At 49.4% G+C, this 57,671-nt stretch carries 48 protein-coding genes and 1 pseudogene (2 of these 49 cut by a window edge); 28 read left to right on the forward strand and 21 right to left on the reverse strand.

What is annotated here, in order from left to right; genetic code table 11:
- The 7 genes from ACES2G_RS06875 to gspG form a co-directional block, all read right to left on the reverse strand.
- Positions 1-78: the start of a hypothetical protein gene (locus ACES2G_RS06875; protein ID WP_347359309.1), read on the reverse strand. Its footprint begins 600 nt before the window's first position; 78 of the gene's 678 nt are visible here — the first part of the coding sequence; its start codon is at positions 76-78; the stop codon falls past the left edge of the window.
- Positions 75-1,742: a pilus assembly protein PilM gene (gene pilM / locus ACES2G_RS06880; protein WP_374001645.1), complete on the reverse strand. Its 1,668-nt coding sequence runs from the start codon at positions 1,740-1,742 to the stop codon at positions 75-77. Before pilM ends, ACES2G_RS06875 begins: the two co-directional genes overlap by 4 nt.
- Positions 1,743-2,050: 308 nt before the next feature.
- Positions 2,051-3,316 (reverse strand): general secretion pathway protein GspK, encoded by a 1,266-nt coding sequence (locus ACES2G_RS06885; protein WP_374001646.1) that lies wholly within the window; start codon positions 3,314-3,316, stop codon positions 2,051-2,053.
- The gene (locus tag ACES2G_RS06890) at positions 3,264-4,148 is read right to left on the reverse strand and encodes a type II secretion system protein GspJ (RefSeq protein WP_374001647.1); all 885 of its coding nucleotides are present in this window, start codon (positions 4,146-4,148) and stop codon (positions 3,264-3,266) included. The genes ACES2G_RS06885 and ACES2G_RS06890 overlap by 53 nt, the downstream gene beginning before the upstream one ends.
- Entirely contained in the window at positions 4,148-4,648 is a 501-nt protein-coding gene (locus ACES2G_RS06895; protein WP_347358514.1) for a type II secretion system protein, read from the reverse strand. The genes ACES2G_RS06890 and ACES2G_RS06895 overlap by 1 nt, the downstream gene beginning before the upstream one ends.
- On the reverse strand, positions 4,645-5,226 hold the full coding sequence (locus ACES2G_RS06900) for a type II secretion system protein (protein WP_347358515.1): 582 nt from the start codon (positions 5,224-5,226) through the stop codon (positions 4,645-4,647). Before ACES2G_RS06900 ends, ACES2G_RS06895 begins: the two co-directional genes overlap by 4 nt.
- A 5-nt stretch (positions 5,227-5,231) precedes the next feature.
- Positions 5,232-5,642, reverse strand: a complete 411-nt coding sequence (gene gspG / locus ACES2G_RS06905; RefSeq protein ID WP_347358516.1) for a type II secretion system major pseudopilin GspG — start codon at positions 5,640-5,642, stop codon at positions 5,232-5,234.
- A 237-nt stretch (positions 5,643-5,879) separates the two neighbouring features.
- On the opposite strand from gspG, the gene ACES2G_RS06910 reads away from it, so the two are divergent.
- Together ACES2G_RS06910 and ACES2G_RS06915 are read left to right on the forward strand one after the other, a co-directional pair.
- On the forward strand, positions 5,880-6,944 hold the full coding sequence (locus ACES2G_RS06910) for a hypothetical protein (protein WP_347358517.1): 1,065 nt from the start codon (positions 5,880-5,882) through the stop codon (positions 6,942-6,944).
- A complete protein-coding gene (locus tag ACES2G_RS06915; protein WP_347358518.1) occupies positions 6,944-7,366 on the forward strand; it encodes a hypothetical protein in 423 nt (140 codons plus the stop codon). The genes ACES2G_RS06910 and ACES2G_RS06915 overlap by 1 nt, the downstream gene beginning before the upstream one ends.
- Positions 7,367-7,376: 10 nt before the next feature.
- Here ACES2G_RS06915 and gspF read toward each other — a convergent pair whose 3' ends face one another.
- The 4 genes from gspF to gspC all read right to left on the reverse strand — a co-directional run bounded on the left by gspF (position 7,377) and on the right by gspC (position 13,632).
- Complete coding sequence (gspF, locus tag ACES2G_RS06920) at positions 7,377-8,594, reverse strand: type II secretion system inner membrane protein GspF (RefSeq protein WP_347358519.1); 1,218 nt, start codon at positions 8,592-8,594, stop codon at positions 7,377-7,379.
- An 81-nt stretch (positions 8,595-8,675) separates the two neighbouring features.
- Positions 8,676-10,370, reverse strand: coding sequence for a type II secretion system ATPase GspE (gene gspE, locus ACES2G_RS06925; RefSeq protein WP_374001648.1), 1,695 nt, complete (start codon positions 10,368-10,370; stop codon positions 8,676-8,678).
- A gap of 4 nt (positions 10,371-10,374) precedes the next feature.
- Positions 10,375-12,672 carry a type II secretion system secretin GspD gene (gspD, locus tag ACES2G_RS06930; RefSeq protein WP_374001649.1) on the reverse strand — a complete coding sequence of 766 codons (2,298 nt, stop codon included), beginning with the start codon at positions 12,670-12,672 and terminating at the stop codon, positions 10,375-10,377.
- 45 nt (positions 12,673-12,717) lie between these two features.
- Positions 12,718-13,632 (reverse strand): type II secretion system protein GspC, encoded by a 915-nt coding sequence (gene gspC / locus ACES2G_RS06935; protein WP_347358522.1) that lies wholly within the window; start codon positions 13,630-13,632, stop codon positions 12,718-12,720.
- 175 nt (positions 13,633-13,807) lie between these two features.
- On the opposite strand from gspC, the gene ACES2G_RS06940 reads away from it, so the two are divergent.
- Positions 13,808-14,377: a hypothetical protein gene (locus ACES2G_RS06940; RefSeq protein WP_347358523.1), complete on the forward strand. Its 570-nt coding sequence runs from the start codon at positions 13,808-13,810 to the stop codon at positions 14,375-14,377.
- A 17-nt stretch (positions 14,378-14,394) separates the two neighbouring features.
- Here the strand turns inward: ACES2G_RS06940 and ACES2G_RS06945 are convergent, their stop codons facing one another.
- Positions 14,395-15,882: a hypothetical protein gene (locus tag ACES2G_RS06945; protein ID WP_347358524.1), complete on the reverse strand. Its 1,488-nt coding sequence runs from the start codon at positions 15,880-15,882 to the stop codon at positions 14,395-14,397.
- Positions 15,883-16,068: 186 nt separating this feature from the next.
- Here ACES2G_RS06945 and ACES2G_RS06950 point away from each other — a divergent pair, with 186 nt between their 5' ends.
- The 3 genes from ACES2G_RS06950 to ACES2G_RS06960 all read left to right on the forward strand — a co-directional run bounded on the left by ACES2G_RS06950 (position 16,069) and on the right by ACES2G_RS06960 (position 19,774).
- Positions 16,069-18,927, forward strand: coding sequence for a hypothetical protein (locus ACES2G_RS06950; protein WP_374001650.1), 2,859 nt, complete (start codon positions 16,069-16,071; stop codon positions 18,925-18,927).
- A 61-nt stretch (positions 18,928-18,988) separates the two neighbouring features.
- Positions 18,989-19,567, forward strand: a complete 579-nt coding sequence (locus tag ACES2G_RS06955; RefSeq protein WP_347358526.1) for a cytochrome c oxidase subunit 3 — start codon at positions 18,989-18,991, stop codon at positions 19,565-19,567.
- A complete protein-coding gene (locus ACES2G_RS06960; RefSeq protein WP_347358527.1) occupies positions 19,568-19,774 on the forward strand; it encodes a cytochrome C oxidase subunit IV family protein in 207 nt (68 codons plus the stop codon).
- Positions 19,775-19,791: 17 nt separating this feature from the next.
- Here the strand turns inward: ACES2G_RS06960 and ACES2G_RS06965 are convergent, their stop codons facing one another.
- The 3 genes from ACES2G_RS06965 to ACES2G_RS06975 all read right to left on the reverse strand — a co-directional run bounded on the left by ACES2G_RS06965 (position 19,792) and on the right by ACES2G_RS06975 (position 22,323).
- Positions 19,792-20,388, reverse strand: coding sequence for a hypothetical protein (locus tag ACES2G_RS06965; RefSeq protein WP_374001651.1), 597 nt, complete (start codon positions 20,386-20,388; stop codon positions 19,792-19,794).
- Between the two features lie 228 nt (positions 20,389-20,616).
- The gene (locus ACES2G_RS06970) at positions 20,617-21,747 is read right to left on the reverse strand and encodes a hypothetical protein (protein WP_347358529.1); all 1,131 of its coding nucleotides are present in this window, start codon (positions 21,745-21,747) and stop codon (positions 20,617-20,619) included.
- Positions 21,748-22,323: a cob(I)yrinic acid a,c-diamide adenosyltransferase gene (locus tag ACES2G_RS06975; RefSeq protein WP_347358530.1), complete on the reverse strand. Its 576-nt coding sequence runs from the start codon at positions 22,321-22,323 to the stop codon at positions 21,748-21,750. It lies immediately after the preceding gene.
- Positions 22,324-22,388: 65 nt separating this feature from the next.
- On the opposite strand from ACES2G_RS06975, the gene ACES2G_RS06980 reads away from it, so the two are divergent.
- From ACES2G_RS06980 to ACES2G_RS07025, 10 genes are all read left to right on the forward strand, one after another.
- Positions 22,389-23,198, forward strand: a complete 810-nt coding sequence (locus ACES2G_RS06980) for an N-formylglutamate amidohydrolase (protein WP_374001652.1) — start codon at positions 22,389-22,391, stop codon at positions 23,196-23,198.
- A 104-nt stretch (positions 23,199-23,302) separates the two neighbouring features.
- Positions 23,303-24,700 (forward strand): cytochrome c biogenesis protein ResB, encoded by a 1,398-nt coding sequence (locus ACES2G_RS06985; protein WP_347358532.1) that lies wholly within the window; start codon positions 23,303-23,305, stop codon positions 24,698-24,700.
- Positions 24,697-26,331, forward strand: a complete 1,635-nt coding sequence (locus ACES2G_RS06990; RefSeq protein WP_374001653.1) for a cytochrome c biogenesis protein — start codon at positions 24,697-24,699, stop codon at positions 26,329-26,331. Before ACES2G_RS06985 ends, ACES2G_RS06990 begins: the two co-directional genes overlap by 4 nt.
- Before the next feature lie 178 nt (positions 26,332-26,509).
- The gene (locus ACES2G_RS06995) at positions 26,510-27,049 is read left to right on the forward strand and encodes a cytochrome c3 family protein (RefSeq protein WP_347358534.1); all 540 of its coding nucleotides are present in this window, start codon (positions 26,510-26,512) and stop codon (positions 27,047-27,049) included.
- A 12-nt stretch (positions 27,050-27,061) separates the two neighbouring features.
- Positions 27,062-30,202, forward strand: a complete 3,141-nt coding sequence (locus tag ACES2G_RS07000; protein ID WP_374001654.1) for a TAT-variant-translocated molybdopterin oxidoreductase — start codon at positions 27,062-27,064, stop codon at positions 30,200-30,202.
- A complete protein-coding gene (nrfD, locus tag ACES2G_RS07005; protein WP_374001655.1) occupies positions 30,199-31,560 on the forward strand; it encodes an NrfD/PsrC family molybdoenzyme membrane anchor subunit in 1,362 nt (453 codons plus the stop codon). The genes ACES2G_RS07000 and nrfD overlap by 4 nt, the downstream gene beginning before the upstream one ends.
- Positions 31,560-32,081, forward strand: a complete 522-nt coding sequence (locus ACES2G_RS07010) for a DUF3341 domain-containing protein (protein ID WP_347358537.1) — start codon at positions 31,560-31,562, stop codon at positions 32,079-32,081. Before nrfD ends, ACES2G_RS07010 begins: the two co-directional genes overlap by 1 nt.
- A gap of 2 nt (positions 32,082-32,083) precedes the next feature.
- A complete protein-coding gene (locus ACES2G_RS07015) occupies positions 32,084-32,659 on the forward strand; it encodes a cytochrome c (RefSeq protein ID WP_374001656.1) in 576 nt (191 codons plus the stop codon).
- Between the two features lie 7 nt (positions 32,660-32,666).
- Complete coding sequence (locus ACES2G_RS07020; protein ID WP_347358539.1) at positions 32,667-33,866, forward strand: molybdopterin oxidoreductase; 1,200 nt, start codon at positions 32,667-32,669, stop codon at positions 33,864-33,866.
- Positions 33,867-34,128: 262 nt separating this feature from the next.
- Entirely contained in the window at positions 34,129-34,692 is a 564-nt protein-coding gene (locus ACES2G_RS07025; protein WP_347358540.1) for a hypothetical protein, read from the forward strand.
- Between the two features lie 41 nt (positions 34,693-34,733).
- Here the strand turns inward: ACES2G_RS07025 and ACES2G_RS07030 are convergent, their stop codons facing one another.
- On the reverse strand, positions 34,734-35,066 hold the full coding sequence (locus ACES2G_RS07030; RefSeq protein WP_347358541.1) for a hypothetical protein: 333 nt from the start codon (positions 35,064-35,066) through the stop codon (positions 34,734-34,736).
- A 192-nt stretch (positions 35,067-35,258) separates the two neighbouring features.
- Here ACES2G_RS07030 and ACES2G_RS07035 point away from each other — a divergent pair, with 192 nt between their 5' ends.
- From ACES2G_RS07035 to dtd, 4 genes and pseudogenes are all read left to right on the forward strand, one after another.
- On the forward strand, positions 35,259-35,936 hold the full coding sequence (locus ACES2G_RS07035) for a PilZ domain-containing protein (RefSeq protein ID WP_347358542.1): 678 nt from the start codon (positions 35,259-35,261) through the stop codon (positions 35,934-35,936).
- A gap of 156 nt (positions 35,937-36,092) precedes the next feature.
- Positions 36,093-38,056: pseudogene (gene thrS, locus ACES2G_RS07040) on the forward strand (threonine--tRNA ligase).
- A 122-nt stretch (positions 38,057-38,178) separates the two neighbouring features.
- Complete coding sequence (gene infC, locus ACES2G_RS07045; protein ID WP_374001657.1) at positions 38,179-38,775, forward strand: translation initiation factor IF-3; 597 nt, start codon at positions 38,179-38,181, stop codon at positions 38,773-38,775.
- A gap of 127 nt (positions 38,776-38,902) precedes the next feature.
- Positions 38,903-39,340, forward strand: coding sequence for a D-aminoacyl-tRNA deacylase (gene dtd / locus ACES2G_RS07050; RefSeq protein WP_374001658.1), 438 nt, complete (start codon positions 38,903-38,905; stop codon positions 39,338-39,340).
- Positions 39,341-39,346: 6 nt separating this feature from the next.
- Here dtd and ACES2G_RS07055 read toward each other — a convergent pair whose 3' ends face one another.
- Together ACES2G_RS07055 and ACES2G_RS07060 are read right to left on the reverse strand one after the other, a co-directional pair.
- On the reverse strand, positions 39,347-40,372 hold the full coding sequence (locus tag ACES2G_RS07055; RefSeq protein WP_374001659.1) for an alpha/beta hydrolase-fold protein: 1,026 nt from the start codon (positions 40,370-40,372) through the stop codon (positions 39,347-39,349).
- A 31-nt stretch (positions 40,373-40,403) separates the two neighbouring features.
- A complete protein-coding gene (locus ACES2G_RS07060) occupies positions 40,404-48,899 on the reverse strand; it encodes a CUB domain-containing protein (protein ID WP_374001660.1) in 8,496 nt (2,831 codons plus the stop codon).
- 327 nt (positions 48,900-49,226) lie between these two features.
- Here ACES2G_RS07060 and rpmI point away from each other — a divergent pair, with 327 nt between their 5' ends.
- The 8 genes from rpmI (at position 49,227) to ACES2G_RS07100 (ending at position 55,803) form a co-directional block, all read left to right on the forward strand.
- A complete protein-coding gene (gene rpmI, locus ACES2G_RS07065; RefSeq protein WP_374001661.1) occupies positions 49,227-49,418 on the forward strand; it encodes a 50S ribosomal protein L35 in 192 nt (63 codons plus the stop codon).
- A gap of 62 nt (positions 49,419-49,480) precedes the next feature.
- On the forward strand, positions 49,481-49,828 hold the full coding sequence (gene rplT, locus ACES2G_RS07070) for a 50S ribosomal protein L20 (protein WP_374001662.1): 348 nt from the start codon (positions 49,481-49,483) through the stop codon (positions 49,826-49,828).
- Between the two features lie 56 nt (positions 49,829-49,884).
- Entirely contained in the window at positions 49,885-50,928 is a 1,044-nt protein-coding gene (gene fni, locus ACES2G_RS07075) for a type 2 isopentenyl-diphosphate Delta-isomerase (protein WP_374001663.1), read from the forward strand.
- A complete protein-coding gene (locus ACES2G_RS07080; RefSeq protein ID WP_374001664.1) occupies positions 50,925-52,241 on the forward strand; it encodes a hydroxymethylglutaryl-CoA reductase, degradative in 1,317 nt (438 codons plus the stop codon). Before fni ends, ACES2G_RS07080 begins: the two co-directional genes overlap by 4 nt.
- Before the next feature lie 9 nt (positions 52,242-52,250).
- On the forward strand, positions 52,251-53,150 hold the full coding sequence (locus ACES2G_RS07085) for a hypothetical protein (RefSeq protein ID WP_374001665.1): 900 nt from the start codon (positions 52,251-52,253) through the stop codon (positions 53,148-53,150).
- Positions 53,147-54,127, forward strand: coding sequence for a diphosphomevalonate decarboxylase (mvaD, locus tag ACES2G_RS07090; protein ID WP_374001666.1), 981 nt, complete (start codon positions 53,147-53,149; stop codon positions 54,125-54,127). The genes ACES2G_RS07085 and mvaD overlap by 4 nt, the downstream gene beginning before the upstream one ends.
- A complete protein-coding gene (locus ACES2G_RS07095; RefSeq protein ID WP_374001667.1) occupies positions 54,117-54,998 on the forward strand; it encodes a mevalonate kinase in 882 nt (293 codons plus the stop codon). The genes mvaD and ACES2G_RS07095 overlap by 11 nt, the downstream gene beginning before the upstream one ends.
- A 79-nt stretch (positions 54,999-55,077) precedes the next feature.
- Complete coding sequence (locus ACES2G_RS07100; RefSeq protein WP_374001668.1) at positions 55,078-55,803, forward strand: DNA alkylation repair protein; 726 nt, start codon at positions 55,078-55,080, stop codon at positions 55,801-55,803.
- A 57-nt stretch (positions 55,804-55,860) separates the two neighbouring features.
- Here the strand turns inward: ACES2G_RS07100 and ACES2G_RS07105 are convergent, their stop codons facing one another.
- The 3 genes in view from ACES2G_RS07105 to ACES2G_RS07115 are tightly spaced (at most 11 nt apart) and all read right to left on the reverse strand, a layout consistent with a single transcriptional unit that may run on beyond the window.
- Positions 55,861-56,619: an RNA methyltransferase gene (locus ACES2G_RS07105; protein ID WP_347359474.1), complete on the reverse strand. Its 759-nt coding sequence runs from the start codon at positions 56,617-56,619 to the stop codon at positions 55,861-55,863.
- A gap of 11 nt (positions 56,620-56,630) precedes the next feature.
- On the reverse strand, positions 56,631-57,038 hold the full coding sequence (locus ACES2G_RS07110; RefSeq protein ID WP_347359475.1) for a hypothetical protein: 408 nt from the start codon (positions 57,036-57,038) through the stop codon (positions 56,631-56,633).
- Positions 57,035-57,671, reverse strand: the 3' portion of a protein-coding gene (locus tag ACES2G_RS07115) for a helix-turn-helix domain-containing protein (protein ID WP_374001669.1). 491 nt of this gene lie beyond the right edge of the window; only the last 637 of its 1,128 coding nucleotides appear in the window; the start codon falls outside the window, past its right edge; the stop codon is at positions 57,035-57,037. The genes ACES2G_RS07110 and ACES2G_RS07115 overlap by 4 nt, the downstream gene beginning before the upstream one ends.

Below are 57,671 nucleotides of genomic sequence, written 5' to 3' on the forward strand. Positions count from 1 at the left end.
GGTGCTTTCCTGAATACGTTCCCAAGTGGCGCGCGAGTCGGTGATAAATCTTTCTTTCAAATCATCAAAGCTGCTCATCGGGTCACCTTCTCAATATTGCGATCCACGTTGAAACTGAAAGAAAAAGCCGTGCGACCCGGCATCGGGCTCAAGCGGCTTTGACCTTGTTTCACCTGACCATCCGTGGAAACGTTGGTCAGGGCCTGTTGCAGAAGATTCATCTCTTTCGGAGAGTTCACATACCCCTGCAAAACCACTTGTTGATCCTGAACCGACAGCTGCTGGATATCCAAAGTGATCGTTGATTTTGGAGGAACGGCATCGTTGATCTTTTTGGCGATATCCATGGCTGAATTCATATTGGCAACACTGGCCAAAGTTTTTAGATCCGCCGCACGTTTTTTATTATCGCGAATATATTTGCGGATGCCGTTTTCAGAGGCAGCACGACCTTTCAGGCCCGCCACTGTTTTGGCTTGAGTTTTTAAGACTTCCTGAGTGCGGTCTGCAAGACTTAAAGAAAAGCTTTCGCGCAAAGAGGTGTAAACAAACAGCACTACCAAAGCGGCAGTTGCCACCTTGATTGTTGCGCCCCACTTTTCCCAGAACATTTTGAACTGGTGATTTTCTTTGGCGAACTCTCCACGCAGAAAGTTCACTGGCGGATTGCGGGGCTTTTTAAAGCCTTCCAGAGCCAGGCCCAAAGCCACACCCATTTTCGCACCGTTGGCCACAGAGCGCTCAAAGCTGATGTTCGGAATTTGATCCAGAGCGGAAATGCGGTTGACGGGAACTTCCAAAACTTGCGTCAGGAACGGCCCCAGATTCTGGATTTGAGAAACGCCTCCAGTTATATTAATGCTCGTAATCAGGGCGTTGAATTCGCTCTTCATTTCAAGAATGGCCAACTGCAGATCACGAGCCATTTCACGAACACATTTTGCAATCGTGTCGGAGAAGGTCACCTGATCGAATGTAGCCCCTTGTTTGTTGGTCAGGATAAACGCTTTGGTTTGAAGCTCTTTGATCGCTTCGATGTACGGAATTTCGTACTTCTGCGCGATGGCTTCTGCGATGTTTTTGCCGCCCCAAAGAATAGAACCGATCTGGATCAGGGAACTGCCGTCAAAAGCGCAAACCAAAGTGCGACTGTGACCAATGTGTAAAGTCAAGGTTACTTGGCGCACCGGTTTGATCTCTTCATCAAGGCCCAATGCAGGCGCGGCCACGACTGGCGGAGCCTCATTCCATTTCTCAAAGACATTGGCGTAAGCCAGGCCTTCGGCAGAAATCAGGAATGGGTCCATGTTGGAATCTTGCGCGCGTTGGATCAGATTCTGAACGTGAATTTTTGGCGCCGCACAAGCCAGAGTTTCTGCGCCAGCACCGACAGTGCGAATGATCTTTGCATCAAAGATCGCATTGTCGGAAGAAAAAGGCAGATCTTCCTCAAGCTCAAAAGCCAAGCTTTTGGCAATTTTTAAACGATCACTGAAGGGAAAGAATTTATTGCGGACAGCCACGCGGCTTTGTGGCAAAGCAAAAACAAAGCGAGTTTGTGCGGGATCGTAAAGACTGGCAAAGTCGCGCAGATATTCCAGAATCTCAAGTTCCTGATCATGCCCCGGAGCAATTCCCAGTGGATGCTCCATGCATTGAGTGACTTGAAATCCTTTGGAAGTGGATTGCACCTCCACAATTTTAATACTGCTGGAACCGATGTCTATGCCGAGAGATTTCAAAGCAATTCCTCCATGAACTGGCTTTGGTCTAAGTCTATGCGAGGATCGCCTTGGTGTATAGCCCTAAGTTGTCGGCACGCCATCCATGGCTCGTCGGTGCCACAGCTTCGCTGTGGTTCGCGCGTCACGCGCCACCGAAGGCCGACAACTTAGGGCTATACACCAAGGCTATTCGATAGAAGACCTTGCTGCGGGCTGCGAAGAGGTTGTGGGCTTCTTCCTTTGGAAGTCGCTGGGGGGAGGTGGGGGAGTTGGGAGAGAGTTTTTTGGGGAAATAAAAAAGGCTGGATTTTAGTCCAGCCTTTTTCTTATCTTTCGTTCCAGTAAACTATTCTTGGGGGGCCTTTGGGGATTTGTGGGGTTTGTTGCTGGTTTTGTTGTTGCTGTTGTTGACCGCTTTGTTGTTGTTGCTGCTGCTGCTGTTGGCCCTGGGATTGGTCTTTTTTGACGTAGGTTTTTACCTTGTCTGCGGTTTTTTGTAGGTTCATTACGATGGCCGTGATTTCGCGAGTGGCCTTTGCAAACTCTCCGGTGCTGCGGATTTTGAAATTGATCACGCTGTCACAGATCAATGGAATCTCTTCAACTTTGCCCTCGGGGCGGACGCCCTTGCTTTCAACGAAGTTCCAGAAGTCATCGCTGCCGCCGGTTTGGTTGCATTTAAACGGACCGCCTTCGTCGGCATTGTCGCGGCGTTTGATGATTTCTTTAACCACTTCTGCGGTCATTGCCGGGTCTAGGGATTTTAACACTTCGGCGCTGGCCAGATTTGGGTTGATGCCCTTCATGCCATAGATGGTGACTCTAGGGGCTAGCAAGTCATAGAACGTGTCGTTCATTCCCGGGACCATGTGTAATTCTGCAGTGGTGCGGAAGCCGCGATTGGGTGGGTAGTAGTCGCCTTGAGACTCCTGGTTCAGTTCGGCATAGTTGGCTCTTTTGTCGCCGCCGTTCAGGGAAGCGGACTTCGGGCTCATCCAGTCGGCGATGTTGTTGATCAGCTCGTCGAAACGCACGTTGGAATATTCGCGCTCAAAAGCTTCGTCTTCTTTCTTCTTTTGTTCGAAGATATTCAGAAGCTGCTTCTTTGTGATCTCTTGCAGGGATTTGGACGGAGAGGCCAAATCGTTTAAGTCGATCTTGGAACCTTCGTCTTCAATTGTGACAAAATAGTTGGCATCCATCGAAGAATCTTTGACGGCTTTTTTGAAATTGTCTTTGTCGACGGCGCTGAGTTCATCCGGGATTGGCAACGGCCAGGCAAAAGGGAATTGCCAGATTTGATCCAGCATCTTGGTATCGCCTAGTTTATCACCCAGTTTGCTTTGGGCCTGTTGATAGATCTTGATGCGCAGAAGACTCAGTTGCATGCCGGATTTGGCGGCATAGTACGCCTTGATGCGATTCATCCCCTGGGAGTTGACGACGTATTCCACGTTGGAGTCATAAGACACTTCCATGGCGATCCACATAATCAGCATGATACAGGCAATAGCAATCATCAGGGCGATGCCGCGACGATTATTGAGTGGGCGGTTGAGTTCTTGGCCAAGAGCTTTGATTGCCTTGCGCATTTGCACCCTCCTCTGGATTATTAGGGAAATGGATCGGAACGATCAGTTGCATGGAATATTTTTTACTTTTCCCTGAGATTTTTTTGTCCACAGTGACGGAAATTTCAACGGCTTGGGGGAACTTTCCTTTGGTGGAGGCGTCGCCCTGGGCGTCGGTTCTCCACGCGTTGGCCCAATCCTGTTTTCCTTTACCCATGTAGCGCAGCTTAAATTCTGTGACGTTTTCAAGCAGGGCCACCTCGTCGCCCCCTTTGGTGACATCCAGGTCCACGTAAGGAGAGCTTCTGCGCCACAGACATTTGGAAGAGCCTCCGCCTTCGCTCAGGCTTTTGCAGTCGCGCAGGCTGTAGCCGACCTCAATGAAATCGGCCTGGCGGGTATTGCGCACCGTGCGCGCGTTGTTCATTGTCACAAAGTTCAGGCTGTCTTCGGTTCCCACCCAGTGGGTTTCGGGATCCTGACGGGGAACTTCACGGCGTTCCTGTTGTTGTTGCATTTGATCTTCATTGGTCAAAACCCCTCCGCCAGGGAGTGGGCCGCCTTGTTGGTCCTGTTGTTGTCGCTGCTGCTGTTGCTGATTAGCGGGCTTCTTCTTGACCAGTTGATCGATTTCTTTTTCCAGATCGCGATAGTGATAGGCAAGATTAATATCTCGCTCCAGCAAGCGCAAAGCATCGCGCATACGGGACACATCATCGATTTGGTCCTGCAATTTTACTTTCGCTTTGACCGCCTGTTGAATGGACTGTGCCGTCAGCAGGGTCAAGGTACCCAGAATCGTGATTGTGATCATCAGCTCAATCATGGTGAAGCCCGAGGATTTTTTCATCATCACATCCCCGGCATCGAAGGAAGCGGAAGTTCCTTGTCATAGTCCACGAAATACTGAGTCGCGGAAAACTCCAGCGGTTTTTTTGCGCCTTTATAGATGACAGTGACTTTGACTTCCTTGATGGATTTCCCCAAGTGTTCGGTCAAAGTTTTCATCACGGTCAATGCCATTTCGTCAGCACCCCCGGCCTGGGCCGTCAGGGTGGCGGAAATGTCGGGGACTTCAAATTCTTTCGAGGTCATTTTCCAGGAGTACTGAGAATATTCAGAGCCGAAATCATCCTCGGTTTCCTCGGGGATCGAATCCAGCGGTTTACCACTGTATTCCAGTTCGATCTCGGTCATTTTGCGTTCAAGTAAAGCGGTGACTTCGGTGGAAAGCTGAGTTTTGCGAACGCGCATGAAGCTGCCACTCCAGGAATTTGCCAAGAGCATAATCCCTGAAGACAGAATCACCATCGCAATGACGGTTTCAATCAATGTGAATCCGTTCTTTTTCACCGTTGGATGTCCTTTAACGAAGAAGCTTTCTCAATGATATCAGCTTGACCCGTTAAAGGATTAAAAACAAGAGTCCAAGTTAAATTATTTCCATTTGTGATCTGCACAGCAGAGGCTTCCACGAAACCCTCGGGGAAGAAATGGATGTAGGCCACCCCGGAAGTCATAGGGGCTTTCATATTCACAGTTTCCACTGAGGCAAAGCGCAGGCCGCCAGGAAGCTCTTTTTCTTTTTTCAGCAGGGACTTGTCCATCTGGAACAGAGGAGGTGGAGCATCTTCGCCGGTCTCTTTTTCTTTTTCATAGGCTTCAGGGTCCACAGCCTGTGGGCCATTGGCGCGTTCCACCCAATACTTTTCTTCTCCGGCTTCCATGCTGATAGCCAGGCGGTAAGTGGAGTTGGTAAGACGGGCTTTGTTGCGAAGTTCTTTGCTCAGGACGATGAAGTTGCGGGCGACCGCTTTGATATTGCCTTCGTTGTTTTTAAGAAGGCGAGGGGCTCCCACTGTGATCAAGGCGGCCATAATAGCCAGCACAATCATGATCTCGATAAGAGTGAAGCCCCTTTGAGAAGACATCGGGATTAGTTCAAATCCTCAAGAGTGATGTCTTTGTCGAAGCCAGAACCACCTTCGCGGCCGTCTTTACCCAAAGATTTCAAAGAGTATTCGCCACCTTCCAGTTCGTAAACCAGGTCATGACCGAATGGATCTTGAAGTTTTTTAGTGTAGTAAGGTTGAGGACCCCAGTTAGAGCAGTTTGGATCTTGTTTTGTCAGGCCTTCCAAAGATTGTGGGTATTTGCCGCAATCAGTGTAGTACATCGACAAAGCATTGACGATTTGAGTGAGCTGGATCTTAGCTTCTTTGGCTTTGGATTTATCCAATTGTCCCGTAATGTTTGGGAGAAGAAGAGCTGCGATACCACCGATGATGGCAAGGACGATCATGATTTCAATCAGAGTCATACCCTTGCGATTTTTGAGAAGAGACATACTTACTCCTTTTTACAGATGCTAATCCTAGCAGAGCCTTAGCCCAAGGTAAAGCAAAGTGCAGAGCGGCTGCCGGACCTATGTCACATAATAATTCCTGACGACGTGTTTCGCTTTGATAACCAGAACGGGCCCCAGACTCAAGGCTTAGGTGACGGAGTTGAGGGGTTACTTGAAGTTCCAAACTGGACCCAGTGTCAACTCCATGGATTCTGCAAAAATGTCGATAGAGTCAGTATGAGATTCTTGATGTTGCTGGCACTCGTTGTTTTTGGTTCCGAAGGTTTTGCTCTGGAAGTGGCAAAGCATGGTGGTCGTCTTTTTGTCACAGAAGCCTGTGATCAGGGCGGCGGTGTTTTGAGATCTTTGGCGGCTTGGAGTGCTAAAGCTCAAACCGGGAAGAAATGCAACATGCTGGCGCGCGGTGAAAGCATGATGGACGCCAAAAGCTGTCGCTATGATATCACGGACTGCGTTCCTGATCATGTCGTGCAATATCAAGGCGCGAATCCCAAACTAGACGGCCCGAATTGTTGGAATCTGTCTTTGGTGATGAGTAAAATTCTGCCTAACCTGCGCTATTCCACACCTGAAGAAATGAACTTTTACATGCGACCTCCGCTTTGTCGTCAGTTGAAGGACGGTGAGGCGCGGGAGCCGGGGGATGTCGGCGCCATTCGTGAGGTATCTCAAGGGGGAACCACGGAAACTCACGGGTTCATTTATATCTCGGAAAAGCTGGCCTATTCAAAAAATGGCATGAGCCGTAAGTCTCCCTATGCTCTACAGACTTTGGAAAATGTCTATGACGTTTACGATGTTCCGCAGCAGGCAGTCTGTCGCAAGAATGAGATCAATGTTGCCAGCGCCAAATGCAATCAGGCGGTGGCGTACTTCCGCTGTGACTCTATGGAAAGTTATCTGAGTAAGACCAAGAATGTTCCAGCGGACATAAAGAAAGCTTATAATGACATCAATGCGGTTGATGCGTGTATGGAAAAAAGTGCGTTTAGTGGCCAAGCACTTAGCAATGAAGCGCAAAAGAATGTGCTGGAGACCAGTCAGGCCCTGCTGACATATCTAGAAAAATCCAAAAGCTCTCCTGAAATTGCCAAAATACCCAAAGAAGAACGGGAGTTTATTCTGGGTAGCTTACAGCTAAGACTGGCCGCGATTGCAGATCAGATGCAGGCTATCGCGATGGGAACACAAAGTGTTCCAACCTATGAATCGTCCCTGGAGCTTTCCGCCTTGAGTGAAGCTATTCATGATGCCAGCAAAAATATTGCCGGAGGAAAATAATGAGAACTTACCTACTGAACACTTTGCTTATTTTATTTTTGACCTCCTGCTCTTTGACGCCGAAATCTTCGGATGAACACAAGCGTGCCCCTAACAGTGGCGCCGTGACAGTGTTGGAACTTCAGCAATCCGGCCCCCTTCGCCTGTTGCAGGTTTTGCAAGCTAATGCGGGCAGTGGTTTGATGGTGGAAAAGTCAGACATCCGTTTTTGGGGTGAGGCTGAAATTAATGAACTTAAAAGCTTTGTTGATGATCCAAGCCCAGCGGCTCCGGTGTATCGTTCTACAAGTGGAGTGCTTTGTACGGGGCCGAAGTTTGCGTCAACCGTCGGGCATGAAGCGAAACATTTGATTGCAGCCATCAAGAAGGGGATTTACCCCCTATCTCAATGTTCCACCTATGATTTGAAATTGAGCGAATAAGAGCGGGAACTTACCCCGCCACGTTGGCCATCTCGAACATTGGAACCATCACGGCCATTACGATCATACCGATCGCGGCACCCATGATGACAATCACGATTGGACCCATGATGCTGGTCAGTCCTTCCAGTTTAGTTTTTACCTGGAAGTCATAGGCATCAGAAACCTGGCTCAGCATGTTTTCCAGCTCGCCGGTTTTTTCCCCGATGTTCACCATGTGAATCACGATAGGGGGGAACTGGCCGGATTTTTTTAACGGACCTGCGATAGATTCCCCTTCGGAAATGTTGCTGCGAGCTTCGTCGATGGCCATCGCCAGAACGTGGTTGTCCACGACGTTGCGGACGATATCCATGGCCGCCAACATCGGCACACCACCATTAAGCAGTGTTGCCAAAGTACGCGTGAAGCGAGACACGGCCACCATGCGAACCGTCGGGCCAATCAGGGGAAGCTTCAAAGAAATTGCATCCCATTGGTTGCGGCCCGCAGGGGTGTTCTTCCAATTGCGGAAAAGCACATACACCGTGATCATGCTGCCGATAATCAGATACCAGTAATTCACAGCGAACTGGGAGGCATCAATCAGGGCGACTGTGTACCAAGGAAGTTGCAATTGCGGCGCGGATTCAAACACCGTCACCATCTTTGGAATCAGGAAGATGAACAAGAAACCCATCAAACCAAAGGTCACCACCAGCATGATCACCGGATAAGTCATGGCGCTGCTGACTTTGGCGCGCAGATCGGCCTGAGCCTCCGTAAATTCTGCCAGACGCATCAAGATGACATCCAGGCTTCCGGACATTTCACCGGCCTCCACCATCGACACGTAGATCGTGGTGAAGACATTTGGATACTTCAGCATGGCCTTGTGCAGGGTGGACCCCTCGTTAACCATGTTCTTACAGTCCGCCAAAGCTTCCGCCAAAGTTGGATTTTCAACCTGCTCGGAAACAGCAGTCAATGCATCCACCAGAGGGATGTTGGCTTTAATCAAAGTCGCCAATTGACGAGTCATCAAAGAAAGGTCTTTGACGCCGACATTTTTGGTTGCACGCGGACCAGATTTCTTTTTGGGATCAATTTTCTTTTTATCTTTGATATCGACGACGAAGATATTGTCTTTTTTGAGCTTAGTGCGAGCCGCACGCTGATTTTCAGCGTCGATGGTTCCTTTGACATTTCTTCCGTCTCTCGACAGACCTTTATACTCAAAAATAGGCATTTGTGGTTACCTTATAAGTCGTTTCTATCCTGGTTCAGCTGCAGGGGCGAGGCCCCTGCGCTCTCCGCGGCTACCGCCGCCCTAAATATCCAGTTGCGTGTTGGAAGTAAGTTCTTCAATAGTCGTGGTTCCGGCAAGGACTTTTTGGATGCCGTGGTCACGGAAGGTCTTCATTCCATTGGCGACTGCTTGTCTTTTTATCGTGTTACCGTCTTTTCGCTGCATGATAAGGGAACGGATATCATCCGTTACGATCAGCAATTCTCCGATGTTGGTACGACCGGAGTAGCCTTTCTGCGAGCAGTGATTGCAGCCCATGGCTTTGCAGATGTTGGCTTTATTGGCCTCTTCGCGTGTGATGCCCAGAAGTTGGATCTCAAAATCAGTGGCCTCGTGTGGAGCTTTGCAGTGTGGGCAAAGCACACGCACCAAACGCTGGGCGATAACACCTGTGATGGAAGTCGCAATCAGGAACGGCTCAACCCCGAAGTCGATCAGACGGGGGAAGGCCCCGGCAGAGTCATTCGTATGCAGCGTGGATAAAACCAAGTGACCCGTCAAAGAAGCCTGGATCGCCAGTTCGGCTGTTTCCAAGTCACGAATCTCACCGACCATGATGATGTCAGGGTCTTGACGAAGGAAAGAGCGAAGGCCGGCTGCGAAGGTCAAACCGATCTTCGAGTTCACTTGCACTTGACCGATGCCGTGGATACGTTGCTCCACCGGATCTTCCACAGTCAGGATATTCACGTCCGGCTGATTCAACTTGGAAAGGGCACCGTAAAGGGTCGTGGATTTACCCGAACCCGTAGGGCCCGTGACCAGGAAAATCCCATAAGAACGAGTCAGAATGTCCTCTTCCATTTTGGACAGGTTGTCTTGAGAAAAGCCCAAGGCAGCCAGTTCACGCACCACGGAAGATCTGTCCTGGATACGCATAACCAGTCGTTCGCCGAATGTGGTCGGTACACAGGAAAGACGGATATCGATGTCTTTGCCGCCGACTTTCAAAGGAATACGACCATCCTGAGGTAAACGCTTTTCTGCGATGTTCAAGTTCGCCATAACTTTGATACGGGATGTGATGGCGTTTTGCAGCTTCTTAGGTGGTTTAAACACGTCGAACAAAATACCGTCCGTACGGAAGCGAACGACCATGTCTTTTTCATAAGGTTCGATGTGAATATCAGACGCTTTTTCTTTCACTGCGCGGAATAGTAAGCTATTTACCATCTTGATCACCGGGGCGTCATCTTCGCCGGCCTCAAGCAGATCCACGATAGGATCGTCCAGGTCATAGTCTTCCTCTGCAATCTCATCAAGCCCTGATAGATTGGCAGTGCTTTTTTCGTAAACTTTATTGATGGCATCCTGAACACGCATGGAAGTGGTGATCAGAGGGCGAACGCGCTTACCGAACAACACCTTCATGTCGTCCAGAGCTTTCAGGTTCACCGGATTGCTGGTCAGGACCACCAGCAGATCTGGGTCTTCCTTGTAGGGGAGGACGTTGTGCTGTTTTGCGTAGTTGATCGGAAGGTCACGGATCAAGTCGACTGCGATCTCACTGACGGGGATGTCCCGGATGAAATCCAGGCCCAGTTCTTTGCACAGATCGGAAACCACTTCATCCGCCGTGGAAAATTCCTTCGCCGCCAACGCCTCACCTACGGTGACGGGTCTCACCACCGAAGGGTTGTTCAGGACCGAACGAATCTGGTCCTGAGTCAAAGAGGTTGATTTGGCTAAAATCGTTGAAATATCCACGGAGGCCATCAGATTACTCCTCAATAATAGGTTCGGTCACAGCAGGGGCTTCGCTTGGAGCTTCTGCTTTACGGCGGACTTCTTCCAGTTTAGCACCGTAAGGATCAACGCCACCCTGAGCCTTCACGAAGTCCACGCGTTCATCCAGCTTTTTGGAAACGATGGCATTGGCTTCAGCCGTATTGCGCACGATCTTAGGTGTCAGGAAGACCACCATGTTGGTTTTATCTTTCACGATAGTGCGGGACTTGAACAGCCAACCGATGATTGGAATATCACCCAGCAAAGGCACCTTCGTAACTGACTCTTGATCCTGTTCTTTCATCAAACCACCCAGAACCACCGTGTCGCCGTTGTTTACGTTGATCACAGTCTTCAGGGAACGCTTCGCCAATGGCTGAGTCGAATCCTGGAAGGCTTTTGGTGTGGAAGCTGTTGAAAGCTGCGCCACCTGTTGTTTGATTTCCATGCGGATCTGATTTGAAGCCGGGCTGATAAATGGCTTGATGGCCAGTTTAATTGTCGCGTCTTCAAACTGTGGTGTTCTGACTGTGGTGCCGCTGGTCCCGACGTTCTGTACGTTTTCACCGACAACGACTTTATCACCGACTTCCAACTCACCCTCTTGATTGTCCAAAGTCATCAATTGAGGGGTGGAGAGAATGTTGGCCTTTTTCGCGGTCTTTAGGAAGTTGATGAAGCCCAGCAAACTTGGGATTTTCAAAGTTTGTTTGGAAATTGGATCTGTGACTTCCACAGTTTTACCCTGACCGAAGCCGATCACCGCACCAGAACCTCCAGTCGGGGAAAGGAAGTCATTGATGTTGGAAAGACCATTGAAGCCCACTTTACCGTAACCGCTGTCGCCGTATTGGTAGTAGCCAATACCCCAGGAATTACCGTCATTGACGGACATTTCCATGATGATCGCTTCAACAAAGACCTGATCGCGAGGAGCATCCAATTTGGACAAAATACTCAGAACCACGTCATAGTCCTGTTTGCTGGCCGTGACCACCAGGCTGTTGGTTGTCTTATCAGCCGTGATCTTAACATCACCGCCAAAGATTTCCTGTTGAGCCTGCATCTGGCCGCTGGCGCCGATAGGCGAAAGCAAACTTCCGCCAGTGGCTGGCTTTGGAGTGGCATCTTTCGCCACACCTTGCAAAGTTTGCGCGATTTTTTCAGCATCACCGTATTTTACGTTATAAACGTAAACGCCACCGGACTCTTCAGCGCGGATTTTGAAGTCCAACTGAGAGATCAGTTTCTTAATGCGCACGATGCCGGATTTATTGCCCACGACAATAATGGAGTTGGTACGATCATCCGGGATGGCCATAAAGAAGCTTGCACCTTGTTGAGATGTTGCCCCTGCGGAACGAGAGAAGCGCGGAACGCCCGCCGTAAATGTGCCGGGAGCGGAGCCTTGAGTTTTATTTCCTTTATTGACGATTTTATCCACCAGATCGGCAAGATCCTTGGCTTTCGCGTACTTAATAGGAATAACTTCAAGTTGTTCTTCAAAGCCAGGAACGTCCAACTGGCTGATGATTTTCATCACGCGGTCAATGTTGGAGCCGTAGTCTGAGATGATGATAGAGTTCGTTGGCTCATAGATATTCATCTCGCCATCTTTGGAAGGCAAAATACGAAGGTCACGATTCACTTGAGAAGCAGAGATGTGCTTCAAGTGGATAATGCGGGTGATCATCTGATCAGCATTTGGATAGTAAGCGCCAGAATAGGTTTCGATATTATCACGCTGGGCATTTCTTGCAGATTTAACTTTTAAGAAGCTGCCAGAAGGAACGACTGTGAAACCATTGATAGCCAAAGCTGACAAGAAGGCTTTGTAAGCTTCAGCCACCGTGATTTTTGTCGGAGCTGTGATGGTGATTTTACCACGCACGCCTGGATCAATGATGAAGTTCTTGCCAGTCAGTTCGCCGATGGCTTTGATCAGATCCGTGATTTCCACATTCGGGAAGTCGAAGGATTCAATCGTTTCCGGGAAGTTTTTGCTGTTGATGTCCTCGATAGGGGCCTTGGCAAGCTTGTCTTTTTCCGCTTTATTCAGAATATTCGCTGTGCCGCCAGAATTACTGTTGGAGGCACCACGTGGAGCAAAGCCGGAGGGGCCGGAATTGCTGCCACCAAAATCTGGAGGAGGAGCTTCGCCTCCCCCCATATCGCCGAAATCTGGCGGTGGTGGTGGAGGAGGGAAGTCCTCAAACTGAGCATTTGCTGCAGGGCCCACCAATTGGGCTGTCATCAATGAAGCAATTCCTATGCTGACGGTTTTTTTCATTTTGCCTTCTCCTCCTGAGGAGTTGTCTTAAAATCCTTTTAAGTCTTACTGGATGTTATAAGTCATGGTTTCGGTTTTACCGTTGCGCTCTACTTGAAGAGTCACTTTGGGTGAGTTCTTCAGGGTGTTGTAAAGCTCCATGGCTTTGGCAGGACTGTCGACAGGAGTGCCGTCGACAGACTTAATGACGTCCATTCTTTGGATGCCAAGTTGTTCGTAAATACTGCCGGGTTGCATATCCAGAATGCGGAAACCGTTGATGTTTCCAGTGCCTGGTTCGCGATTAGGAACGGCGCGGGCTTGCATCAAAATACTGGAAAGATCGTTGGTATATTTTAGCAAATCAGCACGTTTGATCACGAAGTTGTTATCGCCCATCTTTTGCACTTCTTTGCTGTCACCGCCGGAAGAAGGGCGGCTGGCGCCAAAGGCCACTTTGCCGTCTTTTTTCATTTCAATATATTCCAGACGGTTGGAGTTCAGATTGCGGAAGATCACTTTCTGGCGTTCCACTTTCATGATGGACGCCATGCCTTCAATCTCTTTTCCAGGATTGTAAGAGATCACACCTTGTTTGCCGCGAACTTCAATGGCGGCAAGGGACTTGTCGGGATTAGAGTGAACCAAGGTTCCGATCAGAGTCAGTGGAAGCTGGGAAGGAACTGGATCGGCCTCTTTCTGAGCTTCTGCGCCTTTGGACTTATCCACCAAAGCATCGGGAATAACACCGCTGGAGGCGAACATGTTGCGACTTGTAATGGAGTTGTATGCTCCACGACTGACGCCCGCATCAAACTGGGAAGTTTTGGGGTGAGACGGGGGCGCGGACTGTGGCAGCATCTTATCGCGATAGGCAAGAATGCCCAAATCGGCCACGCAGTAACCAATAAATGCAAAGAGAATATAGGGATACCACTTTTCAAGTGGTGGTCTTTGATTCTTCGAGTTGCGTGAAGTCACGGTTGTACAATCCTTTGTCTTTAACCAGCGTTACCGCTGCCAGCACCTAGTCCTTGGGCCTCTGTTTAGCCTATCAAAAAGGCGAGGTGACTGCACTAAAAAATACATACTGGACTCTGGTCTGGGTCCTGTATTTTTCTGCACAAATTTCGTAAAGATAGGTCATGATAGGGATATGAGAATTCTCTACTTCACGGATGGAGCAGGAATTGATCTTCTGGGTATTCGCGAGTCTGTTTTGCGTATTCCAGAAGTACTCACCTCTCTACGTCGAGGCCAGGAACAGGCGCGATACGTAGATTTGATGCAGGTGATGTCGTTGCCGGACGAAGAATTTCGTCTGGTCCCTTCGGTATTGAGAAACTACCTGATCAATCTAGTACAAAGAGGCCTGCATCAGCGCTGGATCAATCGGGACCATCGCGCGGACTTGATTCTTCGTCGTATCAATCATCGCAGTTTCGCAGAGATTAAAAGTGAAGTGCTGAACTTCATTCGTGGCAAAACGGAAGGTAAGCCGATTGCCACCAAGGATCTGCATCTTTTGCATTTCTTTAGTCATATTGAAATCACCATTATTGGTCCAGGTTATGACGAAATTGAACTTTGGCTGCGTCGGGAAATATCCACACGTAGTGACATCAAAGTCTTAATTAAAGACGTCATTGCCTCTGACCCCCAATTGGATTGGTTCTGGCCGCAAGTCTCCGAGACAATGGTCCCCGAGGCGGCTCTGATTTCCTAAGGTGCCTCTATAGTCTATTACTTGTTACAGAAAGCCTCGAAGGAAGATCGTCCTTCGGGGTAAGGTTTGCAGACTTTCGCAGCAAAACGGGCTCCGGCCACGTGCTGCGAAACTGTCCAGTCGAAGTCCACTTCCCAGGAACGAATTTTTTTAACTGCTTTACGGCAGGCATCCATGGTCAAACCATTTCCGCAGATATTGACGTGAACTTCGGTATTGGAAATCAGCCATTGCAGGAACGGATGCGGACCCCACAACTGAGCCTGAGAACAAGGCAGAGTGATTCCCGCAACTTCTCCGCTGATATGCCATGAAGCATACAGTCCGCTGGCGATCATTTCATCCATGTAGTTCGTAAGTAGATCCTGCGTGCGCTTTTCCATTTGCGGTCTGCTGATATCTGCGGGTGCGCCGACAACTTTCAACAGGCGGCACAGAGCATCTGTGCGCGTGTCTTTGATAGTGCATTTTTTATCGCGCGCGCGCTGCAGGGCTTTTTCCAGAACGATTTCTTCAAAGGTTTTTCCAAAGGGGCGGAAAGCCACTTCGCGATGACGTTGCAGATCCCAGAACAGATTGCCGGGAATTTCGATATTCTGACAAAGGCGGATGCCGCGATACAGATTGGCGGCCATGGATTCCACTTGAATTGCCAGCGTCGGATGGAGTCCGGCTTCTATCATTTGACAGGTCATAAAGGCAGCGCCCATCACGTGATAGTTCTTTGCTGCGATTTGAACGGCTTTTTTGCCTGGGTATTGAATGCTCAGAATTTTCTTCTTCAAGTCATCTGCGATATCTGAAGTTTTGGACAGGCCACCAGCCACATAGAAGTCTGCATATTGGGAAGGGCACACGGTTTGGGTTTCGCTGTCTTCAGTCGTCGTATAAAGTTCATCGCTGCGAATACCGCTGTTTTGCAGTTGGATTTCAACATCCTGATTGGCAAAATTGCCCTGGTTTTTGTCGTCATGCCCGCACATGCCGATCAAGCTGATCGCGGCATTGGGATTTCCGTTGGAATATTTCAAGGCTTTTTCATACAGCCAGCCCGGCTTTAGATCGGTGCGATTTCTTCCGGCGACATCTCCCAGGCTGGGGCGACGATGGCGGCTGCTATCCGTGAGGGCGGCTTGTTGTTGGCGCGTGTTCATCCGTAAATCGCGATAGAATTTGTAGGCATTTTCAGAGAAGCATTTGTTTTGATTGAAGTGTTGCTCGAAGAATAAGGCCAGTCCTGTATTGGCGACGGCCACTTCAGCATCGTCGGTGTAGGACTTCAAAGAGAGAATTGAATAGTAGCGCTGCAGACCGGACTTCACCCCAGAGTTGGGAAGTTTACTGATCAGAGTCAGCGCAATTTTATCTGCGGAAGAAATATTGTTGGTGCTAAGATTCGGTCCTTTGTCCGCCGCAGTGGCAGTCAAAGAAAGCCCTACGGCTCCGATTAATAGAAGTCGGGAGAACTGTTTCAAATTGAGACACTTTTTATACACCAATCCCATGATCGTTTATCCAGCAATTCCAGGACCTGAACGGCAAGAAGCAGGGAGGTTTTAAGCCCCCCATAGGTGTCTAAAGTGCCCAAAAGTGGCTAAGAGCCGTTTGTCGGGTCTCGAAACAGTTTGTTTGGTGCTATCTCTTTAGATTTGCTTGTGGGGCGCCGATGTGTGCTACATGAGGGATTTGTAATGTTTGCTCGTTGCTTGTTGATTGTGTGCTGTTATGTTTTAGCTTCCTGTTCTATCAATGCCTCGCTTGAGTACCCTCGCTCTACAGACCAAGGTGTGTTGTTGGAGTTTGGTGTCCAACATCTCAGCTTTGTGAAGATGGCGGCAAACTCGTATACCACTTCTCAGAGCGCAGAGGGATTCGCTCAGGTTGATATTTCCCTTCGGGACTCTGTTTATTCAAATCGTCTGGGATTTGTGAATCTGCCTGCAGAGGCAAAACTTCATTGTGACGGAGCTGATCCCAATGTCGCTATCAGCTTGCTGGATCTGGATGCTGGCAAAAAGATTCAATTTGCAGGGAATTTCTGGCTGGCGGACAGTCTGCCGTGGGCAGCGCAACGTCACCAATCCTTCCGTTGTCATTATTCCTTAAACGGGCAATTGTCGAACTCCATCAAATTTAATATTTTATTGAATAAAAGTCCCGTGATCCGTGCGTCAGGGGTCGTTTATCTTAACGGCGAAGGTGATGAGCCGGTTGTCGGCTCAGTCCGCTTGGCTCGTATCTCGGGTGATGGTCGCTCTATCTTATTTGTCACGAAGCAGACATTGGTTGCAGATGATCTGAACGACAAGGACGATCTGTATGTCTATGACCGTATTGGGAAGAATTTTTCCCGCGTGGCTGTGAATACCGGGGGGATAACTCTGACTGGACCCCCAGCGATCAGTGGAAATGGGCGTTACGTAGCCTTTGGTTCGACGTATAGAGACATCGTATCCGGGGATACAGAGGAAAGTGCGGATGTCTTTGTTCATGACAGGCAGGCAGGTGTGAACAAGATGGTTTCAGTCAGCACTGCGGGCGTTCAGGCGGATCGGCCTTCTGGCGATCCTTCGATCAGCGCCGATGGCCGCTATGTGGCTTTTGCCTCGTCGGCTGGAAATCTGGTGGCGAATGATACCAACGACAATGTTGATATTTTTGTGCGTGACCTTGAATCCAATGTAACAACGCGAGTTTCCGTCAGCAGTGCGGGAATTCAAGCTAATGGGGCTTCGTTCTCGCCCTCCATCAGCGGCGATGGTCGTTATGTGGCATTTAGTTCCGTCGCCAGCAATCTGGTTGCTGGCGATACGAATGGCCAGGTGGATATCTTCGTTCATGATCGTCAAGCCGGGACAACGACTTTGGTGTCGGTCAACGATGCCGGTGTGCAGGGAAATGAAAGTTCGGAGTCGCAGCCAACGGTCAGCGGCGATGGTCGTTTTATCGCCTTTGTGTCTAAGGCCAGCAACTTGGTGGCGGGGGATACAAATGGTAAAGTGGATATTTTTGTTCGGGATCAGATTTCCGGAACGACTCGACGTGCGTCTGTGGATGGGAATGGTCAGCAGATAAATAACCCTGTGGGGGCGCCTTCGCTGAGTGAGGATGGTCGTTTTGTAGCCTTTGTTTCGGGTGCTTTTACGGGTGATGCTGTGTTCGTTTATGATCTTCAGACAGGAAAATCTGACAAAACAATAGCGCCCTACGTAATGACCGAGGAAAATCATGTGGTTTCAATCAGTGCCAATGGCGACACTCTGGCTTATGCCTCTGAAATCGGCGTGAACCAGTTCCAACTGGTTCAGCAAGAGCGCTCTTCGGGAGTCGCTACGTTTATAACCAACACAGTTGAAAAAGGCGGGGCGGATGCAGAGGGGGAATCCTGGGAGCCATCCATCAGTGCGGACGGTCGCTACGTGGCATTTGTTTCAGATGCTCCGAACTTGGTTGCGGATGATAACAACAATGATTCGGACATTTTTGTTTTCGATCGTCAGACCGGCACCACGACCCGAGTTTCCGTAGCAAGTGACGGGACCGAGGCGAATGGAATGTCAGAGTTCCCCTCCATCAGTGCGGATGGGCGCTATGTGGCGTTCACTTCCTACGCGAACAACTTAGTCGCCGGGGACACCAACGTAAGGGCTGATGTTTTTGTCCATGACCGCCAATCGGGGACGACGATCCGAGCGTCTGTGGCCAGCGATGGGACGCAGGCGAATGCTGAGTCTGGGGCCAATAGGATCAGCGCCAATGGTCGGTTTGTGACGTTCTTCTCAAACGCCAGTAACTTGGTCGCTGGTGACAGTAATGGGACTTATGATATTTTTGTCCATGACTTGCAAACCCATCAGACGACCCGAGTCTCGGTCAGCAGCACGGGCGTTCAGGCGAATGGACAATCTGACAGTCCATCAATCAGTGCGGATGGACGTTACGTGGCGTTCGTTTCCATCGCAGGTAATCTGGTCGCCGGGGATGCTAATACGGTTGAAGACATCTTTGTTCATGACCGCCAAACAGGCGCAACAACTCGGGTGTCTCTGGGGCTTGCGGGGGCGGATGCGAACACCATGTCCTCTTCGCCTAACATAAGCGCGGACGGTCGACATGTGGTCTTTGTGTCTTATGCCGACAATATCGTGGCCGGGGACGACAATCTTATGTCGGACATCTTTGTTCATGATCGAGATTCTGGAAGCACGACAAGAGTCACTGTCAGTCATGACGGAGGCTCCGCAGATGGGGAGTCGGACCAGCCATCCATCAGCGCTGATGGGCGGTACGTGGCGTTCAGCTCCGGAGCCAACAATCTGGTTTCGGATGATGACAATCCCAGATACGATGTCTTTGTGTACGATCGTCAGACGAGTCAAACAATCCGGGTGTCGAAGCCGGGTGACATGGCTTTATCCTATGAGCCCGTGATCAGCGACGATGGGCACTATGTGGTGTTCTCTTCCGGTTCAATCGATCTGGTGGCTGGTGATGCCAATGACACCAGCGATATCTTTGTGGGCTATAATTCTCACATACCTGAGAATTAAACTTTCCGAAAAGTGATCCAGGTCAAGGTCAGCCCGCGAACAATCAGATAGTTTGTCGGGCATGATTGAAAATAAATTATCTCTTCAACGTCTTCCCGGCACATTTCTTATGTGGCTGATTCTGCTGAATGAATTTCTGGTGTTTGCAGGCCTTATTTTGGCCTGTGCGCTTTTTCGTGTACGTGAAAAAGAACTCTTTATCAGTTCGACAAGAAATCTGGATCTGCACTCGGGAATCAAGGCGACGTTGTTTTTGTTGGCTGGAGGGTATTTTGCGGCAGAGTTCGTCAAGTACTCTGAAAAAGCAGGTTCAAAAAGAGCGGTGGCCGGGCTGGTGGCAGCCATCGTGTCGGGCGTTTTGTTCTTAGTCCATAAGTGGCAGGACCTGGGCGCGCTGAGTGCGCGGGGATTTGATTTTGCCAAGGATGATTTCTGGCTTTTTTATTGGGGGATCATGACTTTTCACTTTGCCCACGTGGTGGTGGCAGTGGGGATTCTGAGTTATCTTCTGTTCGTCTATCTTAAAAATGAAAAACAGTCGGAAGAAAACTCCCGCTTTTTCGCCGCCGGGGTGCTTTTCTGGCATCTGTGTGATGTGATCTGGGTGATGATTTTTCCACTTTTCTTCTGGAGGCCCTGAATGAACTTCCTGATTCTGATTGTTCTGGTTGGACTTGTGGGAATGACGATGTTTACGCCGTCATTCCCAGCGTTTTTGCTGTTAGCGTTTTTGAAGGCTCTTTTGATTTTCTGGTTTTTTATGGAACTTAAGACCGCCAAACACTGGGGCCTGCTGGGGTCTGCAGGCATCGGTGTATTTTTTATGGCTATTTATCTGCTCCATTAGCCGCAGTTAAGGTCCTGTTAGCGGGCACCAGCTAAAGACTGATAGGCATTTTCCAGGCGTTGCAGGCAGTTCTCCTCCTGGTTGTCTTCGGGCATGCAGCATGTGGTAAGAGCCATTGTCAGCTTTTTCGCATTGGAGGCATTGGAGCGGTTCAGAGTCTGGGTTTCTTTGATGTGGAAGGATGTCAGGCTTTCTTGGCCATAAGAGTTTACGACAGCCCCCACGAACAAGCCCTGCTGGTTTGCAATCGCTGTGCAAAAACCACTGGCAGGTCGCTTAAGCCCCACAGAAATATTCAGAGTTTGGCCTTGGGAGGTCAAAATATTTGCCACACGGGGATGAAGGGCAATTCGGCTTGCATACTTCACACCAGTGGCGCAGAACTCCTCACGCTCTTTGAATTCGAGGGATCGGATTTTTTCTTCAGAAGCCTGGCAGTGCAACTTAAGCTTATAGGCCCCGGTCAGGCGAATCAACGTTTGCAGAGCCATGAGGTCATGGGGGCGGATGCTCGCAACTGGATCGCGGCTGATATACTTGTCATAGAGCTGTACAGGTTTGAATTGTTCAAGGTAGCGCTGTTGGGCTGATTCAACCAGCTCCAGTTTTTCCATGAGCGTCTGCGAGAATCCCATAGAAGGAAGGAGGCAAAGGGTGAAAGCGAAAATGAGCCTTTTTATCTTTTTGACTAACATAGGATCTCCTGAAGTGCGATCACTTCAAGATTGAAGCCATTGTGTGCGGCAAAATAGGATGAGGGCTGCGTCGTTAAAGTTGTCTGCTGTGACACAAAACGGAGCGTACTCCGAACGGGGGGGCGGAATGTGAACCCCCGTCGGGTGTTAAAGTGCAAAGAAGGGCTCAATCTCCGCCGGGTTTTCATTGTTCGGATGCAGGAAGGTCGGCACTTCGCTGTCGGGTGGCAGAAGCAGGTAAACTCCAAAAGGCATCTTTGCAGAAATCCAGTTGCGTGGTCGGCGATAGATGAATTCAGAACGAGTTTGCGTGTAAAGCAGGAACTCGTTTTCTTTCGCATCATCGAAGGCCTTCCACAAAAGACTTTCAAAAATGTCGCCGTTGTCGGCGAACAGGAAGTTCAAGTATTTGAAATTAAATCCGGCTTCAATTTTCAGTCGGGAATAAGGTTTGGTCAGAGTGCGGGTCCAACCCAGCATTTTGCCAAACTTCAGAAACTGACGGAAGTTATGCGCGCGCAGGGAATATTGCATAGGAATAAATTCCTGCATTCCGCCTGCAGACCACGGGGCCACGCAGCCGACAATGTTTTCATTCTTATCGAAGGCAATGATAAAGTCTTCCAGCTTCAGACCTTTCCAGCGCTCTAATTTGTCAAAGAAGCTTGGAACATCCCAGGTCGTTGCCAGGTCCCGCTGACGGGATTTTTGCGTGATATAGTGAATCAAAGCATCCACGTTGGCCAGGCTGCCTCGACGCATGCGCAAGTGAGGCAGGGGATTGTGGGCCCAGGGCAGTCGCCCATGCACCGACACCATATTAAAGCGGCGGAACAGATGATAGTTAGGAAGCGGGCGCTTTAAGTTGCGTGGACGGACAAAGGCATTGAGAGCCTGCACGTCGGCCATGCTCATCACGGAAAACAGATATTTGCTGCCCAAAGTTTGCGAAACTTCATTCATGACCGGCAAAAAGTGCTGCGACCATTCCAGAACCGCACGACGGTTGGAGGAAATGCGCAAATCCCGCCCGAAAGCCACCTTGGTGATGCTTCCACCCAGTAAAACATCGCGGACTACGAAACTGGCCATGCCCTCGAGTTTGCCTTCGTCGTCTTTAAGCTGATAAGTCAGGTGTTGTTCGGCCTGCACTTCGTAAGGCGCAAAGAAGTCGCCATCGCGATCAATCTTGATTTCAACCAGGCCTTTGAGCGGAAAACTTTTATAGAACTCAACAAGAGCTTTAGAGTCCTCGGGTTTGGCAATCTCAAGTTTCATCTAGGTCTTCTTCCAAAGAACATCAGTCACGCCATTTTTCTGATTAGCCCAGCGAGCCGCCACAAAAAGATAATCACTCAGGCGATTCAGATACTGCAAAGTGTGGTCGTAGCGTTCGTCGTGGATGGCGATTTCCGCAGAACGACGTTCACTGCGACGACATAAAGTGCGCGCCACGTGCAGGTGAGCCGCCGTCGGATGCCCTGCCGGAAGGATGAAATTGCGCAGCTCGGGAAGTTCGATGGTCAGTTCATCAATTTGCGTTTCCAGATAACGGATTTGCTCTTCGGTGATCGGAGGTAAAAGTTTAAAGACCTCATCTTTTTCAGTCGCCAGCAGGCTTCCGATGTTGAACAGTTCGTTCTGGATTTTCTCCAAGGAAGTGTTGAGGCCTGACAGGGCTGGCAAAGAATCAAGGTGAGAGCGAACCACGCCCAAGTAGCTGTTTAGTTCGTCCACGGTCCCATAAGCTTCCACGCGCGGATTGAATTTTTCAACACAGGAACCATCCACCAAGCGGGTGTTGCCTTTGTCGCCGGTGCGCGTATAAATTTTTGCTTTGGGAGCGTTCGTCATAGATTTGACCCTTTATACTTTTAGTGTCACGGTTAAGGTCCAACAGGTCAAGAAGTGAGAGTGTTATGGCAAATGAAGTCCCCTTGATTGTGACGATCCCCCATTCTGGTGAAAAAGTTCCTGCGCAGACGCCGTGGCTGAATGCCTTGCCAGAAGAAGTTCTGATGTGTGACGTCGATCGTTATGTGGACTTTTTGTATGAACCCACTCTGCATAAGCTTAAAATTCCGTTTATGAAAACAGAATGGCATCGTTATGCCGCCGACCTGAATCGGGTGCCTGAAGATGTGGACGCAAGCTCGGTGATTGGTAACAGCAACCCGGCCGGGATGCACAACCGTGGTTTTCATTGGGTGATCACGACTTACAAACATCAGTTAATGCCAGCTCCGATGCCGCAACAGGCTCACGATGAATTGGTTAAGTTGGTGTATGAACCATTCCATGCCGGGGTTCGTAAGCTGTACTCAGACCTTCATGCGCAAGGATATACGAAAACTTATCACATCGATGCCCATAGCATGCCTTCGCTAGGGACCAGTGAACACCGGGATCCGGGCGAATTGAGAGCGGATATCGTTGTCAGTGATAGCAAAGGTAAAAGTTGTGACCCACGCTTTAAGGACTTGGTGATTGCGGCCTATGCGACGGCGGGTTTTAAAGTTGGCTACAATTGGCCGTACTTTGGCGGTCGTGTCACAGAGCAGTATGGCGATCCAAGACGCGAACAACATACGCTGCAGGTGGAGCTAAACCGCTCCCTTTACATGGATGAGAAGACAAAAAAGCTCAAGCCCGATGAGGCTCGCAAAGTTCAGGAAAAACTGCTCGCTGCTGTCAGTTATGTCCGCAACAATTTGATGCATATAATGTAGGGCGTCGAAAAGGCAAAAAGCATGGTCTTAAAAGCCGATCTAAATTATTGATAGCTAACGGAAAATATCAACTGGCTCTCAATAAGGTTTGGATAGCGACACCTATGTCCCAAATGTCTCTTTTAAAAAGAATCAACAAGCCCTTGGCTTCCTTGAAGCTGGCCGTCTTTATCATCGTGGCAATGGCGGCGATCACGGCTGTTGGTACTTTTGTCGAAGCAAAATACGACGCTTACGCCGCAAAAAAAATGGTTTATGACACCTGGTACATGTTCGGTGTGCTGGGACTTTTGGTGATCAATCTGACCGCTGTCATGGTGGATCGTTTGCCTTGGAAGAAACGCCACGTCGCCTTCGTGCTGGCTCATATCGGTATTATCATTCTGTTGGCGGGTTCTTTGCTGACTTGGAAATGGGGCTTGGATGGCTCCATGCGTGTTGGTATCGGTGAAAGCAATAACTTCGTGCAAACGGCGGAAACTGACATGGTGGTTTACACATCTTTTGATGGTGATCGCTATTCAAAAACGATGGAACAGGAAGTGGATTTCTTCCGCCGTCCGCCCACAGCGGAAAAGCCTTTTGTCATTCCGGCCTACGAAGGTGAAATCAAAGTTGTTGATTATAAAAAATATGTCGTGCCTTCCCGCAAGGTTGTTGAAGGTGAAGTTGGTAAAGCGGGTGCAGGCCTGCGCTTCCAGTTGCAGAATGACAATGTGAACGTGATTGAGTGGATCGTTCAGAAGAAGCCGAATGCTTTGGCCAATCATAACTTCGGACCGGCGCAGATTTTCCTGGGGCCGGCTCCGGAAAAGCCTCGTGGTGCCAATGAAGTTTTCCTGACTCCGGAAAAAGACGGGCTTCGCTATGTGGTCTTCCAGAAAGACTCTGCCAAGCCATTGAAAAAGGGCTTTGTTAAAGAAGGTGACGTTTTTGATCCGGGCTTTAAAATGGCTTTGCAATTCCGTGTGCTGCGCTTCATGCCAGCGGCTATGGAAGATTGGGATCTGAAGGAAATGCCACGTCCGACCCCGTTGACGACTTCAGCAGTAAAAATCATTTTTGACGGCAAAGAACACTGGGTGCTTTTGAATGATATGGTGAAACTTTTCACCAACAACGCCGTCTATCTTTTGACGTATGGCAATCGCCGTATTGATATCAACTTCCCACTGAAACTAAAAAGCTTCAATGTGGCCCGTTATCAGGGCACGATGAGAGCCGCTGCCTATGAAAGCGTTGTCGAGGTTCCTGAATCAGGGGAACATCTGATTTCGATGAATGAGCCTTTGAAGTACAAAGGTTTGACGATTTATCAGGCCAGCTTCCAGGAAGAGGAAGGTCGTCCTGTGGCTTCGATCTTCTCGGTGAATCATGACCCGGGTCGCTTCCTGAAGTATCTGGGGTCGCTGGTTCTTTCGCTGGGGATCGTATTGTTAATGTGGTTTAAGCATCTGGATTTCAAACTCGCTCGCAGTAAAGGGGCAGGGAAGAACGAATGAAAAAATTAATGCTCGTTATCGCATCATTGTTGGTGAGCTTCGGAGCTGTCGCGAAGCCGGGGGACGCATTGAAGTCCATGCCGGTTCAGGACGGTGGCCGTATCAAGCCCTATGACAGTTTCTCCAAGGAAATGCTGGAAATTATTTATGGCAAGACGAAGTTTGAAGGTCGCAACGCGACTGAAATCGTTTTGACCTGGATGCTTTCCCCGCAGGCTTGGGAAGGCAAAAAAATCTTTGAGGTGCGCAATCATCAGGTTTTGAAGGCTTTGAACCTGCCCAATGATCAGCGTTACTTCACCGGTGCGGAGTTGTTTGCCGGGGATCGCTTCACTTTGCTTCGTCAGGAGCTTCAGGCGAAACGTGAAACCAAAGAAAAGCTGGATCCGTATTTCCAGGCTTTGCAGCGTCTGGAAAATCAGTTCTTTATCTTTCAGGAAATTGCTGCGGGCCGCATGTTGAAAGTGGCTCCTCCGAAAGAGGGGGATGCTTGGCTGGCTGTGGCTGACTTGCCGGAGCCATTGCAGGAAAAATTCCTGGATGTGACCAAGGCCTTTGTGACTCACTTGGGGGCGATTGCGGCTCAAGAGGACCTGAGTACGACAGGCAAGGCGTTGGATGAAGCCGTTGTGAAGTTTGAAGAAGTGGCAAAAGCGGAAAATCCGTCCCTTTACAGTGTGGGCGGACGAATTTCTGCGGAAGTGCACTACAATGATTTCCACCCGTTCCGTTGGGCGTACATCTTCTACTTCCTGGCTTTCATCGTATTGTTGTTGGTCTGGACTTTGAATAAAGAGTCTTTGATGAAAGTGGCGTGGGCGCTGCTGGCGGTGGGGTTTGTTTTGAACACGTACGGTTTTGGTGTGCGCATGTACATCATGGATCGTGCGCCAGTTTCCAATATGTATGAGACCGTCGTTTGGGTGGCGTGGGGAACTGTCCTGTTTGCGGCGGTTCTGGAGCTTATCTATAAGTATCGTTTGATTTTGATGGCGGGGACTTTGGTGGGGGCTTTTGGATTGGTGATTGCCGACTTTGCTCCGGCCGTTCTTGATCCTAGCTTGCAGCCGCTAGAGCCGGTTCTGCGCAGTAACTATTGGCTGACCATCCATGTGATGACAATCACTATCAGTTATGCGGCTTTCTTCCTGGCTTTCGGCTTGGGGGATATTGGTTTGATTTACTATCTGCGTGGCGAGGAAAAATTCCAGCCGCAGATCAAAGCGATCACTATGAGTATTTATCGCGCGATGCAAATCGGTGTCGCGTTCCTGGCTCCGGGAATCATCCTGGGTGGTATCTGGGCGGATTATTCATGGGGCCGTTTCTGGGGCTGGGACCCGAAGGAAACTTGGGCTTTGATCGCGCTTTTGGGTTACCTCGCAGTTCTTCATGCCCGCTACGCTGGGATGTTGAGGCACTTTGGAATGATAGTGACTGCAATTATCACTTTCTCTTTGGTGATCATGGCTTGGTATGGAGTGAACTTTGTGCTTGGCGCAGGGCTTCATTCATACGGCTTTGGTGCTGGTGGAGTCGAGTATGTGTCTGCTTTCGTGGCAGTTCATATCTTGTTAGTGATTTATGTAGGTGTAGTTAGACAAGGAAAAGGGAAGAAGGTCGCGAAGTAGTCTGAAATTAGCTTGCACATTTTTTGGGCGAAAGGCGCGTGAGTCTCCTTCTTTTTCAATTTGTTTGCAAAAAGAATATGGACAACTGGACTTTTACACCATTAAATAGGAGCAAACTAAAATTAGGACAGCATTCGTTTGTCTTTGGCCCACAGTAATGAGTTAGCGAAGGATGATTATGCATCGGGTATTCAAAAGAACAGCGGCGGGCGCAGTGGCGTTTATTGGCGCGCTCATGGTTACAACACTTCTCGCAGGCTGCAAATTTCAGCCAGGTTGGGGATATAATAAAGGATACGCTCCAGAGCAGCCGATTCCTTTTGATCACTCCCTGCATGCCGGTACACACAAGATTCAGTGTCAGTACTGCCACAACCAGATTGAGAGAACAAAGCACGCAAACATTCCTGCACTTTCAACGTGCATGAATTGTCACTTGCAAGTAGCAACTGACAAGCCTGCGATTCAAAAGCTTCGTGAAGCTTATGATAACGGTGACTCCATTGAATGGACACGCGTTCACATGCTTCCGGACTTCGTTCACTTCAACCACAATGCGCACATTGCAAAAGGTGTAAACTGTCAGACGTGTCACGGTCCGATCGAGACCATGGCTAAAGTTCAACAGTTCTCTGACTTGTCCATGGGTTGGTGTGTGAACTGTCACCGTCAGCCAGAGAACAAGGCTCCTCTTAACTGCTCAACTTGTCACTACTAAGGGTTTGGTACAATGTCTGAACATCATCATGATCATGATCACGATCTAGAAATGAAAAAAGCGCTTCGCCCGAAAGTGGAGCGTGATACAAAATACTGGAACAGTCTTGAACAATGGAGCAACGATCCAGAGTTCAATAAAGTTGCCTCCACAGAATTCCAGTCCTCTCCATTGCGCGAGGCGGATGACGAAGGCGGCTGGGCACGTCGTGAGTTCCTGAAACTTATGGGCGCTTCCATTGCAATGGCATCTGCGGGCTGTATCCGTCGTCCAGTGCAAAAAATCGTTCCTTACAACAAGCAACCTGAAGAAGTGACTTTGGGTGTTGCGAACTACTATTCTTCCGCATACTTCGATGGCTCTGACGCTTTGGGTGTTTTGATTAAAACACGCGAAGGTCGCCCTATCAAAATTGAAGGCAACCCGGGCAACCCATTCAGCATCAGCGGTTTGAGCATCCGTTCTCAAGCTTCTTTGATGTCTTTGTATGATCCTGAAAGACTGAAAGGTCCTCAGCGCAATCTTTTCAATGAAAAGAAAACCAACAGCCAGGTTATCGACACTAAGTGGGAAGAACTGGATAAAAAAGTTGTTGAGCAACTTCAAAAAGGTGACGTTGTTATCCTGACAGGTAACGTGGCGTCTCCGGCGACTCGCGCGGTTATCGGCGACTTCGCTCAAGGCTTCAAAGCAAAACAAGTGGTTTGGGAAGCTTTTGCGAACGATGACGTTCGTGAAGGTCAACTGGCTTCTTACGGCGACAACGTGGTTCCGGCATTCCGCTTCGATAAAGCGAAAATGATCGTTTCCATCGACGCTGACTTCCTGGGTACATGGATTTCTCCAACGGCATTCACGAATCAATTCGTTGAAGGTCGTAAAGACATCAAAAACATGAACCGTTTGGTTTCTTTCGATTCCAACTATTCATTGACGGGCGCTAATGCGGACATCCGCATGAAGATCAAGCCTTCCCAGCAACTTGATGTTGTGATGGGTCTTCTTCATGAAATCATCGTGAAGAAAGGTGTTTCTGCGCACGCTGGTAACGGCGCTGTGAAAGCGGCTTTGGCTCCATTTGCGGATGTAGCTAAAAAATTGAATGTTGAACCGGCATTGTTCGCGAAAGTGGCGGCGGATCTTTGGGCAAACCAAGGTTCCTCTTTGGTTGTAGCGGGTGGTATCACTGCGCTGACTGAAAAATCCAAAGAACTTCAAGTGGCTGTGAACTTCCTGAACTCCATCTTGGGTAACGACGGTAAAACTGTTGACCATAAAGGTGGAAACCCGGCTCACAAAGCTTCTTACGCTGATCTTGCAAACCTGATCGCGGACATGAAGGGTGGCAAAGTTAAAACTTTGATCATCCACCGCGTGAATCCAGCGTTTGTATTGCCTGCTGAAATGGGCTTTGCAGAAGCAGTTAAAAAAGTTCAAATGGTTGTCTACACAGGTGACCGTATTGACGAAACAGGTGTGTATGCAGACTACATCACTCCGGACAACCATGCGTTGGAATCCTGGAGCGATATGGAGTTGGCGGCTGGCGTTTACAGCATCTGCCAACCTGCAATCCGCCCAATGTATGACACTCGTTCCTTCCAGTTGTCTTTGATGACGTGGGCGTACCTGGCAAATGTCGGTCCGTCTCGTCTTCGTGACTACGAAACATTCTATGATTACCTTCGTGTCTTCTGGAAATCTGACATTCATCCTAAGTATGGTAAAGGTCAGGGCTTCGAGGACTTCTGGCAGTCTGTTCTGCAAAAAGGTTATGCTGGCGAGTTGAACTCCGGTTCTTCTGCTCGCTCCTTCAAACTTGATGCATTTACGTCCATCAAGCCTGCAGCAGCGAAAGAAGGCTTTGAACTGGCTCTTTATGCGACTTCTCAGCACGGTGATGGTTCCTTGGCGAACGTTTCCTGGTTGCATGAACTTCCAGATCCAGTGACTAAAGCTGTTTGGGACAACTATGTGATGGTTTCTTTGGCGACGGCTGAAAAGCACGGCTTGAAACAAGCCACTGTTGTTGAATTGACTGTTGGCGAGAAAACTCTGGAGCTTCCAGTGTTGATCCAGCCAGGTTTGCATGACGATGTTCTTGCTGTAGCGGTTGGCTTCGGTCGTACACGCGCTGGTAAAGTAGGTAACGGCATCGGTAAAAACGCCTTCGCTGTTATGTCTGCAAAAGACGGCAAAGTTTTGGCTGCAGGTTTGACTGCAACCTTCAAGAAAACTTCCAAGAAGTATGAAATTGCGATCACGCAAGGTCACCACACTATGGAAGGCCGTACGATCGCGGTTGAAGCGACATTGGCTGATTACAACAAAAAGAAATCCACAGGCATCCCACACCCTCACGTATGGTCCATCTGGTCCGGTCACGAATACAGTGGTCACAAATGGGGTATGGCTGTTGATCTTCACACTTGCACAGGCTGTTCTTCTTGCGTGATTGCATGTCAATCCGAGAACAATATCCCGGTTGTGGGTAAGAGATACGTTATTGAAGGCCGTGAAATGCACTGGATCCGCATTGACCGTTATTACATCGGCAATCCGGAAAACGCAGAAGCGGTCTTCCAGCCGGTTATGTGCCAACACTGTGACAACGCTCCTTGCGAAACGGTTTGTCCGGTTCTTGCGACTGTTCACTCTGATGAAGGTCTCAATGACATGGTTTACAACCGTTGCGTAGGAACTCGTTACTGCGCGAATAACTGTCCTTACAAAGTTCGTCGTTTCAACTGGTTCAACTATGCGAAACTGATCGAAAAGCCATTGCACATGGCTCTGAACCCATCTGTGGGCGTTCGTACTCGCGGGGTGATGGAGAAATGTACATTCTGCGTTCAAAGAATTCAGGATGCAAAAACTGTGGCTCGCAATGAAAAACGTCAGTTGAAAGACGGCGACGTGAAAGTAGCCTGCCAAACTGCATGTCCTGCAGGTGGTATCGTATTCGGTGACTTGAACGATCCAAACAGTGCAGTAGCTAAAATCTTCAAAACTGAAGAACGTGCTTACGCTCTTCTTGAAGAATGGCATGCGAAACCTTCCGTTCGCTACCTTTCTAAGATCCGTAACAATGATAAAGAATCAACTGGTGATCACAAAGGTCACGGTACTGCAAAACAAGGTGAGCACTCATGATGAAGCGTAGCCCATTAGTCCTTGGCAATAAGACTTTAAAAGATGTTACTGACGACATCTGCGCTCCAGTGGAACGCTTCCCATCCAAAGGTTGGATGGGAATGTTCCTGGGGGCGAAGACGTTGCTTCTGTTCTATATCGGTATCCTGGCTGCCGTAGTCGGTGTGGGTATCGGTCTTCTAGGGGTGAACAGCCCGGTGTTCTGGGGTACGATGATCGTTACGTTCGTATTCTGGATCGGTATCGGTCACGCCGGTACTCTGATTTCCGCGGTTCTGTTCCTGTTCCGTCAAAAATGGAGAACTTCTGTGGCTCGTACCGCAGAGGCGATGACCGTCTTCGCGGTTATGACCGCGGGTCTGTTCCCGCTGTTGCACACCGGTCGTCCTTGGTTGGATTACTGGTTGTTCCCATATCCAAATCAACGTGGACCATTGTGGGTGAACTTCCGTTCGCCACTTCTCTGGGACGTTTTCGCCGTATCAACATACGCGACAGTTTCCATGGTGTTCTGGTACATCGGTTTGGTTCCTGACTTTGCAACTATCAAAGACCGTGCGAAAAACAAACTTCGCCGTACTGTTTACGGTGCGTTGTCTTTGGGTTGGAGAGGTACTGCGAAGAACTGGTCCCACTACGAAATGGTTTACTTGCTTTTGGCAGGTCTTTCCACTCCGCTGGTTTTGTCCGTGCACACGATCGTATCCTTCGACTTCGCGGTTTCTAACTTGCCAGGTTGGCATACAACGATCTTCCCTCCATACTTCGTTGCTGGTGCGATCTTCTCCGGTTTCGCGATGGTTGTGACGCTGATGACTTTGGTACGTATCGGTTTCCCTGAATTCAAAAACTACGTCACTCTAGATCATATGGAAGTGATGAATAAGATCATCATGACAACAGGTATGCTAGTTGGTTACGCCTACGCCTCTGAGTTCTTCATTGCTTGGTACTCTGGCAACCAATACGAGCGTTTCGTGTTCATCAACCGTGCGTTCGGTCCTTACGGCTGGTCTTACTGGATCATGGTATCTTGTAATACGATCTTCCCGCAGTTGTTCTGGTTCCGCAGATTCCGTCGTTCTATCCCTGTGATGTTCGTGGTTTCCTTGCTTGTGAACGTGGGCATGTGGTTCGAGCGTTTCGTGATCACTGTGACTTCCTTGCACAGAGACTTCTTGCCTTCTTCTTGGGGCATGTACGCTTGGTCATGGTTTGATACCGGGGTTCTGGTTGGTTCCTTCGGTATGTTCCTGACATTGTTCTTGTTGTATCTACGTTTGTTCCCTGCGGTTTCTATCGCGGAAGTGAAGCCCGTATTGCATGTAGGCTACGACGATAAAGGAGGGCACCACTAATGGCTAAATATACTAAAGGTATTGCTGGTATCTGGTTGGAAGAAGCTCAAGTCTTGAAAGCAGTTCGCAAAACTCGTGAAACTGGTTTCAAGAAATTTGAAGCGATCTCTGCTTATCCTATCCATGGTATGGAAGAAGCTGCGGGCATCAAGCGCTCTTGGATTCCCTACGTGGCATTCGTGATGGCGGTTGTAGGTTTGGGTGGTGGTCTTTGGTTGACCTGGTGGACTTCTGCGGTGGACTGGGCCGTGAATGTGGGTGGTAAGCCGTTCTTCAGCTTGCCGGCATTCGTGCCTATCATGTTTGAATTGACGATCCTGTTCTCGGCTTTGTCCTCTGTTGCGGCTTTGTTCTACGCTTGCGGTATTCCGCGCTTGGATCCTCCGGTGATTGATCCGGACCTGAGCTGCCACAAATTTGCGATATTTATCCCGCACAATGATATCGGTTACGACGAAGCGAAAATTGAACAGATGTTCAAAGAGCTTGGCGCAACTGACGTGAAGAAGACGGAGTACTAGAAATGAGAAGTCTTGTGAATATTTCTATGCTAGCAGCTGCAGGTTTGGCCGTAATGGCTTTGACCAGCTGTGGTCCACGCGGCAATAAGCCGAACGTGGAACTGATCCAGGATATGATGGTGACTCCGGCAGTAAAAGCTCAGTCTTATGATGCCGATGCTCCTCATCACCGTGGTATGCGTGTTCCTCCTGAAGGAACAGCTCCTGTTGGTTTTGAGCCGTACCAATATACGACTGACGTAGAAGGTGCTTCCAAAAATCTGAAAAATCCACTTGCTGGTAAAATGGACGAAGAGACATTGCTTGTAGGTCAGAAATTCTACGAGACAAACTGTGCTCTTTGCCATGGCTTCAAAGGCGAGGGTGGCGAGGCTGCACAGTCTTCCATCTCTGCAAAAATGGCTTTGAAACCACCTGCAGCTGTTTCCGACAAAGTTAAAGGTTGGACAGATGGTCACTTGTATCACGTGATCACAGTAGGTCAGGGTGTGATGGGGCCTTATGCTTCCCACATCCCTCAACAATACCGTTGGCAGGTTGTTAACTATATTCGCTTCCTTGAGAAGCAAGCTAAGTAGGTTGTAAATGGGCGAACACAATCACGTAAATCTACATGTTTCTAAATTCGAGGCTCCGGCGAAATTGAAAACGCTGAGCTTCGCACTGATCGCTATCGGGATTCTGACGTTTGTTGTTGGTTTGATGAAAAACCAGGACAGACTTTGGACTTCTTATTTGGTGGCGTTCTTCTACTTCTCCTGCCTGGCTGTCAGCGGCTTGTTCTGGATTGCCATCAACAACGTGGCAAAAGCCGGTTGGTCTGTTTCTATCCGTCGTTATGCTGAGGCCACAACATCCTTCATCCCGGCGATCCTGATCGGTGGTTTGGTTCTGTTGTTGGGCTTCAAACACCTTTACCCTTGGGCCAACCCTGAAGTGATCGCTGAAAATCCAGTGATCGCGGCAAAAACGGGTTACCTGAATATGGGTGGCTTCGTGATCCGTTTGTTCATCTTCGCAGTGGGCTGCATGATCTTCCGTCAGGTGATCGTGGGGAACTCTTTGAAGCAGGACAAAACCGGTGACGAATCTTTGACGACGAAGTCTGTGGCTCCGTCAGTTGGCTTCATCGTGTTCTACGCTTTGATGTTCTCTTTGTTCTGCGTGGATCTTTTGATGTCTTTGCTTCCAACTTGGTATTCTACCATCTTCGGAATCTATGGCTTCTCTGGTATGTTCCAGGCGGGTATGGCATTCTTGGCTATCGTGATTGTCTTGATGAGACGCGCTGGCTTTGTAAAAGGCTATATCACTGAAGAACACCAGCACGACGTTGTGAAGTACCTTAAAGGTTTCTCTATCTTCTGGGCTTATATTGCGTTCTCTCAGTTCATGTTGATCTGGTACGCTAACATCCCTGAGGAAACGGAGTACTATATCGCTCGTGCTCAAGGTGGATGGATGAGCATCTCTATGGCTCTTCTGATCTTCCGCTTCATCGTTCCGTTCCTGGCATTGTTGCCTCGTGGAGCGAAAAGAAACGACACGAACGTGTTGGCGATCTCTGTTCTTGTATTGGTTATGCAATACGTGGACATCTACTGGATGGTTTACCCGAACTTCTTCGATGGTCATGTGACCTTCGGATTCTGGGAAATCGGTGTATTTGCTGGTTTCGCGGGAGCTTTCCTTCTGACAATCATGTCCTTCTGGTCTAAGCACTCTTTGGTTCCAACAAAAGACCCAAGAATGCACGAAGCTTTGAATCACCACGTTGCTTACTAGTTGCAACGTCCGGTGGGGGTACATCCTCGCGCAAAGGGAGCCTTTTACTGGCTCCCTTTTTTTATTCTTTTTACCCTTCCGATAACTGTCGCCACGGAAAAGGTGCCTGGTTGTTTTTTCTGGCTACAGCGCGCTACGCCGCTGGTCGCGTCGTTGGAAACTTTTGTTAAGTGGCTTTGATTTAGAGTGTATTTTGTCTTGTTTTTCGACTTTGCTTGTTTCTCTTCTCTGTTGGCACATCCTTGGGGTGTATGGAGGACGTATGGGAAACTTGCTCTCGGTACTTGTGATCTTGTTGCTCTTGACGACTGTGGATTCCTTGGCGGCGCCTTCTGCCAAGACAGGTAAAGCCCAACAACTTGTGGATCAATACTATGCAGTTCCCGAACTTTGGGCCTCTATTTTGGGTAGCCCCCCGCGGCCTTTGCCGCCCGAGGATTATCCGCCGGATCAGCCTGGTAACCCGGGTAATCCACCTCCGAATCGGCCTCCCAACTGTCCGCCAGATAATGGGGGCGGGGGAGGTTTTCCTGGGCGTTGTGTGGAGGCGGTTTGTAAACAGCTCAGTCGCTTTGATTGTGATGATAGGGACGATATGTACGAAGTCACCCGGGCCTGTCGCAATGTCAGTGGTCCTTGTGTGACCAGTCTTTGCAGTCGTATGTCGCGGTTTTCCTGTGATGAAAAGCTAGAGGTTTTTGAGGTTGCCAATATCTGTCGGGGACTGGTGGATGTAGCTTGTATCGACTATGTCTGTTCGCGCCTGTCGCGCTTTGACTGTGATGAGTTGTCGGAGCTTCGTCAGATCGCCTTACAATGCCGGTAGGATATAAAGAAAGAGCCCAGAAAACTGGGCTCTGAAAATTCTTACTTGTTCATTTCGTCCTGGGCGCCTTTGACGGCGTCAACAGTGGCATCTTTGCCTTCCTCAATGCGATTGCCAGCTTTCTTCGCGGCGCACTTCATGTCGCCTTCCATACAGACAGCTTCCTCGGCGCGGTGAACGCCTTTCTTAGCCATACGTTTAGCTTTACGCCCGGCCTTTTTTGCTTCGACTTTGGCTTCTGCGGCGGCTTCCTTGGTTGCCTCTTTGGCTTTGTGCATTTCTGCGGAAGCCTTCTCTGATAGGGTTGGTTCTTCGGCATGGGCCATGGAAGTCATGGCAAAGACAGCGACCAAAGCTACAAATATAGATCTCATGTTTTCTCCTTCTTTATATGGGATAACTTGTGAACTTTTCTCTGAAGATAGTGGTTTGTATTTTTACTGAGGTAAATCAGTAATTTAACAATGTTGTTTAAAGCATTGTGTGCACCTGTCCATGTGCTTTACGGTGTTCTCAAATATAGACGGGGATGATCCGTGGGCTTCCGTTTTGCAATGAAGTCCTTTATGCGAAATGAACCTCTTAAGGACCTTATTTATCTCAGTTCGAGTCAGATTCTGCCGCTGTATCTGCAGAAATTGCGAGGCGTACGCTGGTATCGTTCTCAAAATGCAGCTGAGTTAAAGGAAGTTCTTAAGTCTCAACAAGGAGAGATCTACGTGATTGTCCGCTCTGATTATCTAAGTCTTCGTGCTGTTCAGGCTTTCCTCAGTTGGGGGCACGCCAAAGTTAAAGCGTCCTTTATCTTTATCGCTCAAAGTGTTGAAAATTCTGTTCACCAGGTGGTTCTTAATCACCCGCAAGTCCTGGTTTTGCGCGAATCCGAAAGAGAGCGCATTGAAGAGTTGGTGACGCAGCGCCTAAAAGGGGAAAGCGTGCGCAGCCGTAAGCAGGAGCGTATGGCGGTGTTGTCTCAAGTGATGTTGAAGAAATCTGTGATGGCTGAAAACTCACCGACGGGTGCCTGGGTTCAGTTCCTGCGTGAAGGAGTCATGGTGGACTTTTCGTCTGGCGGGGCTCAGATCACTCTGGGCGAGGAACCCGTACAGCGGAAAGACTTCATCAGCCTTATGTATAAGAACCAGCATGGGACCTGGGTGTCTGTGGAATCGCAAGTCCGCTGGGTGACGCAATCTCCGGAAGGCAAACAGGTTATTGGGGTCCAGTTCCTTGCCGTTTCCTAGCTTTTGACAGCTTTGATTTGGGTTGACCCTGCTCGTCGGTGGGATTACTACTAATGTGATGCAAATGCGCAATTATTCATCACATTTTCAAACTAGTACTGCTCGTTTCGCGACGACCTTTTCTTACTCCGGTGAAGCCGGAGTGCACACAAGCTAATGTCACAAATTACAATTATATTGCCGGATAACTCTACGAAGGTTTTTGACCATGAACCGACAGCGCTGGAAGTGGCGATGTCCATTGGCCCTCGCTTGGCCAAAGAAACCCTGGGTGCAAAACTCAACGGATCAACTGAAATTTCTGATCTTCGCACCGTTTTGAAAGATCAAACGAAGGTGGCTCTGGTCACCACAAAATCTCCTGAATCAGTTGAGGTTGTTCGTCATTCCTGCGCGCATATTATGGCTCAGGCGATTCAGGACATCTGGCCTGAAGTGAAAGTGACCATCGGTCCGGTGATCGACAATGGCTTCTATTATGACTTCGATTCTCCGTTTGCTTTCACTGAAGAGCATTTTGAAAAAATCGAAAAAAGATGACTGAGATCGTGTCCAAGGACCTTGCGATTCACCGCGAGGACTGGCCGATCCAAAAAGCGATCGACACCTTCAAAGGAATGAACGAACGCTTCAAGGTCGAGCTGATCGAGGATCTGGCTAAAAAAGGCGAGACCACTGTTGGTATCTACTTCAACGGCACCAGCTGGTTTGATCTGTGCCGCGGTCCTCACATCCAGTCCACGGGCCAGATCAAAGCGTTCAAACTTTTGAGCGTGGCGGGGGCTTACTGGAGAGGCGACGAGAAAAACGCCCAGCTTCAGCGCGTGTACGCGACAGCCTTCAACGACAAGAAAGATCTGGAAACATATCTTCACAATATCGAAGAAGCGAAAAAACGTGATCACCGTAAACTGGGTAAAGAACTGGGCATGTTCTATTTCAACGAACTGGCTCCGGGTTCTCCGTTCTTCACAGGCAAGGGCGCGACGGTTTACAATTCTTTGCAGACTTATCTGCGTGAACTGTATTTCGAAACAGGGTATCAGGAAGTGATCACGCCGCAGATTTTCGACGTGAACCTGTTCCATACTTCCGGTCACTATCAGAACTACAAAGAAAACATGTTCTTCACCAAAGTGGACGAGCGTGATTTTGCTTCCAAACCGATGAACTGTCCTTCTCACTGTTTGCTTTATAACTCTGATAAGTATTCTTACCGTGATCTGCCAATCAAAATGGCGGACTTTGGTCGTTTGCACCGCTATGAAAAATCCGGTGCCATGCACGGTTTGACTCGTGTTCGTACATTCTGTCAGGACGACGCGCACATCTTCTGCCGCATGGACCAGTTGCAGGAGGAAATCGCCAAGTTCATGAACCTGCTGAATCGTGTTTACGACAAGCTGGGTATGGGCAACTACAAGATCTTCCTTTCCACTCGTCCGGACAACCGTATGGGCAGTGAAGAGTACTGGGATATGGCCGAAGGTGCTTTGGCGGAAGCGCTGAAGTCCCTGAATTTGCCATTTGAACTGAATCCAGGCGATGGGGCCTTCTACGGACCAAAGTTGGATATCATGTTCGTCGATGCATTGAATCGTCCTTGGCAGTTGGGTACACTTCAAGTGGATCCAAATCTTCCGCAGGCCTTTGACTTGAAATACACGGGCGAGGACAACAAGGAACACCGTCCAGTGATGCTTCACCGTGCGATTCTGGGCTCTTTGGAGCGCTTTATCGGCGTTTACCTGGAGCATACCGCGGGTCATTTGCCACCGTGGATGATGCCAGTGCAAGTGGCGATTCTGAACGTGACGGATCGAGTGAACTCGTTCTGCGAAGAATTACAAAATTCTTTGAAAGGACACAACGTTCGCGTTGAGTTTGACCGCCGTAACGAGAAGTTGAATTATAAAATCCGTGAGGCTCAGCTGCAAAAAATCCCCTACATGATTATTGTGGGGGATAAAGAGGCTGAATCCAGAACGGTTTCGTTGCGTTTGAGAGACGGTTCAGAGCACAAAGGTCTGACTGTGGATCAGGTGATGAATTTGATTACGACAGATATTAAAACAAGAAGTTTGCAGAGCTCTCTTGCGAAGTCTGCAACGACAAACTAGACGGCGCACTTACGCGACGCTAGGATTTAACTAAACCCCGGAGGTTTACCATTAGCAAGTTTGAAGGTAATTTTAGAGGTGGCGGTCGCTTCGATCGCAACAAGAAAGACTCTAAAGACTCATTGAGAGTAAACCGCGAGATTCGCGCTCAACAGATCCGTGTTATCGATGATGAAGGTAACATGCTGGGCGTGATGACTGTTCCTGAGGCGTTACGTATTGCTGAAGATAGAGGCCTCGATCTTCTTGAGATTGCTCCAACAGCAACTCCTCCTACTTGTAAAATCATGGATTACGGCAAGTGGAAGTACGAGAAGAAGAAGCAGGCAACTGCGGCTCGTAAAAAGCAAACCGTTGTGACTATCAAAGAGATCCAGATGCGTCCGCGCACGGATCAGCATGACTTTGAAACCAAGATGAACCACGCCCGTCGCTTCCTGTTGGAAGGTGACAAGGTGAAGGTTTCCTTGCGCTTCATGGGTCGTGAGATGGCCCACCAAGAGTTGGGTATGGAAGTCATGAAGAAGTGTATCGCCTTCGTTGACGATCTGGCTTTGGTTGAAGCTCAGCCGAAAATGGAAGGTAAGAACATGTTCTTGATGCTGGGTCCAGATCCACTCAAGATCAAAGAATACCAAAAGCTTCACCCGAACAAGTCCAAGCAAGACACTAAAGAACTTGCGGAACTTGAAGAAGTCGAAGAAGACGACGAAGAGTAAAGGTGCTTGCTGCGGTACTTTCCGCAGTTTTGCCGAAGCTTGCCTTAAAGCTCCAAAAGCCCTCGTTGAAAACGGGGGCTTTTTTTATTGCCGGATTGAATGAGGATAACGACTCTTTGGAGGATTTATGAAAGCCGTGGTTCAGCGTGTGCAACAGGCCTCTGTTGTTGTGGATGGAACAGAAGTGTCCAGCATCCAGCGTGGTTTTTTGACTCTATTGGGGGTTGCTAAAGGCGACACCGAAGAACAGTTGCAAAAGCTGATACAGAAGATCCTGGCGCTAAGAATCTTTCCCGATGAATCCGGAAAAATGAATTTGTCGCTGAAAGACGTGGGCGGGGAGCATCTGCTTGTGTCTCAGTTTACATTGTTAGGGGATGCCTCCAAAGGCAATCGGCCCAGCTTTATCAATGCCGAGGCTCCGGATATTGCCAAGGACTTTTACGAAAAAGCCTTGAAGCTCAGCGAAGCCCAGGGCGTTCCCACTCAAGGTGGCGTTTTCGGCGCCGATATGAAAGTCAGCTTGTTGAATGACGGCCCGGTGACTTTGATTCTGGAAGTTTAGGAACTTTTATCCGCGCCACAAAGTTGAAAGCCAGCGCCACACCTCAATGCGACGTTCGCCAATATCAAAGTGGTTCCCGTCAAATTCTATATAGTCATGGGCAATCTGATTTTGCTTTAACAGCCCCGAGATCTGTCGGCAGCCATACTGCAGGTGGAAGTTGTCCTTGGTCCCGACATCCAGATAGATGCCGTGGATTTTCTTAAGAGCGCTTATTCTTTCCGGCAAAAAGTGCAGTGGATCTTTACTTAGAAACATCTGCCAAATATTTTCATCTTTACGGCCATCACGCAAAAGCGGGAAATGGAAATCCCCATGATCCCCTTTGGCGGCATAACAAGCAGCCATGCCAAAAGCATTCAGCAAGGTATGCCAATTGCGGTTCTTCGTCAGGCGACCGTTGCGCAATTCCTCCAGGGCCTTCAGTCCGGACTGATACTTTTCCCACAATGGCAAAGTCTGATAGAACTCTCCCAGCAGGCTGGCTTCAAAGAAAGAATCCGGAGCGATCGCCGCAATCAAACCAAAAACATCAGGATACTTGGAGCCCAGATGAAGTGCGCCGTATCCGCCGCTGGAACCTCCAGTCACACACCATTCTTTGTTGGTGGCGGCAACTGGGTAAAGAGATTTCACCGCAGGAATCAGCTCTGTCATGATGTAATCTTCATAGTTTCCAGTGGCCGCGGAATTGATAAATTGAGACCCACCCCACGTTGTCAGAGCATCGACAAAGACATACAACGCCATCGGGGCTTCACCTTTGCTGGCTGCTTCCAGAATCACCTGAACCGGATTTTGTTCATTGAATTTGGGATTAAAAGAAAATGGCGCATTTCCTGTGAAACCGCTCAGAACCACAACCACAGGCCAGGGGCCGGGTGTTTGGGGAATCAAGAGGGGATTAAAGCGTACAGGGGAATCTTTCAGGGGATTGGTTTTAAGCACCGTGCTTTCAATCCGCAGTGTTTCAATTTTGAATTGGGGCGTTTCGTAAGCGCGATAATTTGGCAGAACTTCAGTTGTAATCATGACTGAAATTCTGCCACGTTTGTCTTCAAGGTCAATAACCTTGCCATTTGTGAATGTAGCTTGGATGGTAAACTGACTTGGTCACGCTACCGCCGATCATCGTCAGAATTCCGGCGTCAACATATCCGAAGCTGCTTCCATAAGAGCGCCCCACACAGCGCATTTCTCCTGAAGTGGAACGTGCACAGGTAGAATAATAGGAGGTCCACACTTTCGTGTATGTATTTGCCGCATCCACGACCATAGGGCTCATGAAGACGGTGTGGCTTCCAGTAAAGTGAGGGACAGCAAGACCGGAGCTTGTTGCGACACCCCAGCATTTGAGTTGCCCTGCCGAGATACCGCAACTGTGGTCGGGCCCCATAGAGATTTCCGAGTAGTCCGCGGCAGCATCGATTGCGGTTGGTGTGTAGCGATTTGAGCTTGTGCCATCTCCAAGAAGACCGTTGAAGTTTGATCCCCAGCACTTTAGTTTGTTGGTGGATGTGATACCGCAGGTGTTGGCAGGTCCGGTAGAGATCTTAGAGTACGGGACTCCCGAGTCCACAACATCCGGAAGGTAATACGATGACGTACCGCTGGCTTTCGCAATCTGCCCTTGGGAATTAGACCCCCAGCATTTCATGATTCCGGTGGTCGTGATTCCGCACGTATGAGCAGCTCCCATTTCGATATCGCTGTAGCTGACACCGTTATCCACGACGGTAAATGTTGTTCTGTCTGTGGTATCACCAAGACCCAATCGTCCGGAGGCATTGCTTCCGGCGCATTTCAGGGCGCCGGTCGTGGTGATCCCGCAGGTCGCATTGTTGTTGGAAACGGCTTTTATATAGGTCGCAGTGCTATCTGCAACCGTCGGAGAATAAACTGTTTGTCCAACGGGGGCAGCTTCACCCAGTTCGCCATTTGTATTGGTGCCCCAGCACTTCAGCTGACCAGCGCTAGAGACCGCGCACACATCCAAAGAACGATGGGGATGAATATAGCTGTAGTTCGTATTTGGATCGATCATGACTGGAGCCGGACGGCGAGCGTCGGTCTGAGAGCCATCCCCAAAGGGTCCTTCGGACATTTTCATCGAACCCCAACAATAGAGTTTGTTCGAGGAAAGGCCACATGTCCCGGAGTAGTGATCATCGATGGCATCGTTGCCAAAGAGTGACAAGGTATCAAAGTTCCACTCGGAAGCTTTGGTCAGGGTGCTGGAGTACATGTGGCGGGCATTTCCGGAACCATAGCTATAGGCATTTTGTGGGGAGTTGTCGCCCAAAAGATTGCCCCAGCATTTGAGGGCGCCATCAAGGGTGATTCCACAGGTACGAGCCGCCGAAGCTTGAACCATAGCATAGGTCGTGCCGGCATCTGAGGTGGCTGGCAGATATTGCATGTTTGATGTGCCATTCCCCAGTTGCAGCAAAGAGTTTACGCCCCAGCACTGCAAAATATCGTTGGAGGTGATGGCACAGGTGAATCCACGGGCAGTTGCAATGTTGCCGTCGTCGTTCACTGTGACAGATTTATACGTTTCTGCTCCGCTCACGGGTACTGGTGTGGGGCGGGTGGTGACGCCATTGTCTCCGACCTGACCATAGTTGTTGGTTCCCCAGCATTTCAGATTGTTGGTCAGTGTGATGCCACATCCATGTTTGGAACCGATGGCAACAGCTTTGTAAGACTCGGCAGCATCGACCGCCGTTGGGATATTTTTGGAGGTGGCAGAACTATCTCCCAGTTGATAGTTGCCGTTGTATCCCCAACAGAAAAGTTTATCGTCAGTGCGGATGGCGCAGGTGGATCGCGATCCGGCTTGTACAAATTTGTAGGAAGACGTGTTGTCGGTGTCAGTGGGAACAGTTCTTTCATTCGTGTCCCCCAGACCTAATTGACCATAGTCGTTTCGGCCCCAGCATTTTAATTTGTTTGCAGTGGTGATTGCGCAAGAGTGGAGGTCGCCAGAGGTCACGGAAAGATACGTTGTCCCGGCATCGACATGAAGTGGGGTTGTTTGGTATCCTGAGCTGGAGCCACCACCGATTTGTCCATCCACCGAGTCACCCCAACAGAAGAGCCTGTTGTCCAGACTGACTGCACAAGTGTGAACCTCGCCGGCGGAAATACTGCGGAAGCCTGTGACGCCAGCGATCGTGATAACAAACGGAGTCACTTTGAAATCATTTATTCCATTGCCATCAATTTGACGGGCCCAATTTGTACCCCAGCAACGAAGTGAGGCATCTTGCATGATCGCGCACTGATGACCGCGACTGATGGAGATCTGCGAAGCCTTCAGGTTCTTTTCGTCATCGGCAATAAAGTACTGGGCTTGGTAATTGTTGCCAAGAGCCACCAGGGCCGAGTCGGTATGGGTGAAATGCAGATTCATGAGTTTTTCACCTTCAACAAGGTTGTTGTTCGGGAAGGTGACATTGATTGTGGCCGTGGTTGAGCCGGCGGGGATTGTGATAAAGCCCGATGTAAGGTCATGATGATCCGGATTGACGGCGTCTCCAGTGACTTTATAGTACGCGGTTACGTCATAGCTTTTTGCCGGAGTCATGCTGACATTGATTGTCTGGCCGCCAACGCCTTCTTGCACGCGATTCATTGTTTTGCTGGTGATGTTGATAGTGGAAAGGGAGTCCTTCGTCCAAGAGACGGATACGGCATTGGCCGCCGTCTGGAATGAGTTCACGCTGTCGCCCCCGATAACACACAAGGTGACAGGACCGTTTGGTAAAGCCGCAATGTTACTCGTGATCGGAGTCGATACTGTGTAGGTTGTTGGGTAGCTTGCTGCCGCACAGGTTCCGGAAGTGATGATAGCTATTTTGTACTGAGTCACGCGGAACCCGGAAACCGTTACGTTGAGAGCTGAAGCTGTGGAAACGCCAACAGGATATCCGGCCAGGATCGGAGTTGGCGGCGGGTAAGGGGTGTTGATCTCCCAGGTGCTGACGGCATTTCCGATAGTGACGGTGGCTGTGTTTGTTTGGGCATTCGCACTTGGGGACGTCATGCGCAATTGAATGACTTGCCCTGAGTTGACCGGAACGGACGCTCCCCAGTAGCTGCCCGTTGTGACATTGCGAATTTGAGCGTCGGCTCCGCTGACGGAGGCGATGGCGGGCTGATTCAATGTGCCGATCGTTGCATTGGAACTTGTGTAGCGCGTATTGAGTGTTGCGTTGTTGATGCTTGTGAATGTGGGCGCTGTTAGCAGGATCGGGCCCGGAGTTCCCCAATAGGCCATCCATCCGTCACGGACGGCGCTGGTGTCGCTGATAAACTTGACAGTCATCTTGCCGGAGTTGGCTGTTTGCGGTGCTGGGGTCGATGTTCCACTGACTTGATTCAGTAGGACTGTGCCAGCTATTGTGCCATCATAGACAGTCAGCTTGTCGTAGCTTGATTCTGTATTGAAGGACATGAACGTCAGAGTTATCGGTGCGCCCGTGTTGATTTCAAACTGACAGTTTTCAAGATTCTGATATTGTCCACTAGGTCCGCCGGAATCATATATAAATCCAGTTGCAGCAGTGCTGGCAGTGCCTGAACACATGGAATAACTGTTCAGAGTACTGTAGCGGTCCCATTGATACTCTGTGGGGTGCCAGTCGGATTGCCAGGTTCCATTGGTGTGTTTACCAAGGAGGCAAAGTTTCAGTCTTTCAACGGCATAGGAACTCAAGTCTGCCGTGATGTGTGTTGAAATGGATGTTTCCGCACTATAGCCGGCAGCGACTGAGCAGTTTGTTGTGGCCGCCGTTCCCAGTTTGTATTTGTATGAAACGACATTGGTGCCGCCGACAGTGGCGTCCAAAGTGTTTGTGCTATTGTTGGAGGCGGGAACATTGCTCGCGGTTGCAACGACGAAGGGATAACCCTCGATCACCAGATTTTTGCGTCCTGCCAAGGAGTTGGCCGAAGCGATTGTCGGCAAGGTGGCGGTGGCATTCGCACCCAAGGCATCCTTGATGGATGTGGCATTGGACAAGGTCGTTGAGGAATAGTCCAAATCGGTCGAGTTCTGCTCGTAAGCCACCGTGTAACGGAAAGTCAGTTCGGTCGATCCGCTGCCACTGAGGTAGGTCGCAGTCACACCTGTTCCCGCCGCCAATGTCATCACAGGCACGGGGTTTTGGACAGTGACCGGTTTGCTAAAGACAACTTGAATGTCGATGGTATCGCCGGGCTTGTATGTGCCGTCCGCATTGGAGGAAGTGACGTGGGTCACGGACGTTGGCAGCAATGGGGTGGCCACCATCCAATAATAGCTGACTTCGCCCGCGCGCACGTGCGCTAAACGATACTGGTCCGTAGCATTGGGAGAGGTCATGCGGACCTCGATGGTATTTCCGGGGTTCACAATCACTGATGAGGCAAAGGCTGAGGAAGTAGTGACATTGCGAATCTCTGCATCATATCCGGACACCGAGAACACCGTTGTTGTTGAAAAACCTGTGGCCACAGCCGTGCGGGAATAGACCGTGTTCACAGTGGCGTTGGTAACATTTGCCAAAGTAATCGACGGGGCTAAGCTTTGTGCGCCTCCCCACAGTAAGACGATACCGGATTTGATGACAGAGCCATCTGACTTGAATTCTGTATAAAGTGTTCCAGAAGTGGAGTTTATAGCGACGTTGGAAACGGTGCCGGCAACAGGGCCAAGCAAAACAGCTCCTGCGGGGCCGGTCTCTAAAATTTTAAGATAGTCATAGGATATGTTGGGTTCGGTATCGTAAGAAACCACGGCGGAAATCGGAGCGCCGGTATTGATGGCGAAGTAACAATTGGCCACGGTTTCATTGTTTCCATAGTCACCACCCGGTCCGCCCGAGTCAAACAGACGACCCTTGGGCGCAGTCGATGATTTGACGGTTCCACACAGGTTGAACGAGGGGACATTTTCCGAATAGTGCCATTGAGCCTGGGTTACCGCGAAGGTCTTTTGCCAGTTCCCAGCGCTGTCTTTACCCAAGACGCAAATTTTCATGATCGAATATTTCGGCTGAGCACTGATATCGTCAGTGATCGCAGTGGCGGCTGGAATTTCTGAAGAATAACCAGTATTGCTGGAGCAGTCGGTGGAGGCGTACAAGCCAAGCTTGTATTTGTAGGCAACGACATCCAAACCCGTCACCGTGATATTTAAAACATCTGTAGGATCAGCTCCCAGGGGGACATTGCTAAGAATAGCTTTTGCCAAAGGACTTGAGTACGCATCAATATTGATATTTTTGGTTCCCGCCAAAGAGTTCGCGGAACCCGTCGCTGGCAGGGTCAGTGTGGCATTATTACTGAGTGCATCCCGAAGAGTCGCACCATTCAAAGCCAGAGCTGTCGTGCTGGTGTAGTCCAAATCCGGATTTTGATCGTCGATTTGCACCTGATAGTCAAACAGAAGTGATGTGGTCCCAGAACCACTGGTATAGACAGCATCTCGGTCGGTTGTTCCGGTTTCCAGTGTCAACTTAGGTGTGCCGACGACGGTGACATTTTCGTCAAAGTTCACGCGAACCTGAATTGTCTGGCCTGGGCCATAGACACCATTCGCGGTGGTGGCATCGACATTAAGAATAACCGGTCCTTGTGTGTCTCGTGCCCATGTTGCTTCGGAAGTGGCGGTGGCCCAGTTGCCAGCGGTATCACGACCAAAGACACAAAGTTTATAGGTGCCTTGAGCTGACAAGGTGTCTGTGATCTTGGTTCCGACAGCGATGTCGCCACCAGTATAAGCCAGATTGTTGGTGCAAATTTCAGTGCCCCCTGGAGGCACGATGAAATAGCGATAGTGACTGATGTCGGTACCACCCACAGTGACATTTAGGGTGTTAACGACATTCGTCCCGGTTGGTGCTCCAGAGATTGTGGCTGCGCCGGGGGCGGCGGAATCCTTGGGATATGTTGAGCTTGCCGTGACATTGTTGCCACTAATGCGGCTGTGTGAGGCGATGATTGTGTGAGGGGTTCCGGAGGTGTTCGCCAAAGAACTCAGGTCCATGGCGACGGACCAGGTATTGGTCGTACAGGTTGTGCTAGCCGTGACGCCAGGATAGCCAGTCACTGACAAGTTGACGGCCTGGCCATTTTCAGAACAAGCACCGGACAAGGTGAAGGCTGTTTGGTTCAGAGAGTTGATAAAGGTTCCCGCCACAGGGGAAGCTAAAGATACCGTTGGAACGATAGCATCGTGAATAATCGAATCAAAAGCACAATCAGATTCGTTGCCAGCAACATCGCGGACCTTGAAATAGACCGTATTGGTATTATTTGCCGTCGGCAGAGTCCACGACTTGCTGGAGTTATAGGTCTCCCAGGTTCCACCACTTAAGCAAAGGGCCGCATTTGTGGCATACATCTGGATGCCGTCGGTCGTCGTGCTGGCCAAAGTGGCGCTCAAGCTGTTTGTGTAAGTGTCATTGCTGTTGATGACAAAGCTGTCCACGGTTGGAACAAGAGTGTCTTTGGCAAAGACCTTGTTTACTTCAGGCGCGGCAGCACCGTTGGTGCGCGTGTGATTCAGGGTGAAGGTCAGGTTGCCTTGGGCGGAAGAGCTTAGATCCAGGGTTTTGCTCCACGCGCCACTGGTACAAGTGGCCGAGGCGGCACTTTGGCCAGTGACCGCGATGGAAACGGGGCGACCTTCTTCAGAGCACGCGCCGGAAATCACAAACGCCGAAACATTGGCCAGATTCACATAGCTGCCATCTGCCGGGGAGGCCAATGAAAGCGCTGGAAGAGTGCTGATATGAGTGATGTTATCACTGTAGCAACTGGAAATGTTGCCCGCAGTATCTTTGAACTGCACATAGACAGTATTCAGGGTGTCGGCAGTGGGCAGCGTCCAGGCTTTGTTTGTGGCAAAGGCCTCCCAAGTGCCTCCGGCAGAACATCCCGCCGTGTTAGTGATATACATTTCATCTGCACCCACGCCTGTCAGTCCTAAAGAAACTTCCAGATCATTGGTGGTGGCAGCATCAGCATTAATGCTTAAAGATCCTGTCGGTGCTTGCGTGTCTTTAAAATAGTTCGGGGAAGTTGCCGTCTCAGAGTTCCCAGCAGTATCGGTGAGTGAGGCCTGCAGTTGGAAGGTTCCTTGCGGAATAGAGGTCAGATCCAAAATGGCAGAGAAGCTGTTTCCAGTACAGATGGTTGTTCCACTGAAAGATCCCGGGCCAGAGAAAGTAATGGACCGGTTGTCTTCAGAGCAAGAGCCGCTCACTGTGAAGGCGGCGACATTCCCGGAATGAACCACGGCTCCAGCTGCGGGCAGAATAAATGCCAGGTTAGGAGCAATACTGTCATGCAGGATATCGTCATTCAGGCAGGTCGTTTCATTGCCATTGGCATCTCTGAATTTCACATACACGGTGTTGGTAGCATTGGCATTGGTCAAGGTCCACGGGGCTGCCGAGTTATAGGTACTCCAAGTCCCGCCACCGCAGGTGGCGTTGGAAGTCAGCAGCATTTCAGTCACATCTGTCACCGAGCTGTTCAGAGTGGCAGCCAAAGAGTTTGTAACGGCGGCTCCGCCGTTCAATGCCAAAGAAGAAACCACCGGCCCTGTGACATCGCGATTTGCAATGGCCGTCGCAGTGCGAGTGTTGCCAGCACTGTCAGCATGAGTGGCCGATACAGAAACTGAGGTTCCAGTCAGAGAAGCAAGATCCAGCGTTTTGGTAAAGGTGCCGCTGTTGCAGTTGGCGGAATCTTGTATCGTTCCAATCGTTAAGTTCACAGTGCGACCAGACTCAGAACAAGTTCCGCTGACGATGTAGGAAAGTTGGTTTAAAGAGTTGATCGTCGCAAGCGTGTCCAAAGTGATTGTCGGTGGGACAACGTCTTTGGTGATGGCCAAGCGGTACTCTTTGGTGTTTCCACCAGGAGGAGTCACGCGGGCAATCAGATCACCGGTGAACAACGTAGGCAATGAACTCAAATCCAGATTCTCGGACCATTGGCGGTCGCTGCAAGTGAAGGTTTTCAACGCTGGGCTGGCGGCTGCCGAAAATTCAACCACGGATCCCAGCAGGCAAGTTCCTTTGAAGGGAGCGCTTGTAACGTTGTTTTCGTTGATCAATGATTGCGAAAGGCTTTCAACGGAAAACGCCCCCAGATAAGTGATGGGGTTTGAGCAAGAGGATGAAGACATGCTGCCATCGGCCAGCAGGATGAAAACTTTGAACGTATACTCAATGCCATCTTCTGGAGTGAATGTGGGGAGGTGGGAAGACTCCGCCGGACCTACATTGGCTACGGGAAGGATGGGGGTTTCGCAGGAATCACCACGGAAATAAAGAACCTGCTGTTCTTTAATATCAGCCTTGGCTGGGCGGACCCATTCAGCTTTAAGCAGGCCCTGCTGAGTCAGGCTGTCGCCACTCCATTTTAAGATTGTTGCGGTGGTGTGTTCCGCTTCCATCTGCAGTTCCAATGTGCACCCGCCCCAAAGCAGGGGTGAGAGGAGCAGAAAGGTTTTTAGAACCCAACTGGACAGATTGGCGGTATTAAGGAACGTGCAATTCATAGATTCTTACTCGGATTTATGTGAGCAGGGCTAAATAGTCAAAAAGCTGTAAATGTTCTGGAAACTCGTGGAAACACTGGCCTTTTCTCCGGGTTAGTCATAGAAATAGCGCACTTAGGGGCAGTATTAACTCACAGTAATGTCCACGAGCTAAGGGTAAATAAGATCAATTCTCGCATTTAAAAGAAGGCCCGCTAAGTCCTTAAAAAGCTTGATTTCCTTTATCTTTCGACCTAAAACGGTGAGTCCGTAATTATGACTGGCTAAGGCAATGGTTAAGAGTCGTCCCGACCGGGAAGAACGCCTTATCGGTGGAAGGTATGCACTATGAAAATGCGCACACATTCTGGCGCTAAAAAACGTTTGAAAGTTCTTTCAAGCGGCAAAGTTAAGAAAAAAAGCACTCGCATGCGTCACTTGAACTCTCACATGAGCTCTAAGACGAAAAGACAACTAGGTAAAACATCATACGTTGAAGACGCGAACTTGCTACAAGCTCGTCGTTGCTTGGTATTCTAATCTAATTTTTAAAAATTGTCTTTTCTGTGCCCGGCTAAGTCCGCGGCGTAATGAGGTTTAAAATGGCTCGTGTAAAATCTGGTAAAACAAATCGTGCTCGTCACAAAAAAGTTCTTAAAAGAGCAAAAGGTTACTACGCTGCTGGTTCCCGCTCTTACATCCACGCGGTAGAGAAAAATGACCGTGGTATGGCGTTCGCTTACCGCGACCGTAAAGTTAACAAACGTAACTTCCGCACTTTGTGGAATCAACGTATCAATGCAGCAGCTCGCTTGAACGGGACTACATACTCTCGTTTGATCGGTGGTTTGATTAAAGCTGGCATCCAAGTTGACCGTAAAATCATGGCTGACCTTGCAATCAACGACGCAGCAGCATTCACTGCGCTTTGCAAACACGCTTTGGCGTAGTTGGCTTTCACTTCGGTTTTCCGAAGTAGGCTTACGCTAGATCAGGGAGCCGCTGAATGGACGAGTCCAAAAACCAATTTGAACAAAGAAAGCGCGATCACATAAGAATCGCGCTGGATCCAAGGTCTCAGGCCGCGGGACAAAATGGATTGGACTCGATCACTTTAATTCACGAAGCTCTGCCTGATCTGAATTATAAAGAGGTCGATATTTCGGCCTCTTTTGTTTTTTCTGGGGATGCCATCCCGCTTTCTTCACCGATTTTTATTTCTTCCATGACAGCCGGCCATGAAAAGGGCCGTGAGATCAACGAGGCTTTGGCGCGTCTAAGTGACCGTCGTCAGATTTTGATGGGTGTAGGATCGCAACGTCGCGAGTTGGAAGATTCCAATGCTGCCGAAGAGTGGGCCAAGGTGCGCAAGCAAGCGCCAAAGGCCCGTCTCTTGGGAAATATTGGAATCGCTCAACTGATAAAATCTCCGATTGATAAAATCCGCCGCCTGATTGATTCCACTGAGGCGGTGGCACTGTTTGTTCATCTGAATCCGCTCCAGGAAGCTTTGCAGCCGGAAGGAACCACTGAGTTCCGTGCGGGTCTGCAGGCCATTGAAAATCTGGTAAAATTGGCGGGAATTCCGGTCATCGTAAAAGAAACCGGCTGTGGCTTCTCGGTTGCGACCTTGAAGCGACTGGAAAATACCGGCATTTTTGCTGTGGATGTCAGTGGTAAGGGTGGAACTCATTGGGGGCGGGTCGAAGGATACCGCTCTGAAGAATCCGAGATGCTTTACCAGGTGGCTCAGACTTTTGCCGACTGGGGCATCAGCACGACCGAAAGTCTGCTTAACGCCAAGGAAGCCCGGGTAGAGTATCAGCTCTGGGCATCGGGCGGCGTGAGAAATGGTTTGGAAATTGGTAAATTAATGGCGTTGGGTGCTTCTAAAGTCGGGGTTGCAAAACCTTTCCTGGAAGCGGCCCTTCAAGGCGATGAGGCTCTTGAAAAACTACTGACCCGTTTGGAAACAGAGTTGAAGGTAACGATGTTCTGCACGGGCTGTCGTAATCTGAAGGACCTCCAAAGCAAGAAGGTGATTCAATGACAAAACAACTTCAGGATATCTTTAAAGGCTTTTCAAAACTTTCGCGTGAAGAGCGTCTGAAAGCACTTAAAGAAGTCGGTGCATTGAACGAAGTAGAGGCCGAATATCTTGCCAAGGGTGGTCTTAAAGACACTTCTTTGGGCGAAAAATTTATCGAAAATGTGATCGGCTATTTCCAGCTTCCCTTGGGCGTTGTGACCAATATGCGCGTGGACGGCAAAGACTTCGTCGTGCCGATGGCAGTGGAAGAAACATCCATCGTGGCGGCGTGCTCTAAAACAGCTAAATGGATTCGTGAATCTGGCTCCATCACAACGGAAGTTGTGGGGAACGAAATTATCGGTCAGATTCAGTTGGCGAAAATCCGCAGCTTTGTCGATTTTGAAAAACAAATTCTCTCTCAAAAGAACTATCTGATTGAAGCTGCCAACCGCGAAGTGGCGTTTGGTTTGGTTCGTCGTGGTGGTGGTGTGCGTGACTTGCAAGTCCGCCGTGTGCCTCGCGGTGACGGTACGGACATGGCCGTGATTCATATTCTGATGGATCCATGTGACGCCATGGGGGCTAATATCATCAATCAGGTGTGTGAATACTTGAAAGAACCCATTGAACAGTTCTCAGGGGAAAAGGTCACGATGTGCATCCTTTCCAATCTGGTGGACTCTAAAGTCACTCGTGCCATGGTTCGCATTGATGATATCGAGCCGGAATTGGCTGAAAAAATTGAAGAAGCCTCTTTGTTTGCCCAGCAAGATCCGTATCGTGCAGCGACCAACAATAAAGGCGTGCTGAACGGAATTGATCCGATCCTGATTGCGACTGGCAATGACTGGCGTGCTGTTGAAGCGGGGATTCATGCCTATGCCTGCCGTGATGGGCAGTATCGTTCCATCACTCGCTGGTACCGTGAAGGCAAAAGCCTGGTGGGTGTGTTTGAAGCGCCGCTGGTCGTGGGAACTGTCGGTGGTGTGACCACGTTGCATCCTACAGCCATGCTTTCCATGAAAATGCTGGATACAAAATCTGCCAACGAACTGTCTCGCATTGTTGCGGCGGTGGGTTTGGTGCAGAATTTAGGTGCGCTGAAAGCATTGACGACGGTGGGAATCATCGAAGGTCACATGAAGCTTCACACCAAAAATCTGGCACTGGGTGCCGGTGCGGAAGAAAAAGAAATTCCGATGGTGCAAAAGAAGTTGGAAGAAATCCTGGCGATCCGCAAGCGTATTTCCCTGAGCAATGCCATCGACGTTTTAAAAGAACTTCGTGCGGCTCAAAAGGCGCAGGCTACGACGACTCAGCATCATTCCTAGGAGAAGGCCTTGTCTCTGGTCTTCTCGGTTCCCGGAAAAACTTTTCTAGCTGGTGAATATCTGGCCCTCGCAGGGGGGCCAACCTTGGTGTTTTTGTCTCAGCCATGTTTTGAAACGGAAGTTTCAAAAGGTGTAGGAAATGTGGTGGGTCTTCATCCGGAATCACCGGCGGGGATTTTTATCTCGAAGCACCGTGATTATTTTAAAAATTTCGACATTCAATTCCGCGATGCTTATGCGGGCAAAGGTGGGTTTGGAGCTTCCACAGCTCAATTTCTTTCCGTCTATGCAATGTGGCTTCATAAAGAAGCTCATCAGCAGGATATGGAAAAGTATCTGGACTTTAAGCATCTTCTGGAAGCTTATTACGACGTCGCCTGGAACGGGCAGGGTCAGCGTCCCAGCGGAGCTGATTTAGTGGGACAATTGAAAGGGTCTTTGACGTTTTTTGAAAAACGTCAGGGTTTGATCTCGGTCACGAGCTGGCCTTTTGCGGATCTCGAGTTCCATCTGCTTCATACCGGGAACAAACTGGCCACTCATGAACATCTGCGCACACTTCCTGTGTTTCCGACTCAAGGGCTGGAGTCGGCATTTGCACTTATTCGCGAATCTTTCGACAAACAGCAAAGTGAGCTCTTTGTCGAAGGTATCAAATTATACGCGCAGGAACTGCAGAAGCTCAACTTCACTTGCGAACCAACACTGAAATTGCTCTCTGAAATTCGCCAGATTCCAGGTGTTCAAGCGGCCAAAGGCTGTGGTGCTTTGGGTGTCGATGTCGTGCTGGTTGTGACTGCTCAAGGTGAAGCTCAAGAATTTGAAAAATACTGTGAAGGCAAGGGGTTTTCCCTGCTTTCTTCCTCTGATAAAATCTCTCAAGGACTTCAAGTCCGAGGAAGCCTATGAAACAAGTGACCGTCTCTGCTCCATCCAATATTGCTTTGATCAAGTATATGGGAAAGATCGAAGGTTCCGGCAACAAACCGACAAACGGATCTTTATCCTATACTTTGGAAAATCTTCGCACATTTGTACGCTTAACTGAAAGCGACGCAGCAGCAGATCAGTGGAAACCATTGGTCCGTGAAGATTTGCAAAAAATTGAGCTTTCCGAAAAAGGGCAGCAGCGCTTTATCAAGCACTTGCAAAACCTGAAAGACAAATGGGGCATCAAACAGAATTTCCTGATTGAGTCCGCCAATAATTTCCCTTCTGATTGCGGTCTTGCCAGCTCGGCTTCCAGCTTTGCAGCTTTGACTCTGGCGGCAGCAGAAATGTTTCAGCAGATCAATCCGCAGGCTTGGGGCGGTGATAAAAAATATCTTTCTGAATTGTCCAGACAGGGTTCGGGTTCTTCGTGCCGTTCTTTGTTCACGCCTTGGGCTTTGTGGCAGCAGGAATATGCCGAACCCATGGGGCTGGAATTCAAGGATCTGCATCACATGGTGGTGATCGTGGAAGACTCTAAAAAAGAAGTTTCCAGCTCTGAAGCGCACAAGCTTGTGACGACCAGTCCTCGATTTGAAGGTCGTCCTGAACGCGCGGAAATGCGTCTTAAAGACCTAAGTATGGCATTAAGATTCAATGACTGGCATATCGCACGCCAGATTGTTTGGGACGAGTTCATCGACATGCATCGTCTGTTTGAAACCAGCACACCGTCGTTCACATATATGACAGACGGATCCAAGAAAGTTCTGGAAGACTGCGAGGCTTTCTGGAACAAGTGGCAAGATGGTCCGCTGGTGACGATGGATGCCGGGGCGAACGTGCATCTGCTTTTCCGCAACGATCAAAAGAAACAGTTCGAACAGTACCGTGAACATTTCAAGAAGGACTTCAAAGTATTGGCTTTTGAAGGTGTGAAAGACAATGTCCATTGATTTCACCTGTAAAGCCTTTGGTAAGTGCATCCTGCTGGGCGAACATTCCGTTTTGCGTGGATCACCCGCATTGGTTGTTCCTATTCAATCCCGCAATCTGGATCTGAGTTATTCCAAAGGTGAAAATCCATTGGAGCTTCGCCTGATCGGTGATCATGGTAAAGAATTGCAGCTTCTTATTTGGGGAGTCCTGGAAAAAGCGTGCGAGCTAAAAAAGATCTCGCGTGCTGATTTAAAGGGAACTTTGCTTCTGGAATCCTCGATCCCCGTCGGGGCGGGGATGGGTGCTTCGGCGGCCCTTTGTGTGGCGCTGACTCGGTGGCTGGGTTATCTCGGCTATGTGGAAGAAGCTGACTATTATGAATTTGCGCGCACCTTGGAAAACCTGTTCCATGGTGAATCCAGCGGTGTTGATATCGCGGTGGCTTTATCCGGAGAAGGCTTGCGCTTTATCCGTGACGGAGAAAAGAAACCACTGGTGATGGCATGGCGCCCGCACTGGTACATCTCCTATTCCGGTAAGCGCGGTGTGACCGTGGACGCCGTGAACAAAGTGAAAGATCTGTTGTTGAAAGATCCGGCTTATGGCGAATCTATCGATGCACAAATGCGCGAAGCCGTCGCAATGGCCGAAGTGGCCTTAAAAATGGATGCCGATCAGGGCTTGCCAGCGTTGGCAAAAGCCATTGATCTGGCAGCAGGTTGTTTCGAAAAATGGAACCTGAACGAGGGCGAGCCCGCCAAGCACATCCAATGGTTGAAAGACCAAGGCGCATTGGCCGTCAAACCCACAGGCTCCGGCGGCGGCGGTTACGTGCTGTCACTTTGGACCAACCCAGCCCCCGAAAACCTCAACCTCATCCCCTGCTAAAAGGTGCCTGGTTGTTTTTTCTGGCTACATGGCGTTAACATAGGGGAAGGCGATAGTCTTTCTTTCTATGGCGGTGAGTATGAAAAAAGAGTCAGAACTTTCTCTTTCCCAGTTACGACAAGATATCCGAAGCACCGCAGATAAAGACCGCGTCGCGATTTTGCAAAGGTTTTTCAAAACGGGTAAAGGGGAATACGGAGAAGGGGATGTCTTCGTCGGCTTGACGGTGCCTCAGTCCCGCATGCTGGCGAAGAAGTATGCATCGTCACTGAGTCTGCAAGATATCGAGACCTTGCTGAAATCGAAAATCCACGAAGAGCGTTTGATTTCATTGTTGCTACTTCTGGCACAGTTTCAAAAAGCGGATGCAGCCCTGCAAGGACGTCTCTATAGATTCTATGTGAAGAATGCAAAGCGGGTGAATAACTGGGACTTGGTGGATACCTCGGCTCCGGGCATTGTTGGTGCTTACCTGCAAGATCGCCCCCGCAAGGTTTTGTATAAACTGGCCAGGTCCAAGAACATCTGGGAACGACGAATTGCTATTCTAAGTACGTTCTACTTTATCTATCAGAAAGAAAGTCAGGATACTTTGCAGTTGGCCGAGATTCTTTTGCATGACTCCGAAGATCTGATCCACAAGGCCGTGGGGTGGATGCTTCGTGAGGTTGGGAAGCGGGTCAGTGAAAAGGACCTGACGATGTTTTTAGATAAGCACGCGCATGAAATGCCACGCACGATGCTTCGCTATTCGCTGGAACATTTGAAGCCTCAACAAAGACAGAAATATCTGAAGCAGAAATAAAAAACGCCGGACAATTTGCTCGGCGTTTTCAAAACAACACTATAGCGACAACTTCTTTTAATGCTGTGAGCAGGAGTAGCTGTAAAGAGCGATACTCGCTGCAACAGTTGCATTCAGTGACTCCACGCTTTGTGTGGTCACGGAAATCCTTTGCAGTCCTTTCAGGCCACTAAAGCCCGGACCTTCTTCGCCAATGGCCAGGCGAAGATTTTTCGGCCACTTAAATCCAGCCACATTTTCACCCTTCATATCCAAAACATAAATTTGCTCGTTGGCAGCGACAAAGTCAGTGAACTTGCCAATCTTATAAAGAGGAAGCTTTAACAAAGCCCCGGCGGACGCTTTGATCGCTTTTGGGTGGTAAGGGCTGCAGGATTCTTCAGTCAGAATCATTTTGCTGGCCCCGAATGCCAGAGCGGAACGCGCTAGTGCTCCCAGATTTGATGGATCTCCCAGTGGAGAGATCACTTCCAGGCCTTCGGGCTTCCCACCTTCTTTCAGCGGAGTGATTTCTTTAGGCTCCAAAACCAGCAGGTTGAAGTGCGTTCCTACAACGTCGACCTCATTAAATAAGGCCTTGGGAAGTTTGAAGACCGGAATGCGCTGACCTTTCAGGGAAGGGGCCGTCATCGTCACAGATTTCAAATCTTCATGAACGATTTCGCCTTTCACACGGAAAGAGGGATTTTCCAAAAACTCATGAATAAGCTTTTCGCCCATCAGAATAAATTCCTGATGTTTCTTGATTCCGCGAGCAGAAGCCAAATCGGCCCAGCGGCGGAAATGATCGTTGGTTTTAGAGCTGATTTCGATCATGGCCGTCGATCCTATTTGCGGTTGTAAAGTTTAAGATCAAAGTACTTTTGCGGTCCCTGAATGACACGCACCTTCGTGCCCTCGCGGTCGCGGAAGACAATCACATTGTAGATGTGTTTGTGATCCATGGCGAGTTTGCCATAGAACAGGCGATCTCCCTCTTCCAACCAGCCGGTGGCCTTATGTGTGAACAGGGCATTGGATGTTATGCGGACAGTTGAAATCGCGTCCGGGCGCATTTCCAGATTCACGAACCAGATCGTGTTGTGGCTGTAAGCCACCCATTCGCCTTGCAGATCTTCGCAGGTGATATTTTGCAGAGAGACACTGGTTGGCCATGGAACGATCGGACCATCGCCAGGACCGGCCTTCGCAGAAAGACTGAAAACTGTCAGGAGTAAGAGAATGAGGTGTTTCATGTAGTCATTTCCTCCGCATTTTTAAACTGAACATGCGATTGGGGATTAAAGTAATAACCTTTGCGGTCACGCAGGATATAGCGTGGGCTTTCCAAGTCAGGCTCCAGTAAAGTGCGCAGACGTTTGATCGAAACGTAGATCAGATTGTCGTGCAGTTCCGGATCATAGGACTGATGCCAGATCATCTCGACCAGGTCTTCTTTGGAATATCGTTGGCCAGCCTTTTTGATAAACAAAATTGCGAGGTCATAAAGAATGTGCTGATTTTTGAAATCAATCGCACCCTTTTGTTTTTCGCGCACAATGCGGGAAGCTTCATCAATCAGGAAGTCATATTGAGGCCCTGATTTTTCAAATCCTTCTGGGCACAGACTTGAAAGCAGGCGATAAATTCTTGGCGCTCGTTCCTGACTGATTCCGCGCAAAGCCAGCTCGGCATAGATGCGGTGCTGTTCAGTGTGCCCCTGGTCGCGATGAATACGCGCCATTTGCGCCAAAATGCTGGAGATCAGCAGAATGAATCCGTGAGTTTTGGCTTTTTCGTAGCTATCCCATAAAAGTTCCAAGGCACGGTCGAAGTTCTTAGTCTGGGTATAGATGAAGCCGCGCAGTTGTGCCGTGCTCAGCTTGATT

The organism is Bdellovibrio bacteriovorus, from assembly GCF_041888015.1.
GTDB lineage: Bacteria > Bdellovibrionota > Bdellovibrionia > Bdellovibrionales > Bdellovibrionaceae > Bdellovibrio.

Coding starts and splice junctions, on each gene's coding strand:
- rpmI (WP_374001661.1), top strand. CDS start 49,227: ATGAAAATGCGCACACATTCTGGCGCTAAAAAACGTTTGAAAGTTCTT.
- gspD (WP_374001649.1), bottom strand. CDS start 12,672: ATGAAAAAAACCGTCAGCATAGGAATTGCTTCATTGATGACAGCCCAA.
- ACES2G_RS06990 (WP_374001653.1), top strand. CDS start 24,697: ATGAAAAAATTAATGCTCGTTATCGCATCATTGTTGGTGAGCTTCGGA.
- ACES2G_RS06945 (WP_347358524.1), bottom strand. CDS start 15,882: ATGGGATTGGTGTATAAAAAGTGTCTCAATTTGAAACAGTTCTCCCGA.
- ACES2G_RS07000 (WP_374001654.1), top strand. CDS start 27,062: ATGTCTGAACATCATCATGATCATGATCACGATCTAGAAATGAAAAAA.
- ACES2G_RS06950 (WP_374001650.1), top strand. CDS start 16,069: ATGTTTGCTCGTTGCTTGTTGATTGTGTGCTGTTATGTTTTAGCTTCC.
- ACES2G_RS07105 (WP_347359474.1), bottom strand. CDS start 56,619: ATGATCGAAATCAGCTCTAAAACCAACGATCATTTCCGCCGCTGGGCC.
- ACES2G_RS07095 (WP_374001667.1), top strand. CDS start 54,117: ATGTCCATTGATTTCACCTGTAAAGCCTTTGGTAAGTGCATCCTGCTG.
- ACES2G_RS07030 (WP_347358541.1), bottom strand. CDS start 35,066: ATGAGATCTATATTTGTAGCTTTGGTCGCTGTCTTTGCCATGACTTCC.
- ACES2G_RS06955 (WP_347358526.1), top strand. CDS start 18,989: ATGATTGAAAATAAATTATCTCTTCAACGTCTTCCCGGCACATTTCTT.
- gspE (WP_374001648.1), bottom strand. CDS start 10,370: ATGGCCTCCGTGGATATTTCAACGATTTTAGCCAAATCAACCTCTTTG.
- ACES2G_RS06890 (WP_374001647.1), bottom strand. CDS start 4,148: ATGATGAAAAAATCCTCGGGCTTCACCATGATTGAGCTGATGATCACA.
- ACES2G_RS07060 (WP_374001660.1), bottom strand. CDS start 48,899: ATGAATTGCACGTTCCTTAATACCGCCAATCTGTCCAGTTGGGTTCTA.
- ACES2G_RS06885 (WP_374001646.1), bottom strand. CDS start 3,316: ATGCGCAAGGCAATCAAAGCTCTTGGCCAAGAACTCAACCGCCCACTC.
- ACES2G_RS06960 (WP_347358527.1), top strand. CDS start 19,568: ATGAACTTCCTGATTCTGATTGTTCTGGTTGGACTTGTGGGAATGACG.
- mvaD (WP_374001666.1), top strand. CDS start 53,147: ATGAAACAAGTGACCGTCTCTGCTCCATCCAATATTGCTTTGATCAAG.
- ACES2G_RS06975 (WP_347358530.1), bottom strand. CDS start 22,323: ATGACGAACGCTCCCAAAGCAAAAATTTATACGCGCACCGGCGACAAA.
- gspF (WP_347358519.1), bottom strand. CDS start 8,594: ATGCCTATTTTTGAGTATAAAGGTCTGTCGAGAGACGGAAGAAATGTC.
- ACES2G_RS06940 (WP_347358523.1), top strand. CDS start 13,808: ATGAGAATTCTCTACTTCACGGATGGAGCAGGAATTGATCTTCTGGGT.
- dtd (WP_374001658.1), top strand. CDS start 38,903: ATGAAAGCCGTGGTTCAGCGTGTGCAACAGGCCTCTGTTGTTGTGGAT.
- ACES2G_RS07055 (WP_374001659.1), bottom strand. CDS start 40,372: ATGATTACAACTGAAGTTCTGCCAAATTATCGCGCTTACGAAACGCCC.
- ACES2G_RS07025 (WP_347358540.1), top strand. CDS start 34,129: ATGGGAAACTTGCTCTCGGTACTTGTGATCTTGTTGCTCTTGACGACT.
- ACES2G_RS06970 (WP_347358529.1), bottom strand. CDS start 21,747: ATGAAACTTGAGATTGCCAAACCCGAGGACTCTAAAGCTCTTGTTGAG.
- ACES2G_RS06910 (WP_347358517.1), top strand. CDS start 5,880: ATGAGATTCTTGATGTTGCTGGCACTCGTTGTTTTTGGTTCCGAAGGT.
- ACES2G_RS06900 (WP_347358515.1), bottom strand. CDS start 5,226: ATGTCTTCTCAAAGGGGCTTCACTCTTATCGAGATCATGATTGTGCTG.
- ACES2G_RS07020 (WP_347358539.1), top strand. CDS start 32,667: ATGGGCGAACACAATCACGTAAATCTACATGTTTCTAAATTCGAGGCT.
- ACES2G_RS07110 (WP_347359475.1), bottom strand. CDS start 57,038: ATGAAACACCTCATTCTCTTACTCCTGACAGTTTTCAGTCTTTCTGCG.
- ACES2G_RS06985 (WP_347358532.1), top strand. CDS start 23,303: ATGTCCCAAATGTCTCTTTTAAAAAGAATCAACAAGCCCTTGGCTTCC.
- ACES2G_RS06980 (WP_374001652.1), top strand. CDS start 22,389: ATGGCAAATGAAGTCCCCTTGATTGTGACGATCCCCCATTCTGGTGAA.
- ACES2G_RS07080 (WP_374001664.1), top strand. CDS start 50,925: ATGACAAAACAACTTCAGGATATCTTTAAAGGCTTTTCAAAACTTTCG.
- nrfD (WP_374001655.1), top strand. CDS start 30,199: ATGATGAAGCGTAGCCCATTAGTCCTTGGCAATAAGACTTTAAAAGAT.
- rplT (WP_374001662.1), top strand. CDS start 49,481: ATGGCTCGTGTAAAATCTGGTAAAACAAATCGTGCTCGTCACAAAAAA.
- ACES2G_RS07035 (WP_347358542.1), top strand. CDS start 35,259: ATGCGAAATGAACCTCTTAAGGACCTTATTTATCTCAGTTCGAGTCAG.
- gspG (WP_347358516.1), bottom strand. CDS start 5,642: ATGTCTCTTCTCAAAAATCGCAAGGGTATGACTCTGATTGAAATCATG.
- ACES2G_RS06995 (WP_347358534.1), top strand. CDS start 26,510: ATGCATCGGGTATTCAAAAGAACAGCGGCGGGCGCAGTGGCGTTTATT.
- fni (WP_374001663.1), top strand. CDS start 49,885: ATGGACGAGTCCAAAAACCAATTTGAACAAAGAAAGCGCGATCACATA.
- ACES2G_RS07015 (WP_374001656.1), top strand. CDS start 32,084: ATGAGAAGTCTTGTGAATATTTCTATGCTAGCAGCTGCAGGTTTGGCC.
- ACES2G_RS07100 (WP_374001668.1), top strand. CDS start 55,078: ATGAAAAAAGAGTCAGAACTTTCTCTTTCCCAGTTACGACAAGATATC.
- ACES2G_RS07010 (WP_347358537.1), top strand. CDS start 31,560: ATGGCTAAATATACTAAAGGTATTGCTGGTATCTGGTTGGAAGAAGCT.
- ACES2G_RS06915 (WP_347358518.1), top strand. CDS start 6,944: ATGAGAACTTACCTACTGAACACTTTGCTTATTTTATTTTTGACCTCC.
- ACES2G_RS06965 (WP_374001651.1), bottom strand. CDS start 20,388: ATGGAAAAACTGGAGCTGGTTGAATCAGCCCAACAGCGCTACCTTGAA.